Source organism: Mesorhizobium captivum, from assembly GCF_033977165.1.
GTDB lineage: Bacteria > Pseudomonadota > Alphaproteobacteria > Rhizobiales > Rhizobiaceae > Mesorhizobium > Mesorhizobium captivum.
On the sequence record NZ_JAVIJB010000030.1, the window covers coordinates 1 to 55,829 of the forward strand.

Genomic DNA, 55,829 nt, shown 5'->3' on the forward strand with positions numbered 1-55,829 from the left:
GAGGCATCAGTCCCTCTCTCAGGACTGTCCCTTATATCCTTGTCTCAGTTTTGGGGTGCACTCCAGCCATACCTACTGCCCTACTGCCCTACTGCCCTATTCCCCTATTCCTACCATTGAGCTTTCCACCGGCTCGTCCTATAAGGCCGCGCGCAGCGGGCACGGCCCGCCTGCTGGGGCGTCGCCAAGTGGTAAGGCATCGGTTTTTGGTACCGACATTCCCAGGTTCGAATCCTGGCGCCCCAGCCATCCTCCTAATCTGGCCAAGCTCGACCGGACGATCGGCCTTGCCCTCTCTCTTGCAGCTTCGCATGGGCTGATCGGAAAACCCTGCAGGGCATCAGGCGCCGTGGATAGCGATTGCCAAAGTCAGCAAGATCAGGCCCAAAATCGCCAGTACCGCGCGGATAACGTGCGAGAGTTCCCATTGGTTACGAAGCGTAGTCCACTCTTCCGTTGGCGGGAGCGAGCCTCCGTCGCTGCCCTCGGTTGCGAAGAAGCGCTTCGCCGGAGCGGTCAATTCCACCTCCTGCAGCCAGTGTTTGTTGACCGGCTGGGTCATGAACCAGAAGACAAGCTGCATGATGAGGAGCGCTGCCAGCGCGCCGGCAACCAGCCAGAATCGGACAGGGCCGCCCGACATCAGCATCAACGCAAACGTCGCCACTATCCCGCCGACCTCGGCGACGCCGCCTCCGATCGTGAAGCCCGGATAGTAGATCCGCTGGACGACAAAATACTCTTGCCTGCCGAGCCGTATTTTGCCCGGCAGTTCCAGCGCATGAGCGAGCGCCATGGCCATCGCGCTCGCCACGAGGATGACGGTCAGGACCTCCAGGAAAACATACATCAGCTGGGCCTCTCACTTCGGCCTGACTGCGCCGCGACAGCAGCTTCGACGATTTCGAGCGTCGCTCCAGACCGAACGTCACCGTCCTGACCGGGTTCCATCGAGCAGGAAGACTGAAGCGATGGCCGCAGCCCAAGGAGGGGGCGCGCCGGCCACATGGTGCTCACGCCTGGCGAGAGCCGGTCGGCAAGCGTCCGCTTCATGCGGTCGGAGAGGATCTAGCGGCGGAACCTGCTTTTCCGCAGGATTCGGTCGCCGAACGCACCGGCTGTTTGACGTCCGGATGTCTTTCATCGTCCCTCACTGTTTGCGCAGTGTATCCGCTATCATCGCATCGAGGCTGCTGGCCGAGACGCCGAGCAGGCGCTCGGTGTCCGACGCATCGAGAATGCATGCCTGCCGGTAGAGATAGGCCATTTCGGGCAGCTCCCGCATGAGTTCGTCCTCACGTCCCAGCACCTCCAGTTCTTCCTTACCAAGCACCTGAAGGTCGGGAACCGGAGCGCCGGCCAGTTCCGCGAAGCGCGCCGCTAGATTGCGCACCGAAGCATGCTGCGACGGCACAAGGAAAGCGCGTCCCCACTCGCCCGGATAGCGCGAGGCGGCGACCAGGGTTCGTGCCACATCCTTGGTGAAGGTCCAGGCATGCAGGGCGCCGAGATCGCCCGAGACCATGGCGGGCTTGCCGGCGAGCAATGACGGAAGCGTCATGAGCGTGAACAGCGAGCCGGCTCCCTCGCCCAGGTAATCGCTGGCGCGGACCTCCAACGCCGGAACATTCGCGGAGAGTGCACGCTCCCACATGGCGGTCCTGACGCGGCCCTTCACACTTGTCGGGGCCAGCGGCGCTGTGGACGTCAAGGGAGACTTTGCCCGGCCGCCATAACCATAGATGTTGCCGAGGACGATCAGACGAGCCCGCAGCTTTTCGGCTGCCTTGGCCACGCCGTCCATGATCGGCGGAAAGTCCGCCGGCCATCGGGTGTAGAGCGGCATGGCGCACATAAAGAGCGCTTCCGCGCCGGCTGCGGCCCGAGCAAGGCCGTCCGCGTCGCGCGCATCGAGCGCCACGCCAACAACGGCTCCGACCGGCGTCGCGCCGCTTCGGCTGACCAGCCGAACCTCGTGACCGTCAGCAGCAAGAAGACGCGCCGTCTCGCGCCCGACCGGCCCGGCGCCGACCACGACAAACACAGACATCTAAAAAGCCTCATCGATGGTGAACATGGCGAGGCAATTTCTGTTCGTATGCGTTGAAAGTCGCGCAGGAAACGCCGATCTTTGAGCACGTTCTGCCTTGTTTATTTGCGCAATTCCGGACGGAAAACGCCTAGGCACTTTTCCTGGAATTGCTTAAGTTCGGAGCGGCTCATGGACGGCTTGTCCGAAACACCCTGGCCATCGGCAGGCGTCAGCTTTTCGCTGCGGCGCGATCAGGCCGGCCCGATCCTGCTGCCGCCGGTCGGCGACCATCGCATCGTCGTGCACGCCAGCCGCGAGACCTGGTCGTTTTGCACGACGACCGGAAGCCGTCATCTTCGCCAGGAAGGCGACATCGACCTTGTTCCCGCCGGCGAGGAAGGCGGCTACGAGGCGGAGAGCGCCTGCGAGGCGCTGGAGATCCGGCTTTCGCCCCGCGTCCTGGAACGCGCGGCCTTCGACATGGGATCCGGAAGACGGTCGGGCCTCGACATGCGCCACATCATGCAAAACGAGCGCATCGTTCATCTCGCGCGAGCCCTGGAAAGCGAACGACGCGCGGGCGCCCCTGGCGGCCAACTCTATGCCGACACGATAGGCGTCGCGCTTGCCACCCAGCTTGTGGGCCTGACGAAGCCGGCGGCAAATCCCCCGGGCCGCCTGTCGGTGGATCAACTCAAGCGCCTCTACGACTTCGTCGAGGCCCATATCGACCGGCCTTTGACCATTGAGGTGCTGGCACGCGTCGCCGGCGCGAGCAGTTCCCATCTGCGCAACTCGTTCAAGCAGGCCACCGGTGTCACCGTTCATCGGCATGTGGTGCGCCGGCGCGTCGAGCGTGCGCGGCTACTGCTCGCGCAAGGCGGGCTGAGCGCCGCCGAAGTCGCCCTTGCCGCAGGCTTCTCGCACCAGTCGCATATGGCGCGCTGGATGCGTCGTGAACTGGGCGAGACGCCGCGATCCTTGCTGCGCAAAGCGACCGCCTAAACCTTTTCCGCCGATAGGCGTTGTTCGTTCCAGACGAGCGATCGCCCGCGGAGAGGATCATCCGATGTATTTCATGGCATTGGCCACCGACTACGATGGCACGCTGGCGCATAACGGCCTGGTTGCCGCAAGCACGCTCTCGGCACTGGAAAAGCTGAAGCGATCCGGCCGCAAGCTGATCCTGGTCACCGGCCGCGAATTGCCCGACCTCAAGGAAGTGTTCCCGGAGATCGGCATGTTCGACAAGGTCGTGGCAGAAAACGGCGCGCTGATCTACACCCCGGCCAGCGAGGAGGAGCGCACGATTTCGCCCTCCCCGTCCGCCGACCTGGTCGACAGGCTGAAGAGACGCGGAGTCAAGCCGCTCTCGGTCGGCCGTTCGATCGTCGCCACCTGGGAACCGCATCAGGCCACGGTGCTCGACGTCATCAAGAAACTCGGGCTGGAGCTGGAAATCATCTTCAACAAGGGTGCGGTGATGATCCTGCCCTCTGGCATCAACAAGGCGACGGGACTGGCGGCCGCGCTTACCGATCTCAGGCTGTCGCCGAACAATGTGGTGGCCGTCGGCGATGCCGAAAACGACCACGCATTCCTCAGGGCCGCGGGCCTGGGCGTCGCCGTCGCCAATGCCTTGCCGTCGGTGAAGGAGACAGCCGACCTCGTCGCGAAAGGCGCGCGCGGCAAAGGCGTCGAGGACCTGATCCGCAAGCTGATCAAGCTCGATCACCTGATCGTACGCAAGCGCTCGCGCGGCGTTCTGTTGGGAACTGCCCATGGCAGGAAGATCTATCTGTCGCCCGTCGAGACCGTTCTCATTGCCGGAAGCTCCGGCATCGGCAAATCCACATTGGCCACGGCACTGACCGAGCGGCTTGTCGAAAAGGGTTTGCAGTTCTGCATCTTCGATCCGGAAGGCGATTATGACGGACTGCAGGGCGCGGTGCCGCTCGGCGATGTCTCAAGCGCGCCGAGCAAGGACCAGTTGCTGGAGTTGATCGACAAGCCGGACAACAACATCGTGGTCAACGGGCTGGCGCTGAATGTCGACGAGCGGCCCGATTTCTTTGCGGAGTTGCTGCCAGGCCTCGGCAGCGTCCGCTACCGCACGGCAAGGCCGAATTGGCTGATCATCGACGAGGCGCACCATCTCTTGCCCAAAAAGCGCGAGGACACCCGCGCGGTGCTTTCGCTCGAGCTGCCGGGCACGGTGCTGATCACGGTGCATCCGGAGGCGATCTCGACGGGCGCCTTGCGCCTGGTGACGGCGGTCATTGCCCTCGGCCCAAAGGCGAAGGGCGTCATCAAGACCTTCTGCAAGGAGGCCGGGCTGGAGGCGCCCAAGAATATCCCCACACCGAAGGGCGATCGTGTGCTGTTGTGGCGGCCGCAGGACGACAAGAAGCCTTTCACCGTGAAAGCGGTCGAGCCCGATCAATCGCTGAAGCGGCACAGCCGCAAATATGCCGAAGGCGAGCTCGACGAAGCCGGCAGCTTCTATTTTACCGGACCGAAGAAGGCGATGAATCTGAGGGCGCACAATCTGATCATCTTCGCCCGGATGGCGGAAGGCATCGACGACAAAACCTGGGAATACCATCTGCGCGCCGGCGACTATTCCAAATGGTTCCGCCAACAGATCAGGGACAAGGAGCTGGCGCGCGAGACGGCCGAGGCCGAGAAGGACAAGCGTCTCTCGCCCGAGGAAAGCCGCAAGCGCGTGCTGGAGGCTGTGCGCCGCCGCTACACCGCGCCGGCCACGGCACCGGAGAAGTAGGCATTTAGCCGATCCGAACGCTGAGCCGCCTCAGCTCGCCTCGCGCATCGCTTCGGCCGCCTGCAGGTCGACTGAGACCAGCTGGCTGACGCCCTGCTCGGCCATGGTGACGCCGAACAGCCGGTCCATGCGCGCCATGGTGATAGGGTTGTGGGTGATGATGACGAAGCGCGTCTCGGTGGTCTTCGACATCTCGTCCATCAAATTGCAGAAACGCTCGACATTGTGGTCGTCGAGCGGCGCGTCCACCTCGTCGAGCACGCAGATCGGCGCCGGGTTGGTGAGGAAGACGGCGAAGATCAGCGACATCGCGGTCAGCGCCTGCTCGCCGCCGGAAAGCAGCGTCATAGTCTGCGGCTTCTTGCCCGGCGGCCGGGCGAGGATTTCCAATCCCGCCTCCAGCGGGTCTTCGGATTCGATGAGCTGCAGCTCGGCAGTGCCGCCGCCGAAGAGGTGCGAGAACAGCCGCTGGAAATGGCCGTTCACCACCTCGAAGGCCGACAGCAGCCGCTCGCGGCCTTCGCGGTTGAGGCTCTGGATCGCCTGGCGCAGCTTGCGGATCGCCTCGATGATGTCCTCGCGCTCGGAAACGATGGTCTCCAGACGCTCCGACAGTTCCCTCTGCTCTTCCTCGGCGCGCAGATTGACGGCGCCGAGCCGCTCGCGTTCGATCTTCAGCCGGTCGAGCTGGCGCTCGATCTCGGCCATGTCGGGCATCGGATCATCGGCTTCGAGCCCGGTATGCTTGATGACGAGATGCGGCGGCGTGTTCAGCGCTTCCTGGATGCGCGCCTCTACCTCGGCGCGCCGCTCATCCGCCGCCGTCAGCCGCTCCTCGGCGCGGACGCGGGTTTCACGCGCTTCGGCCAGCGACTGGATTGCGGCGGTCGCCGCCTTGTCGAGCTCGGCCTGCTTGTTCTCCGCTTCCTGCAGCCGGTCGCCGGCGGCCTGGCGCAGCGCTTCGGCCTCGGAAAGCTGCGTCAGCAGCGCGCGGCGCTTGGCGTCGATCTCGTCGGGCGCGTCGGCCAGCCTCTCGCGCTCGGCCTCGGCTTCGGCCTTGCGCTCGCCGAGGGCGGCGATCTGCGTCGAGGCGTTCTCGGCGCGCTCCAGCCAGTTCCTTCGCTCGGCGCCGATCGCGTCGAGCCGGCGTATGCGCGCCTCGGCCTCGCGCCGCAGACCCTCATGCACGGCGCGCGCGTCGGCGAGCGTGGCGCGGTCGCGCGCGACGTTGGCGGAAGCCTGTTCGAGTTGGAGCTGCAGGTCGCCGAGATCGGGCGCGTCCTTCAGCATTTCCTCGGCTTCGAGGAACGCGGCTTGCGTTTCCTCGTGGCTGTCGACGATGCGGGCGCGCGCCTCCTCTAGCGCGGCGCGCCGGCTCGCCAATTCGCCGCCGGCCTTCTCGGCCTCGGCCAGCGCATTGCGGGCGGCGTCCAGCCCGTGCTGGGCATCGCGGCCGGCCTGGCGCGCATTGCGCTCGGCTTCGCTCGCCTGGCGCATCGCCTGCTCGGCGCGCGCCAGCGCCTCCTCGGCCTCCCGCACGACGCGGGTCGCCTGCACCGCCTCGGCATCGAGCTCGGCCAGACGGTTCTTCTGCGCCAGCCGCTGGGCGGCGGCGGTCGGCGCGTCGGCGCTGGCCGTCAAGCCGTCCCAGCGCCAGAGCGCGCCGTCGCGGCTCACCAGCCGCTGTCCAGGCGCAAGCTGCGCCTGCAGGCGGCGGCCGTCGGCGGCCTCGACAATGCCGATCTGCGCCAAACGGCGGGCAAGCTGCGCCGGCGCGCGCACCACGCTGGCAAGGCTCTTCACGCCTTCGGGCAGCGCCGCGTCGCCGGATTGGACCGCGCTCTCGCCCCAGTGCACCGGAGCGCTGCGGTCGAGCGGCACATCGAGGTCCTCGCCGAGCGCCGCGCCCAATGCAGTCTCATATCCGCGCTCGACGCTGATCTGCTCGAGCACCGAGGGGAAAAGATCGCCGCTCGCGGCGTTGAGGATCTTGGCCAGCGTGCGCGCTTCGGTCTCGATGCGCTGCAACTCAGCCTTGGCGTCCTGCAGCGGCGGACGAGCGGCGCTTTCGGCGGCGCGCGCCTCGGCGACGGCCTGCTCGGCGGCGATGGCGCCGGCCTCGCTCTCTTCCAGGCGGGCGAGCGCGTCCTCGACCAGAAGCCGCTTCTCGGCCGGATCGGGCAGGCCGGAAATGCGCGCTACGATGTCGGAGAGCTCGCGGTCGACCTCGGCGAGCTGGCGGGCGAAGCGGTCGCGGCGCTCGGCGGTCTCGCGCAAAGTGCGCTCGATCTGGTGGCGCGAGGCGGCCGCCTCGGCGCGTTCGGCGGTCAGCGCGGCGAGTTTTGCTTCGCTTTGCGACAGCGTCGCGCCGGCCTGCTCGAAGGCGGCGCGCGTGGTGGCCTCGCGCTCGGCAGCACCCGCATTTTCCGAGTTGAGCTCGGCTTCCTCGGCGCGCAGACGCTCCAGGATGTCGGCATTGTCGCGCACCATCCGCTCCTCGCGGGCAATGTCGGCGTCGAGCTGCTGCAGCCGGCGCTCCAGCTCCGCCTGGCGCGAGCGGATGCGGCCGGCTTCCTCCTCGATCTGCGTCTTGGCGATCGACAGGCGCTGGAACGCGGCGGCAGCGGCCGCTTCCGCGTCGCGCAGGTCGGGCAGCCGGTGCGCGGCGATACCCTGCTCCCTGGCGGCCGCCATTTGCGCTGCGGCGCGATCGCCGACCAGCGTGGTGGCAATAGCCAGCGCCGAGCGTGCCTCGCCTTCCTGGGTCTTGGCCAATGTCCAGCGCAAGTGCAGCAGCGTCGCTTCGGCCTTGCGGATATCGGCCGACAGGTTCTTGAAGCGCGAAGCCTGGCGGGCCTGACGCTTCAGGCTCTCGATCTGGCTTTCCAGCTCGCCGACGACGTCGTCCAGCCGTTCGAGGTTCTGCTCGGCCGCCTTCAGCCGGAGTTCGGCTTCATGGCGGCGCGTGTGCAGGCCGGAAATGCCGGCGGCCTCTTCGAGAAGCGCGCGCCGAGCCTGAGGCTTGGCCTGGATCAGCTCGCCGATGCGGCCCTGCCCGACCATCGAGGGCGAGCGGGCGCCGGTCGACTGGTCGGCGAAGAGAAGCTGCACGTCCTTGGCGCGGGCTTCCTTGCCGTTGATACGGTAGAGCGAGCCCGCCTCGCGCTCGATGCGGCGCGACACCTGCAATTCATCGGCATCGTTGAAGGCGGCGGGCGCGGTGCGGTCGCTATTGTCGAGGAAAAGCGTGACTTCGGCGGTGTTGCGCGCCGGCCGAGCGCCGGAGCCGGAAAAGATCACGTCGTCCATGCCGGACGCGCGCATGTTCTTGTAGGAGCTTTCGCCCATCACCCAGCGCAGCGCCTCGACAAGGTTCGACTTGCCGCAGCCGTTCGGCCCGACAATGCCGGTCAGCCCGCGTTCGATGAAGAACTCGCCGGGCTCCACGAAGGACTTGAAACCGAGGAGGCGAAGGCGCGAAAACTTCATTCGCGCCGCCCCGCAAGCGGGTTCCGCAAAAGTGCTCCGCGGTTTTGCGACAAGAACCCGCGGCAAGACAAATGGGCCAATCTGCCGAAGCCTAGCAGCTTCGGCGCGGCCCGGACGTCAGAGCAGAGGGTCGATGATGGCCGACATTTCCTCAATCGACATCGCCCCTTTGTAGGTCTTTCCGTTGATGAAGAAGGTCGGCGTCGAGTCGACCTTGAACTCGTCCGCTCCGCGTTTCTGGACTGCTCTCACATCGTCCAGAAGTTTCTGGTCCGTCAAGCAGGCCTCAAAGGACTCCTGTGTAAAACCGGCAAGCTTGGAGATCTGCAGCAGCGCTTCCTTGGTGTTGCTGACGCCAACCCAGCTTGGCTGCTGCTTGAACAGCACGTCGACCATGGCGAAGTAGTTGTCCTTGGCGCAGCGCGCCAGCATGAAGCCGGCCTCGGCGCTCGGGTCGAACGGGAATTCGCGCAGGATGTAGCGCACCTTGCCGGTGTCGATGTATTTGGTCTTCAACTCAGGGAAGGTTGCCTCGTTGAAATGCGCGCAATGCGGGCAGGTCATCGAGGCATATTCGACGATGGTGACCTTGGCGTCGTCCTTGCCGAGCTGCTTGTCGGGCAGCGCGCCGGGCTTCAGCAGTTCGGCCATATCGACCGTGCCCTGCGCTTCCGGCACCTGAACGGCCGCCGGCGTCGCAGGCTTGGCGGGAGTCGACGGATCGGCGGGCTTCACATTGGCAGCCTTTGCGTCCTCGCCCGAGTCGCTGCATGCGGCAAGCAGCGCCACAGCCGGAACGGCGGCCAGCGTGGTTAGAATGTTTCTGCGGGACAAGCTTTTGCCAAAAGGGGCACGGTTCATGCGAATCACCTGATATCGGTTGGATTTTGCAATGCAAGGGCTAGAAAAGGCGAGAGTTGGCGCGAATTAAGGCATCGCCGTCCCCAATCCAATCGCCAAATTTTTCGGGCGCGATCACGAATACGCGATATTGGCGACGTTTTGCAGCACGCCGCATGTCTTTTCCCCGAAACCGCTGCACACTTTCGGGAGACATGCGGCTTTGCAGCACGCCGCATTTCGTTTCCCGAAACGGCGGCACACTTGTCGAAGACATGCTCATGGCCTTTTTTGTCCGAGGATGGTTGCTCCAAGCCGCTCGAGCGAGGCGCGCAAGCCATCGTCCTCGATCTTGCCGACGGTGCGCGCCAGCCTGGACTTCTCGGCCTCGCTGAGCGGTCTCGGCGCCGGTTTGGGCCGGGCCTTCGCCGAAAGGACCGGCTTCTGCAGGATCTTGATGCGGCCGATGGCGTTGAAGCCCAGAAAGGCGTTGACCCGGTTGATGACCTCGCCGGCCTCGTGCTGCAAATGCAGCGCCGCCATGCCTTCGCAAGCGATGATCAGCGTCGCGGGCTCGAAGGGGTCGTCCTCATGCAGACGGCGCGGCCACTGGATCTTTTCCGGACGCGAGTGGCTGGCTAGGCGCGGTCCGGCGATCTCTTCCCAGGATTGCACCAGCCCGATCGAGATGCCGGCGCGTTTCTTCAGCACCGGATCGAGGATCTCGGTCGCGAGATCGCTCACCGGAACGGGATTGCCGAAGGGCCTTTTCCCTGCCATGTGCGTTCTCCGATCCCCAGCTCCCCCGATCCCCAGTTCACCCGATCAATGGCACCGCAAGACCAGACCCGCAAGGCCGAGAAGGCCGTATATGGAGATCGCAGCATCGCCGCCAGCCTGCTTGGCTGGTACGACGCGCATCACCGCGACCTGCCCTGGCGTGTGACGCCCGGCGCATTCGCGCGCGGCACAAGGCCCGATCCGTACCGCGTGTGGCTCTCCGAGGTGATGCTGCAGCAGACCACGGTCGAGGCGGTGAAAGCCTATTTCCGGACCTTCGTCGAGAAATGGCCGACCGTCGCGGCGCTGGCTGCCGCGCCCGCCGAGGATGTGATGAAGGCCTGGGCCGGGCTCGGCTATTATTCCAGGGCGCGCAACCTCAAGGCCTGCGCCGATCTCGTGGCGCGGCAGGGCGGCCGTTTTCCCGACACCGAGGTCGGATTGAAGGAATTGCCGGGAATCGGCGCCTATACGGCGGCGGCGATCGCGGCGATCGCCTTCGACCGCCCGGCCGCCGTCGTCGACGGCAATGTCGAGCGCGTCGTCTCGCGGCTCTATTCGATAGAGACGCCGCTCGGCGAGGCCAAGCCCGAAATCCGCGCGCTGGTCGAGAAACTGGTGCCGCAGAAAAGGCCCGGCGATTTCGCGCAGGCGATGATGGACCTTGGCGCGACGATCTGCACGCCGAAGCGGCCGCGCTGCATGCTGTGCCCATTGCGCGAGGATTGCAGCGCCATACTCGCAGGCGACCCCGAGCGTTTTCCCGTACGCCTGCCGAAGGACGACAGGCCGCTCAGGCGCGGTGCCGCCTTCGTCGCCGAGCGCGGCGACGGCGCCATTCTGTTGCGCAAGCGGCCGGAAAAAGGCCTGCTCGGCGGCATGACGGAGGTGCCGACCACGGCCTGGACGGCGCGGGCGGACGGAGCGACCACGCAAGACGCCGCGCCCATCCCGGCCGGCTGGCGGCGCGCCGGGCGGATCGGCCATGTCTTCACCCATTTCGCGCTCGAACTCGACGTCTTCCATGCCCACATCGAGGGTGATGCGCCGGATGGGCATTTCTGGTCGCTGGCCCATGAAATTTCCGGTGAAGCGCTGCCCACCGTCATGAAAAAGGTAATCGAGGCGGCGATACCGGGCGCGACCAAGAAACAACGCGCTCATTGAAAGGACAGGCATGACCGAAATCCGCCACATCGTCTTCGACATCGGCAGGGTGCTGCTACACTATGACCCGAATATCCCGTTCAGCCGCCTCATTCCGGATGCCGAGGAGCGCAAGTGGTTCTTCGACAATGTCTGCACGCATGACTGGAACATCGAGCAGGATCGCGGCCGCACATGGCAAGAAGCGGAAGCGCTGCTGATTGCCGAGTACCCCGGCCACGCGGAAAACATCCGCAATTTCCGCCGCCATTGGCATGAGATGGTGCCGCATGCCTATGAGGACAGCGTCGCCATCATGCTCGGCCTGATCGAGAGCGGCCACGATGTGACCATGCTGACCAACTTCGCCGCCGACACGCTTGCCGAAGCCAGGCAGCGCTTCGACTTTCTCAGCCGACCGCGTGGCGTCACGGTGTCGGCAGACATCCGCCAGATCAAGCCCGACCGCGCCATCTACGATCATCACGTGGCCACGTTCGGGCTTGAGCCATCGGCTACGCTGTTCATCGACGACAGCCAAAAGAATGTCGACGGCGCCAAGGCCGCCGGCTGGCAGGCGGTGCTGTTCACCGACGCCGAGACGCTTAAAGCGGACCTTGAGGGGTTCGGGATTACGGCTTGAGCTGAATCGCTTGCGGCGATCCGTTGAAGTCTTGACGCAAGAGCGGTTCGGCGATTCCATGGAATCGCCGAACCGCTCTTGAATATTGTTCTTCCGCAATTCCGGACGGAAAACCGCTGCGCACTTTTCCTGGAATTGCTCTGGCGGATCAGGCCCCTGCCCGCTCCATGCCGAGACGGGCAATACGGCGCAATTCATCGATCGGGGTGAGGCCGCCGCTGCGCTCATAATGCCAGAAGGTCCAGCCGTTGCAGGCATCCAGCCCCTGCACCTCGGCGCCGATCTTGTGGATCGAGCCGGCGCTGTCGCCGATCGCCAGCGTGCCGTCGGCGCGCACCTTGGCAGCCCAGCGCTTCTTCGCGTCGTAGAGCGTGGCGCCCGGAGCCATCAGGCCAGTGTCGATCAGGCTGATGAAGGCGACGCGCGGCTCTGCGCGCTTGCCCGAAAGCACGGTAAGATCGGCGCCATCCAGCGGGCGAACTGCAGCGATGCGCTCATTGGCGGCGTCGATATAGGCCTGCTCGCGCTCGATGCCGACGAAGTGGCGGCCGAGCCGCCTGGCGACGGCGCCCGTGGTCCCGGAGCCGAAGAAGGGGTCGAGCACAACGTCGCCCGGCTTGGTCGAGGCCATCATGATACGGGCAAGCAGCGCTTCCGGCTTTTGCGTCGGGTGCAGCTTGTTGCCGTTCTCGTCCTTCAGCCGCTCGCCCCCCGTGCAGATCGGGAACAGCCAGTCGGAGCGCATCTGCAAATCGTCGTTCGAGGCCTTCAGCGCTTCGTAGTTGAAGGTGTAGCCCTTGGCCTTCTGGTCGCGCGAAGCCCAGATCATCGTCTCATGCGCGTTCTGGAAGCGGCGACCGCGGAAGTTCGGCATAGGGTTGGTCTTGCGCCAGACGACGTCGTTCAGGATCCAGAAGCCGAGATCCTGCATGCGGGCGCCGACGCGGAAGATGTTGTGATAGGAGCCGATGACCCAGATCGTGCCGTTGGGCTTCAGCACGCGGCGCGCCGCCAGCAGCCAGGCGCGGGTGAAGGCGTCATAGGCCTCGAAGCTCTCGAACCGGTCCCAGTCGTCGTCGACGGCGTCGACCTTGGACTGGTCGGGACGGTGCAGGTCGCCGTCGAGCTGCAGATTGTAGGGCGGGTCGGCGAAGATGACGTCGATCGACTTTTCCGGCAGCCGGTCGAGGGCCGCGACGCAGTCGCCTTTCAGGATCGTGTCCAGCCATTCGGACTGCTGGGGAGCATGGGAAAGCTCGTCGAGAAGACGCACGGCAGACATCAAAACACCCAAAGCACGCGTTACGGTTTACTGGCTGTTATGGTTACCGATCAGCGTAAACATTCGGTGAAGGCCGGGCGAGAGCTGCGATGGTTTGCGAAGACCGGCCCATTGGTGTATGCCGCGCCGCCTGAGGCCAGCCAGGCCATGTTTCCTCGCTACGTTCCGGATTGCCATGCCCCAGCCAGACCTTGTCATCTTCGATTGCGACGGCGTGCTCGTCGATTCCGAAATCGTCGCGGCGCGCGTCGAGGCCGAGCTTCTGACATCGGCCGGATTCGAGATCTCGGCGGAGGAGATTTTCGAGACCTATGCCGGGCTGACCTTCAAGGACATCATGCTGCGGCTCGAGGAGAAGTCCCACATTCCGTTCCAGGCCTCGCTGATAGACCGCGCCGAAGAACTCGTCGACCGCAAGCTGCGCAGCGACGTGCGCGTCATCGACGGCGCCCACGAGGCGGTGGCGGCTGTCACCGCGCCGCGCGCCGTCTGCTCCAATTCCCGCAAGGAGCGGATCGAGTTCATGCTGGAGAAGGTGCGGCTTTTGCCGTTCTTCGCCGGCCGTATCTTCTCGGGGCTCGACATCCCGAGCAAGAAGACCAAGCCGGCGCCCGACGTGTTCCTCCACGCCGCCGAACAACTCGGCGCGAACCCGAAGAACACCTTCGTCATCGAAGATTCCGTGCACGGCATCACCGGCGCCCGGGCAGCCGGCATGCGCGTCATCGGCTTCACCGGCGCCGGCCACAGCTATCCCGGCCACGCCGACGCGCTGACCGAGGCCGGCGCCGAGACGGTCATCCGCCGCTTCGCGGAACTCGGCAGCACGATTGCGGCGCTGTCGGAGTGGTCGGAGGACGCTTGAGAATGGCACCGCGAGCCTCGGTCAAAGAAGTGCGTTAAACATCATTTCAACCACAGCTTGCGTAAGCAGCGAATTCCACCTACCCGTCTTCCGCATGGGCTTGGTCAAGGACGCTCCTCGCTACGATGCTCTCGACAGTTGGCGCGGCATTTGCGCCTGCATGGTCGCGCTGTTTCATTTCGATGTTTTCAGCCACCTGACGTTCCTGCCGTTGGTCAGGCACGCCTACCTGTTTGTCGATTTCTTCTTCGTGCTCAGCGGCTTTGTCATTGCCGCCAATTATCGCTCGCGCCTTGCCGAAGGGTTCGGCATCGGGCGCTTCATGATCCTGCGCCTGGGGCGAATCTACCCGCTGCATGCGTTGACGCTTCTGCTTTTCATTCCCATCGACGCGGCAAAGGATGGCATCGGCCCAAACCTGTTCCAGGCGGTCGTCACGAACGTGTTTCTGCTGCAGGGTCTTGGCGTCAATCCGCAGAACTGGCTGAACTTCGTCAGTTGGAGCATCAGCGCCGAGTTTGCCGCCTATGTCGTCTTTGCCGTCATAGTGACGAGGCTGGGGACTGCCAAGTGGCCCTGGCTACTGCCGATCATTGCCGGCCCGGTCGTGATCGCCACGATGAGCCCGCACGGCATGGACACGACATATGACTATGGGATGGTGCGCTGCCTGTACGGTTTCGCCCTTGGCGTCGTCTGCTTCGACGTCCGGGAGCGGTTCCCTCTCCTGAAACAACGGCTTTCGCCGGCGGCCGAGACGTTGATGGAAGCGGCGAGCTTCGTTTTGGCCGTGGGCTATGTCTCGGTCGCCGCGAGCAGCCTGCCGCTTTCGATCGGATCGCCGTTGATCTTTGCGCTGGTCGTTCTGGTGTTTGCGCGCGAGGGCGGCTCGGTCAGCGCCATGCTTACCGCGCCTTTCATGCTATTCGTCGGCACCCTGACATATTCGATCTATATGGTGCATCCCCTGGTCAGGGCGTTCGTTCGAGCTGCCTTCTTGCTCGTTCAACGCGTGCTGCACACGGATCTGTTCATCCCGTACGCCCTCAACCCAGGCAACAAGCCGGCCCCGATCATCTATCTGCACGGCTCTCTCTGGCTCGGCGACCTGCTGCAGGTCTCGATGCTTCTGTTGACCATCCTGCTGTCGGTGGCGATATACCGCTTCGTCGAACGGCCGGGACGCGATTGGGCCAGACGCCTGGCAGGGCGGGATAAGGTTGGCGCGCTCGCCTCGAACGCACCGACAGCGAAGGTCCATGAGCACGCCGAAGCGTGAGCCGATCGCAATACGAAACGCCGGCGCCAAGGCACGCGCCGCAGCCAACCGCGGCTAGATCACGCGCCCGCGTTCGATAAGCTAGTTCGTCGCCGCTGCCGCGACGCGCTTCTTCCTCTTGCCCTTGGACTTGTCCGTGGCCGCCGGCGTGTTCTCGTCATAGCCGGCATAGGCTTGATAGTCCCGCGCGGTCGGCTCCGGCACCACGACATTGGCGTCAGTGAAGACGAACTGCGTGGCGGCCGACGGATCGGTGACCTGCACCTGATATTGATGAAGTTGCGAATAGAGCACGTCAGGCCCGTGCTGGACCGCGACGCGGATCGGCATGGTGACGGTGCCGGGCGTAAACAGCGGCCCCGGCACGACCTTGCCGGCGACCGCGATCTTCATCGTCAGTTGGCCGTTTTCGTGTGTGCAGTCGCGCGTCACGTCGGTAATCGAGGCCTGGTAGATGATCTTGGCCGGATCGCGATTGGGATCGACCGGCGCGCCGTCGGGTCCGGTCTGCGCGGCTGCGGCGGCTGCCGCCTCGGCGTCCTCGGTCGCATCGCCCTTCTTTTTCTTCGGCTTGGCGGCCGCACCCTTGGCGTAGGTGTTGAAGAAGGCGGTGCCGTCGCGCAACGTCACCTTCGGGCAGTAGGCGCGCAGCTGGCTGGCAAGCACTTTCGGGTCCTGCGGCGGCGGCGGCGCGGTCGGATCCTTCTTGCCGAAGCCGAAGTTCAGAATGCCGTTGTCGCTCGATTGGCAGCCGGCGGCGGCAAGCATAAAGCCAGCAAGCGCCAGACCCGCGACAAAACGACGGTTGACCGAATTAAACGCCATGAACTGCTCTTCCCTCTCATAAAGCCGGTGACGTATATCAACGCCACGGCAAAAATGCGACTGAGCCGGCTCGGAAAATTAACCAATTTGCCGTGGATGACGCGGCCGGCAGCAATGGGTCTTTTACGATGCAATATGTGAGTACCCGCGGGGATGCGCCCGTGCTTGGATTTTCCGACGCGGTGCTGGCCGGTCTGGCGCGCGACGGCGGGCTTTACGTGCCGCGCGAGTGGCCGCAATTTTCGGCCGCCGACATCCGCGCCATGCGCGGGCTTGCCTATCCGGACCTTGCCATACGCGTCCTGACGCCCTTCCTCGGCGGTGAGATTGCCGCACCCGTCTTCGAGCGGCTGGTGCGCGAGGCCTATGCGACTTTCCGGCACGATGCGGTGTGCCCGCTGGTGCAGACCGACGCCAATAGCTTTGTCCTCGAGCTCTTCCACGGCCCGACGCTCGCCTTCAAGGACGTGGCGATGCAGCTGCTGGCGCGGCTGATGGACCATGTGCTTGCCGAACGGGGCAAACGCGCCACCATCGTCGGCGCCACCTCCGGCGACACCGGCGGTGCGGCAATCGATGCTTTCGCCGGCCGCGACCGCACCGACATCTTCATCCTTTTCCCCAACGGCAAGGTCTCGCCGGTGCAGCAGCGGCAGATGACGACGTCGAGCGCGACGAATGTCCACGCGCTGTCGATCGAAGGCAATTTCGACGATTGCCAGGGCCTGGTGAAGGACATGTTCAACGACCACGCCTTCCGCGACCGTGTGTCGCTGTCGGGCGTCAATTCGATCAACTGGGCCCGCATCATGGCCCAGATCGTCTATTACTTCTCCTCGGCGCTGTCGCTCGGCGCGCCCGAGCGGCCGGTGTCGTTCACCGTGCCGACCGGCAATTTCGGCGACATTTTCGCAGGCTACGCCGCCAAGCGCATGGGGCTGCCGGTCGAGCGGCTGATCATCGCCACCAACGACAACGACATATTGGCGCGCACGTTGTCGAGCGGCGAATATCGCACCAAGGGCGTGTTCGCCACCACTTCGCCGTCGATGGACATCCAGGTGTCGTCGAACTTCGAGCGCCTGCTGTTCGAGGCAGCTAGCCGCGATGCCGCGACGGTCAGGCGCTACATGAACGGGCTGAAGCAGTCCGGCGCCTTCACCATCGAGGCGGGCGAAATGGCGCGCATCCGCGCCGAGTTCGACGCCGGCCGCGCCAGCGTCGACGAGGTCGCCGCAACCATCCGCAAGACGCTTGAAAAAACCAGCTATCTGCTCGATCCGCATACGGCCGCCGCCGTGCATGTGGCGGGCTCTCACGCTTCCGGCACTGTCCCCATGGTGGTGCTCGGCACCGCGCATCCGGCCAAATTCCCGGCAGCGGTCGAGGCTGCCAGCGGCATTTCGCCTGCCCTGCCCGCATGGCTAGGCGGCTTGATGACAGCCGACGAAAAATACACGATACTTCCATCCGAGCTGAAAATGGTGGAAGATTACGTGAGCCGCCACACGCGGGCGGCCCGTTAGGGAGTAGTTGCCATATGGGTGTTGAGGTAAGCCGTCTGTCGAACGGCCTGACAGTCGCCACCGAAACCCTTCCAAGTCTCGAATCCGTTGCCCTTGGTGCCTGGGTAAAGTCGGGCGCCCGCAATGAACGCGATGAAGAGCATGGCATGGCCCATCTGCTCGAGCATATGGCGTTCAAGGGAACGAAGCGGCGCAGCGCCTTCGAGATCGCCTCGGAAATCGAGAATGTCGGCGGCGAGATCAACGCCGCGACCAGCGTCGAAACGACCTCCTACTACGCCAGGGTGCTCTCCGACGACGTGCCGCTAGCCGTCGATATACTGGCCGACATCCTGCAGGAATCGGAATTCGACCCCGAGGAACTGGAGCGCGAGCAGCATGTGATCCTGCAGGAGATCGGCGCCGCGCACGACACGCCCGACGACATCGTCTTCGACCGTTTCACCGAAACCGCCTTCCGCCACCAGACCATCGGCCGCTCGATCCTCGGCACGCCGGAGACGGTCAAATCCTTCACCTCCAGGCAGTTGCACGATTTCATCGAACGGCAGTACGGCGCCGAGCGCATGGTGATCGTGGCCGCCGGTGACATCAAGCACGACAATTTCGTGCGCGAGGTCGAAAAACAGCTCGGCGGCTTCCGCGCCAAGGCCTCCAGCAACATTCCGCAATATGCGCAATATGTCGGCGGCGACTTCCGTGAGGACCGCGACCTGATGGACGCGCAGATCGTGCTCGGCTTCGAAGGCCGCGCCTATCATGTGCGCGACTTCTACGCCTCGCAGGTGCTGTCGATGATCCTCGGGGGCGGCATGTCGTCGCGGCTGTTCCAGGAGGTGCGCGAGAAGCGCGGCCTGTGCTACTCGGTCTATGCCTTCCACTGGGGCTTCTCCGACACCGGCATTTTCGGCGTGCACGCCGCAACCGGGCAGAGCGATATCGCCAAGCTGGTGCCGGTGATCATCGACGAATTGCAGAAGGCGGGCGAAAGCATAAAGCAGGAAGAGCTCGACCGGGCGCGTGCGCAATATCGCGCCGGCCTGATCATGTCGGCCGAGAGCCCGGCCAGCCGCGCGTCGCAGATCGCCCGGCAGTTGCTTCTGTTCGGCCGGCCGATCGCCAAGGAGGAATTGATGGAGCGGCTGGCGGCGCTGACGGTCGAGCGGCTGACCGACCTCTCGTCGCGGCTGTTTTCGACCAAGCCGACGCTCACCGCCGTCGGACCCGTGGGAACGCTGGCGCCCTATGAGGCGATCCTCGATTCGCTTGCGGGTCCGCAGACGACGGCCCGCAAGCTCGCCGTCTAAACTTCGTCACGCGCCATGTTCGCGCTCCCTTTCTTTCGCCGCGACCTGCCGGCACTGAAGGGCGAAAAGGTCACGCTGCGCGTGCCGCTGACCAACGACTACCGCGAATGGTCGACGCTGCGCGGCGAAAGCCGCGCCTTCCTGGAGCCATGGGAGCCGCGCTGGCAACCGGACGAGCTCGACCGCACCGCCTGGCGGCTGCGCATCGGCCGCTACCGCGAGGACTATGCGCAAGGCACGGCCATCGCCTTCTTCATCTTCGAGAAGTCGAGCGGCAAGCTGGCCGGCGGCATCACGCTCGGCAACATCCGCCACGGCGTCGCGCAAAGCGGCCATATCGGCTACTGGATCGGCGAGCGCTTCGGCGGCCGCGGCCTGATGACCGACGCGGTCAAGCTGGTGTCGCGTTTTGCCTTCGATACGCTGAGGTTGCACCGGATCGAGGCTGCCTGTATTCCCGACAACGCCCGATCGATCCGCGTGCTTGAAAAAGCCGGATTCCGGCGCGAAGGACTTTTGCGATCCTACCTCAGGATCAACGGCGTCTGGCAGGATCACTACCTCTACGCCCGGATCGCGGACGATCCGCCGGGTGATGGAACGAAGGGCTGATATGTGACGAATTTTTCGCGAATCGCGTCGCTGTTCGCCCTCATCCTTGCGGTCGTCGTCACGCTTTCATCGGCCGCGCCGGCGCTTGCCGTCGAGCCGATCAAGATCGCCCGCGACGACAAGGCGCTCGACCTTTCGGGCGCCGTCGAGATCTACCGGAACCAGGGCGAGAATTTCCAGGTCTCGACCGCGCCCGGGCCCGACGGCATCGTGCGACGCATCGAGGTCGAGGCCAATGACGCGCGTTCGACCGGCGACTGGGCGGTGTTCGCGCTCGCCAACAGCACCGACCAGCAGCTCGACCGGCTGATCGTCGCGCCGCATTTCCGCCTGGTGAATTCCGGCATCTTCTGGCCGGATCTCGGCTCGACCCGCATCGCCGCGATCACGCCCAGCGAAGGCTTCGCGCTCGACCGCCAGACCAGCCCGGACGCCGACGTTTTCCGGGTGACGCTGAACCCCGGAACGGTCGTCACCTTCATCGCCGAGCTTGCCTCGCCGAAGCTGCCGCAGGTCTATCTTTGGGATCCGGAATCCTACAAGGACTCGGTCAATTCCTACACGCTGTTTCGCGGCATCGTCATCGGCATCGCCGGGCTTCTGGCGCTGTTCCTGACGATCCTGTTCGTGGTCAAGGGAACCTCCATGTTCCCGGCCACCGCCGCGCTCGCCTGGGCGGTGCTTGCTTATATCTGCGTCGATTTCGGCTTTCTCAACAAGGTCATCGAGATCTCGCCCGGCAACGAGCAGATGTGGCGTGCCGGCACCGAGGTGGCTTTGGCCGCAACCTTCGTGGTGTTCCTGTTCGCCTATCTCAACCTCAACCGATGGCACGGCCATTTCAGCTATGGCGCCCTGGTCTGGATCCTCGGGCTGCTCTTGATTGCCGGTGTGGCCATCGTCGATCCGGCGGTGGCCGCCGGCATCGCCCGCATCTCGTTCGCCGCCACCGCGCTCGCCGGCCTCGGCCTCATCATCTTCCTCGGTATTCGCGGCTATGACCGCGCCATCATGCTGGTGCCGAGTTGGGTCATGGTGCTCCTATGGCTATGCGGGTCGTGGATGGCGATCACCGGCATGCTGGACAACGACATCGCCCAGCCGGCGCTGGGCGGCGGCCTGATCCTGATCATCCTTTTGATCGGCTTCACCGTCATGCAGCACGCCTTTGCCGGCGGCGCGCTGCATCAGGGCCTGTTCTCGGACCTCGAGCGCCAGGCGCTCGCCGTTGCCGGGTCGGGCGATATCGTGTGGGACTGGGACGTGCTGCGCGACCGCGTGGTGACCAAGCCCGACATCAGCCTGCAGCTCGGCCTTGCCCCCAACAGCCTGTCGGGCGCGGCGCGCAACTGGCTGCCGGTGCTACATGCCGACGACCGCGACACCTTCCGCACCACGCTCGACGTGGTGCTTGAGCACCGGCGAGGCCGAGTGGCACAGAACTTCCGCCTGCGCGGCGCCGACGGCCACTATCATTGGTTCTCGCTGCGCGCACGGCCAGTGATCGGATCGGACGGCGAAGTGATCCGCTGCGTCGGCACCATGGTCGATGTGACCGAGCAGAAGAAGTCCGAGGAGAGGCTGCTGCACGACGCCGTGCACGACAACCTCACCGGCCTGCCGAACCGCGAGCTGTTCATGAACCGGCTGGAGGCGATCATCTCGATCGCCCGCACCGAGGACAAGGTGCGCCCGACCGTCTTCGTCATCGACATCGACCGCTTCAAGCAGGTCAATGACGGTCTCGGCATCTCGGCCGGCGACACCATTCTGCTCACCATCGCGCGCCGGCTGCACCGTTTGCTCAAGCCCAAGGATTCGCTGTCGCGCTTTGCCGGCGACCAGTTCGCGCTGATGCTGCTTTCCGAGCAGGATCCGGCCCGCATCGCCGCAATGGCCGACGCGATCAAGCACGCGATCAACAACCCAATCACCTTCGCCAAGCGCGAGATCGTGCTCACCGCCTCGATCGGCCTGATCACCTGGACGACGGCGCAGACCTCGTCCGAAGACATGGTCAAGGACGCCGAGCTTGCGATGCACCAGGCCAAGCGCTTCGGCGGTGACAGGATCGAGCCGTTCCGGCCGGCCTTCCGCACCGTCGGCACCGACCGGCTGCAGTTCGAATCCGACCTTCGCCGCGCCATCGAGCGACGCGAATTCACCCTTGCCTACCAGCCGATCGTGCGGCTGGAGGACGGCAGCGTCGCCGGCTTCGAGGCGCTGCTGCGCTGGGATCACCCGCGGCGCGGCATGATCCCGCCGGGGGATTTCATCCCGGTGGCCGAAAATTGCGGGCTGATCGTGCAGCTCGGCCTCTTCGCCATGCAGCAGGCGGCCGAGGACCTGGCGGCCTGGCAGAAGCAGATCGGCGACGCGCCGCTGTCGGTCTCGGTCAATCTCTCCAGCCGGCAGCTCATCCGCCGCGATCTCGTCAGCGATGTCCGCTCGGTCATCGCGCGCGCCAATCTCAAGCCGCGCTGCTTCCGGCTCGAGCTCACCGAATCCCTAGTGATGGACAACCCAGAGCAGACCGCGCATGTGCTGAGCAAGCTGAAGCAGCTCGGCATCGGGCTATCGCTCGACGATTTCGGCACCGGCTATTCGTCGCTCTCCTATCTGACGCGCTTCCCCTTCGACACGATCAAGATCGACAAGAGCTTCGTCGACGATGCCACACCGAAGCGGGCGGTGCTGCTCAAATCCATGGTCAACATGGCGCATGAGCTCGGCCTGTCGGTCGTCGCCGAAGGCATCTCCGACGAAAGCGACGCGCTGGAGCTGCGGCAGATGGGCTGCGAATATGTCCAGAGCTTCATGTTCGGCGCGCCGATGCCCGGCGATCAGGTGCTGAAGACGCTGAGGGAACAGTACCCGCTGACGCAGGCTTAGGTTGGCGTAGCGCATCAGCGCTTACAGACTGGCGGAGGCCCTACCAACCTCGTCATCCTAGGGCGAAGCAGGAGCGTAGCTCCGTCGCGGAGACCCTCGGATCCATGCCGTAACCTCAATGAAGGGTGCAGCGGAGCAGAATTCTGCACCGTCGCAGCGCTCCGGAGTAACGGCATGGATCCTATGGTCTGCGCCGCGTCGCTTCGCTCCTTGCTCCGCCATAGGATGACGAGGGTGACCGGCGGCTCGGCCAATCTCCAATGTTTGCGACGACGCCACGGGACCGCAGCCATGACGCGGCGCCTAAGCGTGTCCGGCGGCGGCGCTGAGGTGGGCCAGGTCGATGCCGATCGAGGCTAGGATGCGGTCGTATTTGCGCTCGATGTCTGCGTCGAACAAAAGCTCGGTCGTGGCCGGGCAGGTCAGCCAGCCATTCTCGGCGATCTCGCTTTCAAGCTGGCCGGCACCCCAGCCGGAATAGCCGAGCGCCATCAGCGCGTGCCGCGGTCCGCGGCCCGTCGAGATGGCACGCAAGATGTCGACCGTAGCGGTCAGGCAAATGTCGTCGGAGACGCTGAGCGAGGATTCCACGCGATAGTCGCCGGAATGCAGCACGAAGCCGCGGCTGCGATCGACCGGCCCGCCATTGCGCACGACGAAGTCGCGGGCATGCGCCGGCAGGCGGATCGCCTCCTGCTCGTTCATGATGCCGAGCTGCACCAGAAGGTCCGGGAACAGCATCTGCTGCGTCTGGTTGATGATCAGGCCCATCGCGCCCTCGTCGCTGTGGGCGCAGATATAGATGACCGAGCGCGTGAAACGGTCGTCCTTCATGCCGGGCATGGCAATCAGGAACTGATCGTCGAGAAAGCCGCGCCGGGCCCTCTTCTTGTGGCGTAATAGGTCCATGAGGCTGAGCGTAACGCGTTTCCGCCGCGCCGAAAAGATGGTGAGGCTGCCGGATGTCACGCAAATATGATACCGGCTGGAACATGAAATCATTGCGCGGCCAAGAACGGGCGATCAAATCACCGCCATGCGATACCTGAACATTGTGGCGCTCGGCGCCGTTATCGGCCTGGGTACAGGCCTGCCTGCCGAGGCATCGTCCTCGGCCTGGTACAACAGCGAAGGCGGCAGAGTGCGGCTGGTGACCAGCGGCAAGCCGGACGAGGCGGGCAAGATCCACGGCGTGCTCGACATCGCGCTGAAGCCCGGCTGGAAAACCTATTGGCGCGACCCCGGCGACGCCGGCGTGCCGCCGCAGCTCGATATCTCGGCCAGCACCAACATCGCCGACGCAAGGCTGTCGTTTCCGCCGCCGCAGCGCCACGACGACGGCTACGGCAAATGGGCCGGCTACGACCGCCCGGTGTCGCTGCCGGTGACCTTCACGCTGTCGGCGCCCGACCAGCCGGCGACCATCGATGCCAACGCCTTCCTCGGCATATGCGAGACGATCTGCATTCCGGTGCAGACGCGGCTCAGCGTCGATCCGGCTTCCGATCCGGACAACGCCACGGACGCGGCGCTGGTGAAAACGGCGCTTGCAACGCTTCCCTCGCCCGCGCGGCCGGATTTCGGCGTCCGCGTGCTGCCCGGCGACCACGAAACCCTTGTCGTCGAGGCGCATTCGCCAGGCGATCCGAATTCCGTCGATTTCTTCATCGCCGGCGAGCGCGACTACATGTTCGGCGCGCCGGTGCGGAGCGAGAAGGACGGCAAGGTCGTCTTCATCGTGCCGATCCTCGACCGGCCGTCGGCGACGCCCACGGATGGCGGGCTCTACTACACGCTGACCAGCGCCGAGGGTTCGGTCGACGGGGTGCTGCCTTTCCCTTGATCCAGGCTCGCTCGGTGGTTGCGGAAAGCAGCTCGGTCCGATACGCACTGATCCTTCCAATCTCGCTAGCGAGGAACCCATGACCATTTCGGTTGGCGAAAAACTGCCCGAGGCGACATTCAAGATCATGACCGCCGACGGCGCGAAGCCGATCACAGGCGCCGAAATCTTTGCCGGAAAGAAGGTCGTGCTGTTCGGCGTGCCAGGCGCCTTCACGCCGACCTGCAGCAACAACCACCTGCCGGGCTACCTCGAGAACCACGACGCCATCCTGGCGCGCGGCGTCGACACCATCGCGGTCGTCTCGGTCAATGACGTCCATGTCATGGGCGCCTGGGCGCGCTTCACCGGCGGCGAAGGCAAGATCCTCTTTCTGGCCGACGGCAGCGGCGATTTCGCCAAATCGGTCGGGCTCGACAACGACCTCTCCGCAAACGGCATGGGGCTGCGCTCGAAGCGCTTTTCGATGATCGTCGACGACGGCAAGGTCGTGGCGCTCAATGTCGAAACCAAGCCGGGCGTCGACGAGAGCGGCGCGGCCAAGATCCTCGAGCAGCTCTGATGCTCGATATCGTCTGGCGCCGTCGCGATCGGCATCGGCGCCACGGTCTTCATGGACGTCTGGGCGATTGTCCTCAACAAGGCATTCGGCCTGCCGCGGCCGAACTGGGGCCTGGTCGGCCGCTGGGTCCGGCATCTGCCCGAAAAAGTGTTCCACGACGATATCGGCCAGGCCGCGCCCTATCCGCATGAAAAGGCGCTGGGCTGGGCGTTCCACTATCTCGTCGGCATCCTTTACGGCGTCATCCTGGTCGTGCTCGCGGGCGCCGGTTGGCTCGCCGCGCCGACCTTCCTGCCGGCCTTCATCCTCGGCATCGTCACCGTCGGCGCCGGCTGGTTCCTGCTGGCGCCCGGGATGGGTGCAGGGTGGGCTGCATCGAAACTGCCCAACCCGATGCTGGTCCGCATGCTCAATCTGGTGTCGCACACGGTATTCGCGCTCGGCCTGTTCTCCACGGCGCTGATGATCCGCTGAATTCTCGAGTGGTTAACTGCTGTGCTGTGGCGCCGGCCTGTCGATCGGCCGCCATCCGTGGACGATGCGTCGCGCGCCGATATCGTATGCGAAGTAGTTGCCGCCACCGGCCGGTTGATCAGCTTCGCGGCTGATTTCCCGTCCGCTTAGATGGAGCAGCAAAAGCGTTCCCACTCCTCCGTGGCCGACGAAGGCGATGTCCTGGGTGTCGTCGACGCCGAGCACAGCGTCGACCTCGCTCGCGATACGAGTTTGGGCATCAACGGCTCGCTCCCATCCGCGAACACTGTCGTGTGGATTGGCGAAGAACTGGTCGGCAACCACCTCGAATTCGTGCGACGGCAGGAAACCCGTTGCCGATCGGTCATTCTCGTGCATGCGTTCCCTCACCTCGACGGTAAGACGGAGACGCTTTGCGAGGATTTCGGCGGTTTCGATCGCCTTGCGCTCACCCGACGAGACGATGCGCCGGATCGACCCGATCCAGGGCTGATCGAGCATCGCAAATGCTCTGGCTCTGCCGATGTCGGACAGCCCCCACTCCCGCACCGGGATGCTGGCATCGATCTGAACCTGGGGATGCGTGATGTAGTAGGCGATCGGCACGACAGAACTCCTCCGGTCAGAGAGCTGCGGAGATCAATAGCTCTGGGTCGAGCGGCGAGCCTTTGCGACCGACGGCTGCTTTGCACGCGCCACTGGCTGCGAAGCCGCTGCAGGCTTGACCGGCCCTTTCTTGAACGGCGCCATGCCTTGCCGCGCCAGTTCGTCGGCGCGCTCGTTCTCGGGGTGGCCTGCATGGCCCTTCACCCAGTGCCAGATAACCTTGTGGCGCCGGTTGGCATCGTCGAGCGCCTGCCAGAGCTCGCCGTTCTTGACGGGCTTCTTGTCGCCGGTCTTCCAGCCGTTCTTCTTCCAGCCATGGATCCATTTGGAGATGCCGTCCATGACGTATTTGCTGTCGGTGTAGAGGTCGACCGTGCAGGGCTCCTTCAGCGCATTGAGCGCCGTGATGGCGGCAAGCAGTTCCATGCGGTTGTTGGTGGTCTCCGCCTCGCCGCCCGACAGTTCCTTGGTGACGCCGTTGTAGCGCAGCACCGCGCCCCAGCCGCCGGGCCCGGGATTGCCGGAGCAGGCGCCATCGGTGAAGATCTCGATCTCTTTGCTCATGTCAGCCCGTATTCGGAAGGAGACTTGATCGCGCGGTGGAAGCGCATGCGGCGTATATATTCGGTCGGATCGCGCTTCATCACCAGCCCGCCATTGGGAATGGTCAGCCAGTCGTAGAGCCTGGTCAGCATGAAGCGCAGCGCCGAGCCGCGCGCCAGCATCGGCAGCGCCGCCTTTTCCTCGCTCTGCAACGGCCGCACCGACTGGTAGCCGGCAAGCAGCGCCGTGCCCTTGGTGAGGTTGAAGGAAAAATCCTTCTCGAAGCACCACGCGTTGAGGCAAGTGGCGACATCGTAGGCGTAGAGGTCGTCGCAGGCGAAATAGAAGTCGATCAGGCCCGAGAGCTTCTCGCCGAGGAAGAAGACATTGTCCGGGAAGAGATCGGCATGGATGATGCCTTGCGGCAGACCGGCCGGCCAGTTGCGCTCGAAGTCGAGGAAGTCGGCGTCGACCTCGGCCGCCAGCCCCGGCTCGACCTCGTCGGCGCGGTCGCGCGATGCGGCCCAGAGCCTGCGCCAGCCATCGATGGCAAGCGCGTTCGGCCGCTTCATCGGAAAATCCCGGCCGGCCAGATGGAGCGCGGCCAGAGCCTTGCCGACCTCGGCGCAATGCGCTGCGGTCGGGCGCCTGAGCGAGAGGCCCTCGAGGAAGGTGATGATGACGGCGGGGCGGCCGGCGAGCGTGCCGATGACGGTGCCGTCATGCGCGGTGACCGGAAGCGGGCAGGAAATGCCTTTTCGCGCCAGATGGCCCATCAGGCCGAGAAAAAAGGGCAGATCGGCCTTGTCGACGCGCTTCTCGTAGAGCGTCAGGATGTAGGACCCTGTGGAGGCGTGGACGAGAAAATTCGAGTTCTCGGTGCCCTCGGCGATGCCCTTGTAGGACAAGAGCTCGCCCACCGGATAGGCTTTCAAGAACGTGCTGAGCTCGTTTTCGTTGACGTCGGTGTAGACAGCCATTTGGGTTCACGCGGCTCCGTTGACGAAGGCCATGTCGGCCGCCGTCAGTTCGACATCGCGCAACACCCGCATCACCGGAAAATCCTCCGTTTCGGTGGCCGTGATGGCCAGATCGATGGTGACGTCGAAGCGCCGCCGGAACGCGTCGATGATCTCGTCGACGATGATTTCCGGCGCCGAGGCGCCGGCCGACAGGCCGAGCGTCGAAATCTCGCCGATCTCATCCCACGGAATTTCGGAAGCCCGCTGCACGAGAAGCGACATCGCGGCGCCGGCGCGTTCCGCCACTTCGACGAGACGCCGCGAGTTGGACGAGTTGGGCGCGCCGACGACGAGGAAGAGGTCGGCGCCGGCTGCCGTTTCCTTCACCGCCTCCTGCCGGTTGGTGGTGGCATAGCAGATCGATTCGGCCGCCGGCGCATGAAGTTCGGGGAAGCGCTGCTCAAGCGCCCGGATGATGCCGGCAGTGTCCTCGACCGACAATGTCGTCTGGGTGACGAAGCCAAGCGCCGCCGGGTCCGCCGGCACGAAGGTTGCTGCGTCCGCCTCGGTCTCGATCAGGGTGACGGCGCCTTCCGCCAGTTGGCCCATCGTGCCGATCACCTCCGGGTGGCCGGCATGGCCGATCAACAGCACGTGGCGGCCGAGCCGCTGGTGGCGCATCGCCTGCTTGTGCACCTTCGACACCAGCGGGCAGGTGGCGTCGAGATAGAAGAGGTTGCGCGCCTCGGCGTCGGCCGGCACCGATTTCGGCACGCCATGCGCGGAAAAGACGACCGGTGACCGCCGATGCTCGGGCGGGATCTCGGATAGTTCCTCGATAAACACGGCGCCCAGGCTCTGCAGCCCCTCGACCACATAGCGGTTGTGCACGATCTCGTGGCGGACATAGACCGGCGCACCGTATTTCTTCAGCGCCAGCACGACGATCTGGATGGCGCGGTCGACGCCGGCGCAGAAGCCGCGCGGCTGGCAGAGCCTGATGGTCAGCGGTGGCTTTTTCTCAATCATGAAACGGGCCGGTTCAGTCGGAAAGCTGGAGGCGAAATGAGACGTGCACCCCTGCCCTGTCAAGAGCGGCGGCGTTCACCCTTCTTTCGCCGTGCGGCGGAGCCTGAGGATGAGCACGGCGGCAAGGGCGGCGGCAAGGCCGTACCAGGTGACGGCATATTGCAGATGGTTGTTCGGCAGATCGATGATGGTGACGCCGCCGACCGGCAGGCCGCCGGCATTCGGCGTCTTGTCGGCGTCGATGAAGAACGGCACCAGCACGGCGCCGGCAGGCAGGCCCGCGCTCGAGGCCATGACGTCGCGGTCCTTCCAGTAGAAGATGTTCTTGGCGACATCATTGTCGGGCAGCATCATCGAGGGTTTTTCCGGCAGCGGATTGCGGGCGAGCCCGGTCACCGTCACCTTGCCGGCGACCTCGCCCTGCCGGCGCCTGGCCGGGTCCTTGAGATCGTAGGGAACGAAGCCGCGGTTGACGAGCACGAAACGGCCGTCGTCGAGCTGCAGGGGCGTGTAGACGTTGAAGCCGGTATCGCCTTCCCAGGTCGAGAAGAAATGCCGCTCGCCCTGGTGCAGGAAAGTACCGGTCACCGTCACCGGCGTGTAGTCGACATCGTGGGTGGCGGCGAACTCTCTCTCGACATCGGCCAGTGGCAGCGGCGCCGCATGGGTGCGCCGGTCGATGGTCTCGAGCAGGCCCTCCTTCCAGTGAAGGCGCTGGACCTGCCAGGTGCCGAGACCGAGGAGAATGGCGAACAGGACAAGGCCGAGCCCAAGCAGCAATGCATTGCGCGGCCGCGAACGGCCGGCAGCCGAACTGGTCGCTTCGCTCATTGGCCCGAGTCCAGCCTGCCTTCCGCGGCCTTCTTCGAATATTGCAGGGTGATCAGCACGCCCTTGATGAGGCGCAATGCCGTCAGGCACAGCACCAGCGCCAGCGGTATCCACAAGATGAAATGCAGCCAGAGCGGCGGGCTGAGCGTCACTTCCATCCACAGCGCCAGGCCGACGACGATGAAGCCGATGATCAGGATGACGAAGACAGCCGGGCCGTCGCCGGCATCGGCGAAGGAATAGTCGAGGCCGCAATTGTAGCAGCGCTTGCCGACGGTGAGGAAGCCGGAGAACAGCTTGCCCTCGCCGCAGCGCGGGCAGCGGCCGTGCAGTCCGGCCGAAACCGGGTCGATGGGGGGCCAGATCGCCCTGTCTTCGATCGCCCTGTCTTCAGTCGCCTTGTCTTCAATCGCCTTGTCTTCGCTCATGTCCGCACCGTAGACCCTTTCGCTCAAAAAGATAAGGCGGCCACGTCGCCGCAGCCGCCTTATTGGGATTCCGAAAGCCGTTGATTTTAATGGGCTTCGATCATCGCGCCGTTCGAGGCCCAGACATAGATCGCGCTGAACAGGAACAGCCAGACCACGTCGACGAAGTGCCAGTACCAGGCGGCCGCCTCGAACCCGAAATGCTGCTTCGGGGTGAAGTCGCCGCGCATCGCGCGCACCAGGCAGACGAGCAGGAAGATGGTACCGATGATGACGTGGAAGCCGTGGAAGCCGGTCGCCATGAAGAAGGTGGCGCCGTAGATCGAATCCTTGAAGCCGAAGGGGGCGTGCATGTACTCGTAGGCCTGCACCATGGTGAACAGCATGCCGAGGCCGACGGTCAGCACCAGGCCGTTGATCAGGCCCTTGCGGTCGCCATGAATGAGCGAGTGGTGCGCCCAGGTCACCGTCGTGCCCGACAGGAGCAGGATGATGGTGTTATAGAGCGGCAGGTGGAAGGGGTCGAGAACCTCCAGGCCCTTCGGCGGCCAGACGCCGCCGGTGAAGGTGGCGCGGGCATATTGCGCCACCTCGCCGGGGAACAGGCTGGCGTCGAAGAAGGCCCAGAACCAGGCGACGAAGAACATCACCTCGGAGGCGATGAACATGATCATGCCGTAGCGCAGGTGCAGCGACACGACACGCGTGTGGTGGCCCTCATGCGCTTCCTTGATGGTGTCCGACCACCAGGCGAACATCGTGTAGAGCACGATGATCAGGCCGATGAAGAACAGCCACGGATTGGCGATGTTGTGGCCGAAGATCGGGAAGTTGCCCGCCTTCAGATACTGCATCAGGCAGACGCCGCCGATGGCCGTGACCAGCGCGCCGATCGAGCCCAGGAAAGGCCAGGGGCTCGGATTGACGAGATGGTAGTCGTGGTTCGGTTTTGCGTGCGCGTCTGCCATATCAACCCCCGAGGCTTGCTTCGGAATCTGGAACTTTGTTGCTGCTGCCAGCGGCCGGCGCGGACGATGCGACCGGCTGTTTCTTTTCGACCGGGAACATCGTGTAGGACAGGGTGATGGTCTTCAAGTCCTTCAGTTCCGGCACGTTGACGATGTCTGGATCGACATAGAACACGACCGGCATGTCCAGCGTCTCGCCGGGCTTCAGCGTCGTGTCGGTGAAGCAGAAGCACTCCACCTTGTTGAAATAGGCGCCTGCCATTTCCGGCTGCACGTTGAAGGAGGCGCGGCCGGTGATGGGGCGATCGAAATTGTTGGTCGCGCTGTAATGCGCCTGTGTGGTCTCGCCGATCTTGATCGTCACCGAGCGGGCGACGGGCTCGAACTGCCACGGAATGCCATTGGTGTTGGCGTCGAAGCGGATGGTGATGTCACGATCGAGCACGCGGCCGGCATATTGCTTCTCGGCGCGCTGCGTCGTGCCGCCATAGCCGGTGGCCTGACAGAACATCTTGTAGAGCGGCACCGCCGCGTAGGCCATGCCGACCATTCCGGTGAAGAAGGCAAGGCAGACCGCCACGACGATGCGGTTGCTGTTCTTGCCGATGGGTCTGATCTCGCCGCTCATCGCCGCCTTACATCAAATTCGTCGGCATGAGGCCGGAAGCGTTGTGGCCGAACTTCACCAGGGTCGCGACGTAGAAGATGATGACGAGCGCGGCCAGCGCCACGCCGATAGCGACGGAGCGGTTGCGCCGCGCCTTCTGCTGGCGTTCGGTCAAGGTGACCAGTTCGAGGTTCTTGTCGGCCACGGTCATGCTCCCCCCGTCATGAGGGCGCGCCCGACCACGCTGTCGACGAGATAGGCGGCGAAGACGGCGAAGAGATAGAGCAGCGAATAGCCGAACAGCGCCTTGGCCGGCTTCATCGCGCGGTCGCCGTCGCTCATGCCCAGCACCTTCCAGGCATACCAGACGAAGCCCGCGCCCAGCGCGGCGGAGACGGCGCCATAGGCAGCGGTGGTGTAGCCGAGGACCCAGGGCAGCACACCAACCGGCGCGAGGATCAGCGCATAGGCAAATATCTGACGGCGGGTCGAGGCTTGACCGGCGACGTTCGGCATCATCGGGATGCCGGCGCGGGCGTAATCATCGGACTTGAACAAAGCCAGCGCCCAGAAATGCGGCGGCGTCCAGAGGAAGATGATGAGGAACAGGATCAGACTTTCGAGGCTGACCGATCCGGTCACGGCCGCCCAGCCGATCACCGGCGGAATGGCGCCGGCGGCGCCACCGATGACAATGTTCTGCGGCGTCCAGCGCTTCAGCCACATCGTGTAGATGACGGCGTAGAAGAAGATGGTGAAGGCAAGAAGCGCCGCAGACAGCCAGTTGACCAGCACGCCAAGCGTCATCACCGACAGAACGGAGAGCACCAGGCCGAAGCTCAGCGCCTCGCCGGGCGTGACGCGGCCGGCTGGCACCGGACGGCCGGCGGTCCTGGTCATTACCGCATCGATGTCGGCGTCGTACCACATGTTGAGCGCGCCCGAGGCGCCAGCACCGATGGCGATTGCCAGGATGGCAATCACCGCAAGCAGCGGATTGATGGCGACGGGCGCGGCGACCATGCCGACAAAGGCCGTGAAGACGACCAGCGACATGACGCGCGGCTTCAGGAGGGCGAAGAAATCGCCCGCGGTCGCTTCCGACATGTGAAAGCCCGCTTTCTCCATCAATCTGTCGTCGGCAAGGGCCATGCGTACTTAACGTCCATCATTCCGTTGGCCAAGACCGCCGGCTCACCGGCGGCCTCGCATGCATCGCTGCTTACTTGATCTTCGGCAACTGTTCCCACTGGTGGAACGGCGGCGGCGAAGGCAGCTGCCATTCGAGCGTGGTGGCACCCTCGCCCCACGGATTGGCGCCGGCGACGCGCTTCTTCTGGAACGCCTCGAACACACCGTAGAGGAAAATCGCCACGCCGACGGCCGCGATGTAGGAGCCGTAGGACGAGACCATATTCCAGCCGGCGAACGCATCCGGATAGTCGACGGTGCGGCGCGGCATGCCGGCGAGACCGAGGAAGTGCTGAGGGAAGAAAATCAGGTTGACGCCGATGAAGGTGACCCAGAAGTGGGTGTTGGCGATCACCGGCGAATACATGTAGCCGGTCATCTTCGGGAACCAGTAGTACCAGCCGGCGAAGATGGCGAACACCGCGCCCAGCGACAGCACGTAGTGGAAGTGGGCGATCACGAAATAGGTGTCGTGCAGCGAGCGGTCGAGACCGGCATTGGCCAGCTGAACGCCGGTGACGCCGCCGATCGTGAACAGGAAGATGAAGCCCAGCGCCCACAGCATCGGCGGCTTGAAGGAGATCGAGCCGCCCCACATCGTGGCGATCCAGGAGAAGATCTTCACGCCGGTCGGCACCGCGATGACCATGGTGGCGAACACGAAATAGCGCTGCGTGTCGAGCGACAGGCCGGTTGTGTACATGTGGTGCGCCCAGACAATGAAGCCGACGGCGCCGATCGCGACCATGGCGTAGGCCATGCCGAGATAGCCGAAGACGGGCTTCTTCGAGAAGGTCGAGACGATGTGGCTGATAATGCCGAAGCCCGGCAGGATCAGGATGTACACCTCGGGGTGGCCGAAGAACCAGAACAGGTGCTGGAAGAGCAGCGGATCACCGCCATTGTCAGGCACGAAGAAGGATGTGCCGAAGTTGCGGTCGGTGAGCAGCATGGTGATGCCACCAGCCAGAACCGGCAGCGACAAGAGCAGCAGGAAGGCCGTGATCAGCACCGCCCAGGCGAACAGCGGCATCTTGTGCATGGTCATGCCGGGCGCGCGCATGTTGAAGATGGTGGTGATGAAGTTGATCGCGCCGAGGATCGACGAAGCGCCGGCGATATGGATCGACAGAATCGCGAGGTCCATCGCCGGGCCAGGCTGGCCGGAGGTCGAGAGCGGCGGATAGATCGTCCAGCCGCCGCCGACGCCGAATGCGCCGGGCGCGCTCGGCACGAACATCGAGCCGAGCAGCAGCAGGAAGGCCGGCGGCAGCAGCCAGAAGGAGATGTTGTTCATGCGCGGGAAGGCCATGTCCGGCGCGCCGATCATGATCGGCACCATCCAGTTGGCGAAGCCGCCGATCAGGGCCGGCATCACCATGAAGAAGATCATGATCAGGCCGTGCGCGGCGCCGAAGGCATTGTACATGCTCTTGCCGCCGTCGATGGCGGCGTCGCCCTGCATGCCGTAGACCATCTGAGCCAGACCGCTGAATATCTGGATACCCGGCTCCTGCAGCTCCATGCGGATGGCGACCGAGAGCGCGCCGCCGATAACGCCGGCGATGATCGCGAAGATCAGATAGAGCGTGCCGATGTCCTTGTGGTTGGTCGAGTACACCCAGCGGACCCAGCCATGCGGCCTGTGGTCGTGGTGGTCGTGAGCTGCAGCCTCTGCCATATTCCGCTCCGTTCCCTAAATCTTGCTAACCCGCGGCGTCAGTTGCCGGCGGCCGCTACCTTGTTGGTACCATCGATCGCGGCCATCAGCGCCTTGTTGGCGGCCGGCACGTCGGTCTTGGCCGTCTCCATCCAGGTCTTGAACTGCGCGTCGGACACGACGCGAACCGCGATCGGCATGTAGGCGTGATCCTTGCCGCAGAGCTGCGAGCACTGGCCGTAATAGAGGCCTTCCTTCTCCGCCTTGAACCAGGTCTCGTTGGTGCGGCCGGGCACGGCGTCCATCTTGATGCCGAAGGACGGCACGGCGAAGGAGTGGATGACGTCGGTGGCGGTGATCAGCACGCGGGTCATGGTGTTGACCGGCACCACCAGCTCGTTGTCGACGGCGAGCAGGCGCGGATAAAGGTTGCGGTCTTCCTTGCCGGCCTTGGCGCGGTCAGCGTCCTGGAGAACGGCCGAGTTGAAGGAGAAGCTCTTGTCGATCTGGTATTCGTAGTCCCAGTTCCATTGGTTGCCGGTCGCCTTGACGGTGAGCTTGGCTTCTTCCGGCGGCGTGTACTGCGCGGTGAGCAGCTGGAAGGATGGGATAGCGATGAGCAGCAGCACGATCACCGGTCCGACCGTCCAGATCACCTCGATCAGCGTGTTGTGGCTGGTCCTGGAAGGAACCGGGTTCACGCTGGCGCGGAACCTCAGGACACAAACGGCAAGCAGCGCCAGCACCAGGACTGTGATCGGGACGACGAACCACATCGTGTAGTTCCCGAACCACTCGATCTGCCGCATCATTTCGGTCGCGGGCGCCTGGAAGGCAGTCTCCCAAGGCTGCGGCTGATCCGCATAGGCGGGCACGCCGGAGAGGAGCGCGCCAGCACCCGCGGCACCTGCCAGAAGCCTGGCGCTTGCCATGAATTTTCTCATCGCCCTCTCGTCTCCCACTTCCTGCAATCGGATCGCACCAATAACGAACGACGCCGGGATTGGGAATCCCGGTCTGTCCCTAGCTGGTTCAAACCATACTCTAATTCCCTCCGCAAGGAAGGAGCGGGCGAAACCGTGCGGCATTTTTGCGCGCAACCTAAAGGGCATCCCCGGCCATCGGGGCGGTGCACGCCGGGTGGTCGCAATTCGGGCGAATTTGCTCTGGAAAAGCGCGTAATTGCCGGTATCTGGGCGGGCCGGCGATGGTCTCGTCCTTTACTTGGCCTTGGCGCAGCTTAAAGTGCCCTGATTCGCAATGGAGCCGTCATGACTTCCTGGCTTTCGAGACCCTTGGCGAAGGTCGTCTTCCTTGCCGCCTTGCTTGGCGCCGGCCTGACCGGCGTGGCGAGCGCCGCGCCACCTCAGACCGCCGCGCCGCCCAGCGGCACTGTCAAGTCGACGCATGGAGCGTGGTCGATCATCTGCGACACGCCGGCCGGCGCGACCTCCGAGCAATGCGTGATGATGCAGAACGTCGTCGCCGAGGATCGTCCGGAAATGGGGCTTTCGGTGGTGGTGCTGCGCACCGCCGACAACAAGGCCGAGATCCTGCGGGTGCTGGCGCCGCTCGGCGTGCTCTTGCCCAATGGGCTTGGCCTCAATGTCGACGGCAAGGACATCGGCCGCGCCTATTTCGTGCGCTGCTTCCAGGACGGCTGCTATGCGGAAGTGATCCTCGAGAAGCCGCTGCTCGACACGCTGAAGAGCGGCACCTCGGCCACTTTCATCGTGTTCCAGACGCCGGAGGAAGGCATCGGCATTCCCGTCGATCTGAAGGGATTCGCCGAAGGCTTCGCCGCCCTGCCCTGAGCCCGGCGTTGCAATGCGGTCGTCAAGTCGGCCCGCGGCGATGACGATCCCGTGTAAACGGTGGCGATTGTCTTGACCTGTCTTCGCCCCTACATCGGGGGAAGACGAAACCGCCAGCGGACAGCCCTGCCATGAACAGCCTGATCGGCCAATTCGACATTTCCGACGACCGCGTCAAAGAGATCGTCGCCGACACCATCAAGAGCGCCGACGACGGCGAACTATTCCTCGAATACAGCGAGAGCGAAGCGCTGATGTTCGACAACGGCCGGCTGAAGACGGCCAATTTCAACACCGACCAGGGTTTTGGCTTGCGCGCCGTCGCAGGCGAAGCCAGCGGCTATGCCCATTCCAGCGATCTTTCCGAAGCCTCGCTGCTGCGCGCGGCCGATGCCGTCTCGGCGGTCAAGGGCGGTTACTCCGGTACGCTCGCCGCGGCGCCCGCCCGCACCAATCGCCACCTCTATGGCGACGAGAACCCCATCCCCTCGCCCAGTTTCGAGGCAAAGGCCAAGCTGTTGCAGGAGATCGACGCCTGGCTGCGCGCCGCCGATCCGCGCGTACGCCAGGTGACGGCTTCGCTCGCGGCCTCCTGGCAGCATGTCGAGATCGTGCGCGGCGATGGCCAGATCGTTCGCGACATCCGGCCGCTGGTCAGGATCAACGTCTCGGTGGTGGTCGGCGACGGCGACCGGCAGGAGAGCGGCTCCTACGGCATGGGCGGCCGCAAGAGCTTTGGCGAGTTCCTTACCGAGGAGAGTTGGAAGCATGCCGCGCGCGAGGCGCTGAGGCAGGCGCTGGTCAATCTCGAGGCCGTTCCGGCGCCCGCAGGCACGTTCGACATCGTGCTTTCCAGCGGCTGGCCGGGCGTGATGCTGCACGAGGCGGTCGGCCATGGGCTGGAAGGCGACTTCAACCGCAAGAAGACCTCGGCCTTCGCCGGCCTTATGGGTAGCCAAGTCGCGGCAAAGGGCGTCACCGTGGTCGATGACGGCACGATCGCCGAGCGGCGCGGTTCGCTCACCGTCGACGACGAAGGCACACCTTCGGCGCGCAACGTGCTGATCGAGGACGGCAGACTGGTCGGCTATATGCAGGACCGCCAGAACGCCCGGCTGATGGGCATGAAGGCGACGGGCAACGGCCGGCGCGAGGGCTACGCGCATCAGCCGATGCCGCGCATGACCAACACCTACATGACCGCGGGCGACATGCCGCCGGAAGACATCATCGCCTCGGTCAAGAACGGCATCTATGCCGTTTCCTTCGGCGGCGGCCAGGTCGACATCACGTCCGGCAAGTTCGTGTTCGGCTGCACCGAGGCCTACATGATCGAGGACGGCAAGGTGACGCAGCCGATCAAGGGCGCGATGCTGATCGGCAACGGGCCCGACGCCATGCATCGCGTCGCCATGATCGGCAACGACATGAAGCTCGACAATGGCATCGGCATGTGCGGCAAGGCCGGACAGGGCGTGCCCGTCGGCGTCGGCCAGCCGCATCTGAGGATGAACCAGATGACGGTGGGCGGCACCAGGATTTGAGGCATGGGGGCCGTTTGGGTATTATCAAGCCCAAATGGCCCGCTCCGAAAAACTCACAACGACCGTCTCGACCAAGGGACAGGTGACCCTGCCCAGCGCCATCCGGAAACGAAGGGGCTGGGGTGCTGGCACGCGCCTGCAGGTCGAAGACACGCCAGAGGGCGTTCTTTTGAAGCCGGTGCCGGCCTTTGCGCCGACGCGGCCGGAGGACGTGTTTGGCGTCCTGCAGCATGGTGCGAAGACGCTGGAAGAAATGGATGCGGGCGTCCTTGCCGAAGCGCAGCGGCGCCACGCTCGCGATTGATGCCAATCCTTGAAGAGGCGTAGCGGCCTCGTCGGACGCGAACACGATCGTGTTAGGAAATTATTAATTGTTCAATTGATTGGACCGCCGTTTCCGCGTTAACTCGTCACCAGTCTTCTCGTTGCGGTGGTGTTGGCAGTGCTGCGTTCCCCTGGCGTCCTGACCTCTTGTTTCCTTCTCGGCCTCGTTTCGTTGATTGGTACGACGTCGCTATCCGTAGACACGGCAGCGGCGCAGTCGACACTGTTCAAGCGGCCATCGACGCAGCCTTCCGCGGAAAGGGTCCGCTCCGCGTCGGTTGGAGGACGCACCAGCGTCCCCTATGGCTGGCTCGATTTCTGCGGCCGCCGGCCGAAAGAATGCAAGGTGGCGGCTTTGCCGGCCGCGAACGTCAAGCTGACCGCACAGACCCTGCGCACCATCAAGCGGATAAACCAGAAGGCGAACCGCGCCATCAAGCCCGTCAGCAATTACGATCACTGGGGCACTATGATGGACCACTGGGACTATCCGGTGGACGGCAAGGGCGATTGCAAGATCTACGCGCTCTACAAGCGCAAGCTTCTCATGGAAGCGGGATTTCCCCGACAAGCGCTGCTGATGACGGTGGTGCGCGACCTGAACAATGAAGGCCACACCATCCTGACGGTGAAGACGGACAAGGGCGATCTGGTGCTCGACAATCTGGCCGACGAGGTCCGGCCCTGGAACGCGACCGGCTATTATTTCCTGAAACGCCAGTCGCAGCAGAACCCGAACGTCTGGGTGTCGATCAATCAGCGGGGCGGCACGCCGAAGACCTGACGGACGCCGCCAGGCGTGTAGGCCGAGCGGCCTGCGAGAGCCGAGGCATTCCGCTTTTGACGGTTGATACGCGCTACAGACCGGCGCCCCTGCCTTGCAAGTTCATGGCCGAAAAATCGGCTCGCAAAGGTAAGGCGCGGGTCCGACCGCGCCAGCCTACTGGTTGCAGGCCGGTTCGCCCTGCTGTCCGCAAGACGGCTTCCTCTTGAGTTGCTGCTGCGGCTGCTCCTGCGGGACACGCCGCTCTTGCATCTGCGGTCTCGGCTGCGCGCGGAATTCCGGCCTCGGCTCCGATCTCTGCGGCCGGAGCACCTGCTCGTTTGGCCTTTCCTGCCTGAACTGGCGCTGCGCATTCTCGTGCGGCCTGTTGACCTTGAAGTTGCGCTGGACGTTGACCTCCGGGCCGGCGGTCCCTTCCTCGTTGTTCTGCAGCCTGCGGAACTTCCTGCTCCTGTCAACCCTGTTGGCCGAGCCCTGATTCTCGTTGGAGAACTCTTCCGGATTTTCCCTCCTGAACCGCTTCTGCACGGCCGGTCCGTTGTCGGTTGGCTCACCGTTGACGGTCGGCAGTCTGCGGAAATTCCTGCTCTTGGCGCTCTCGTCGCCCGAACCCTGACCCTGGTTGGAGAACACCTCCGGATTGTTCTTCCTGAGCCGCTTCCGCACGCTAGGCCGGTTTTCGGCCGGCTCACCGTTGACGGTCGGCAGCTTGCGGAACTTCCTGCCTTTGTTTCCGCTGGCCGGGCCCTGATCGCTTGGTTCGACAGTGGACTGGCTGGCGGACAAATCCTTGCGCTTCAGCTTTTTCGGCTTGCCGGTGTTCTGATCGGAGAAGGCGTTCGGATTATTCTTCCTGAACCTCTCCTCGGCACTCAGCCCTTTCTCGGCCGGCGCACCGTTGACGGTCGGCAGCTTGCGGAACCTCTTGCCCTTCTGCTGAGCCGTGCCCTGCTCTCCGGTAACAGCGGCACCGGCATTTCCCGTCGCCTCCTGGTTGCCGCCTACGGTGCCTTGCTTGCCGAACTGCTTCCTGGACTTGTTGCCTGGCAAATTCTCGCCGTTCAGCGCCGGCTTGCCGTTGACGAGCGGCAGCCTCTTGCCATTGGCTCCGGGCAAGGCGTGATCGGTTGAGAGCTTGCCGGTTCTGGACAGGGTCTCCGGCTGCGGAGTCACGGCACCAGGCTGCTGCTGGCCCTGAATAACGCGCTTGCCAGGCTTCGGCGGCAAGGCGCCCTGTTGCTGATTGGATGGGGCCTGACGGAACTTGGCCGCCCTCTTCTTCAGCAGCGGCGGCAACGCGACCTTGGCCGCCAGCGCATCCGCGCGGGCGCCAACGGCGCCTTCGGTCGTCTTCGGGCCTGTGCTGCGGTCTACCTGAACACCGGCGCTTGGCTGCGCGGCCTGATTGATCGTCTCGTTTTTGATCGTCGTGTTGATGTTGTTGATGACGGTCGTGTTGTGGATGTTGTTGAAGATGATGTCGTTCGGCGGCCGCACGATGTGGCGCGGCGGGTTGATGAACACGGGTATCGGCACGAACACCGGCGTCGGCAGCACGAAGATGTCGATCGGCGGCGGCGGTGGCTCAAGCACGACGAAATCCGGCGGCGGCGGCGGCAGGAAGATCACAGCGATCGGCGGCGGCGGCTCGAAGTCGAAATCGGGATCGTCGAAATAGAGCACCGGCCTATCGACGTAGATGATCTCCTCCTCCGGCGGCGGTGGCACATCATAGACAATGACGGTGAATTCCTCCGGCGGCTCTAGGGCAGCATCGAAATGCTCGAGCCGGCGGCGCGCGTCCCACGCATGCGGGCCATGCGGGTAGCGCTCCAGGTAGGACCAGTAGGCTTCCGGCGTGTCCTGCAGCCAGGTCTCGCGCCAGGTGATCGCCTCGCGCCGCGCTGCGATGATGGCTCGCACCCGCTTGGCCATCGGATCGTGCGGATAGGCGACGAGAAACTCCTGGTAGCCGCTCAGCGTGTCGCGGTCGAGAGCCGCGACATAAGCGTCGTGGGCGTTAAAATCGCGGATCGCCCTGGTCCGATTGGACCGGGATTCGGCCTCGGACACCTTGGGCGCGGGCGCGTCCGCAGCACGGTCGAAGAAGATGAACGGCGTGGTGATCTTCGAGGCATTCCACGGCACTTCCGCGCCTTGCGTCACCTCGTTGACGCGCAGACGTGTGCGGTCGAACACTTCGTCAAGCGACAACCCGCCTTCGCGGATCATCTCGGCGAGCGCCTGAGCATAGGCGCCATAGGGGCCCTTGCCTTCGGGTGCGACCGTTCCCGGAGCCGCGTTGAACGCGATCAGCATGTTCGGGTCGGGGTCGACCAATGCGAGGCCGCCGGCCAGCGGCTCCTTCCACTTCGGGAAGGGATTTGGCCGCGCCGCGTCGAGCACGACGATATTGACCTTCGTCGACAGCCCGGACAGCGGCTTTGTGATATCGGAGAGCCGCATCGCCTGAAGCGGGACGTCGTTCGGATTGGAGATCTGGGCATCGACCGGCAGGAAGTAGTTCTCGCCCTCGAACTGCACGCCATGGCCGGCGAGATAGACGAAAACGACGGCGTCGGGACCGGCGGCGGACACCTTCCCCATGAAATCGCGGAACGCGCCGCGCAGCGAGTCCTGATCCACGTCACGTGCGCCGACCACGTCGAACCCGGCGGCTTGCAATGTCTGTGCGATCAAGCCAGCGTCATTGGCCGCCGTCGCCAGTTCGCCGGTCTTATAGGCTCCATTGCCCATGACGAAGGCCAGACGTTTTTCACCTTGCGCCAGTGCTCCGGTCGCGGAGCTGACGGCGAAAAAGATAAGAACGACGACGAGGCCGAGGAGTTTCTGAAGCGTCCGCATTGCATCCGCAATCCGCTATCCGCCATCTGTCCGAGAATAATAACGTCGGAGAGGCCGGAATGTTTCCCAAACTGCGCAAAGATAAGATGCGCAAAAGGCGGCTTTGGGGCGCAATTTCGTCGAAAGAACAGGGACTTCACAAATTTCCGCGAACCACCGGTTGTAGACTACCGGCGCCGTTTCGGTTTCTCCAGCAGCGCGACGGCCTCGACATGCGGCGACCACAGGAACTGGTCGATCGGCGTCACGCTCTTCAGTTGATAGCCGCCGTCGAGGAGAATGCGCAGGTCGCGCGCCAGCGTCACCGGATTGCAGGACACGGCCGCGACCACCGGCACGTCCGAACGGGCGATCTGCTTGGACTGGTCCTCGGCTCCGGCACGCGGCGGATCGAAGACCAGGCCGTCGAATCCGTTCAATTCCTTGAAGGTCAGCGGCCGGCGGAAGAGGTCGCGGCGTTCGCTGGTCACCCGCTTCAGGCCGCTGGCGAAACGGAAAGCCCGGTCGAGCGCCGCGAGCGCCGGCGCGTCTCCCTCCACGGCATGGACCTCCGACTTCGCCGCGAGCCTGAGCGCGAAGCTGCCACAGCCAGCGAACAGGTCGGCGACCTTCTTCGCCCGCGAAAGGTGCTGGCCGACGAGACCGGCCATCGCCTGCTCGGCGGCCTCCGTCGCCTGCAGGAAGGCGCCGGGCGGAACGGCGACGGCGACCGATCCAAACTGCACCACCGGCTTCTTCGGCTCGACGATGATCTCGCCATCTACGGAAAGCCGCGCCAGCCCCTCGGCCATCACGAAATTCGAGGCGATGCGACGCTGGTTGTCGCCAAGCTTGCCAGCGTCCTGAACGGCGACGTCGAGACCGGAAGCCGTGACGGTGACCGTCATATGGAAGGCTTTCTGCGTGGCGCAAACCAGATCGGCCAGCCGTCGCAAGCGACCGAGCGACGCAACGATCGCCGGCAGCGAGATCGGGCATTCCTCGATCGGGATGATCTCGGAAGAAAGCGCGCGCACGAAGCCGAGCAGCATGCCGGCCTCGGTGCGCCGGGCGCTGAAGACGACGCGGCGGCGAGTCTGCGGCGCGCAAGGCACCAGCGCATCGATCTCGCAGGCGATGCCCTTGGCCTTCAGCGCCTGCACCACCCGCTCGCGCTTCCATTTGCGATACGCCTCGGTCTCAAAATGCTGCAGCGCGCAGCCGCCGCATTCGGTGAAATGCCGGCAGGGCGGCTCGACCCGGAGCGGCGAGGCCTCCAGCACCGACATCAGCGCCGCGCGATCCTTCTGGCGCGCCGCGGTGACCGTCTCGGCCGGCAGCGTGAACGGGATGAAGACTTCGCCACCCTCGGCCACAGCGATGCCATCGCCCTGCGCGCCAAGTCTGGCGATGGTGAAGCGCGTGCTCATCGTGGTCCGCCGTCCTTGATCGCGGCAAGCAGGAATTCGCGATTGCCGTCGCCGCCTTCGATCGGTGACGGGTGCAGCCCGAGCACGCGCCAGCCGGAAATGCCGGCAAGCCAGTCGCGCAGACCGGCGGCGATGCATTCTGCATCGCTTGGATCCTTGAGCAGGCCGCCCTTACCGATCGCTTTGCGGCCGGCCTCGAATTGCGGCTTGACGAGCAGCAGCGCCCTGGCGCCCTCGCCCGCCAAGGCGAGCGCTGGCGGCAGCGCCAGCTTCAGCGAGATGAAGCTGACGTCGCAGACGAGGAAATCCGGGATACGGCCGCCGAGATCGGCGGCGGTCAGGTCGCGAGCGTTGAGCCCTTCAATCACCGTCACACGAGGATTGCCGGCAATGTCGGGATGGATCTGGCCATGGCCGACATCGATCGCCGTGACATGGGCGGCGCCGCGCTCGAGCAGCACCTGGGTGAAGCCGCCGGTCGAGGCGCCGATGTCGAGCGCTTCGCTGCCCGAAGGATCGAGCCCAAAACGGTCTAGACCGGCAATCAGCTTCAGCGCCGCGCGCGAGACATAGGCCTGCGCGGGATCGTTTATAGCAACGAGGCAGTCCGGCGCGACGGACTGGCCAGGCTTGCGGGCAACAGCACCGCCGACGGTGACCGTGCCGCGTTCGATCGCGTCGCGGGCGCGCGAACGGCTGGCGAACAGGCCGCGCTCGACAAGCAGTTCGTCGAGCCTGAGGCGCGCGCTGGCTGGCAACGGAGAGTTCATCGGCCTTCATTGGCGAAACCAAGCCGCGAAGGCAATGGCAGCGTGTTGAATATGGCGCATGACGCGGCAGAATACGGAGGCGAAAAGCCGTTTCACCTTGGGAGGACGCGATGCTGAAGGGAACCTGCCATTGTGGCGCTGCCCACTGGACCCTGGAAGGCGATCCGGGCCCGATCACGGCCTGCAATTGCACGCTTTGCCGCCGCTATGGCACGCTCTGGGCCTACGACTATGTCGACGAGCGCATCCGCGTTGCGGGACCGGTGAGTTCCTATACGCGCGCTGAAGTGGCAGAGCCCGTGCTCGAGATCCTGTTCTGCCCGAAATGCGCCTGCGTGCTCGCCTGGCGCGGTTTGCGCTCCGGCTCCAGCGGCCGCACCCGCATCGCCGTCAATGTCCGGCTGGCGCCGCCGGAAGCCGTCGCCGACCTGCCGATAGACCATTTCGACGGTCTCGATACTTTTGACGACCTGCCGCGCGACGGCCGCTGCGTGCGCGATATGTGGTTCTAATTTTTGTTTGATGCATGTGGTCGTCCCAAAACCGCCAGGCGCTTTTGGGCGACATGCATCATTTGTTCGATGCATGTCGTTGCCCCAAAACCGCCAGGCACTTTTGGGCGACATGCATCAGAAAACCGTCCGCGATACCGGGCGCTCGACGGCCCGCATCAGGCCGTCCTTGTTGGAAGGATGCTTACGCGGCTCAACCGGAACGGCCGCGGCCGGTGCGGCTTCCGGCAGCACCACGAGCTGAGGAACCTGCCTGTAGGAAAAGCCGCCGCGGATCTTGCCCATCTTGCCGGCGACGATGTCGACCACCGCCTTTTCAAGGTTGCGGTCGTAACGCGTTTCGGCTGCCAGCGGCGTGGTCATGGCAATCAGAAGAGCCATGCCACTAAGAAGCGACTTCATTGTTCTTATCCCTGCCTAGGACCAAGGTCTTAGCAGGACGCCGTTGAAAATCGGCCAAAAGACAAGGTAACCGAACCGCCAAACGAAAGCGTTAACAAATACTTACAACCGGAAGTCGGCAATGCGATTCAGCACGTTGAGATTTCGATTCAGGCGCGCTGCGCCTGAACGCCATGGCCAAGGGCGGCAAAGACCGTGCGCACGATGCCGGCGGTGTCGAGGCCCGCGTCGGCATACATCTTTTCGGGCTTGGCGTGATCGATGAACTCGTCCGGCAGGATCAGCGGGCGGACCTTGAGGCCGTTTTCCAAAAGCCCTTCATGGGCGAGGAAATGCAGCACCTGGCTGGCGAAGCCACCGACAGCGCCCTCTTCCACCGTCACCAGAACCTCATGCGAGCGGGCGAGGCGGCGGATGAGATCCTCGTCCAGCGGCTTGGCGAAACGGGCGTCGGCAACGGTGGTGGAAAGGCCCGCCGCGCCGAGCTCTTCCGCCGCCAGCAGGCAATCCTGCAGCCGCGTGCCGAAGGAGAGAAGCGCCACCTTGGTACCTTCCTTCAGGATGCGGCCCTTGCCGATTTCGAGCACCGAGCCACGCTCAGGCATGTCGACGCCGACGCCATTGCCGCGCGGATAGCGGAAGGCGATCGGGCCGCCATCGTAGTCGGCTGCGGTGCGCACCATATGGCGAAGCTCCGCCTCGTCGGCGGCGGCCATGACCACGAAGCCAGGCAGCGAGGCCAGGAAGGTGGTGTCGAACGCGCCGCAATGGGTGGCGCCATCGGCGCCGACGAAGCCGGCGCGGTCGATCGGGAAACGCACCGGCAGTTTCTGGATCGCCACGTCATGCACGACCTGATCGTAGGCGCGCTGTAGGAAGGTCGAATAGATGGCGGCGAAGGGCTTGTAGCCTTCGGTGGCGAGGCCGGCGGCGAAGGTCACCGCATGCTGCTCGGCAATGCCGACATCGAAGGTTCGGGCCGGATACACCTCGCCGAAGAGGTCGAGGCCGGTGCCGCTCGGCATGGCGGCGGTGATCGCCACGATGCGGTCGTCCTCGCGCGCCTCCTGGATCAGGCTTTCGGCGAAGACCTTGGTGTAGCTCGGCGCGTTGGCCGGCGCCTTGGCCTGCGCGCCGGTGATGACGTCGAACTTGTTGACGCCGTGATATTTGTCGGCGGCAGCTTCCGCCGGCGCGTAGCCCTTGCCCTTCTGGGTCACGACATGGATCAGCACCGGGCCGTCGGCATTGTCGCGAACGTTCCTCAGCACCGGGATCAGGTGCTCCAGATTGTGTCCGTCGATCGGGCCGATGTGGAAAAAGCCCATTTCCTCGAACAGCGTGCCGCCGGTGACATAGCCGCGCGCGTGCTCAACGGCGCGCGTGATGGCGCTGTCGGCGCGCTTGCCGAGATAGGAGGTCAGCTTCTTGCCGAAATCGCGCAGGCCGAGATAGGCCTTGCCGGAGGCGAGCCGGGCCAGATAGGCGCTCATCGCGCCGGTCGGCGGGGCGATCGACATGTCGTTGTCGTTGAGGATGACGATGAGGCGGGCATTGAGCGCGCCGGCATTGTTCATCGCCTCATAGGCCATGCCGGCGGACATGGCGCCGTCGCCGATGACGGCGATGACGTTGTTGCGGCCGCCCGAGAGGTCGCGGCCCATGGCCATGCCGAGGCCGGCGGAAATCGAGGTCGAGGAATGCGCCGCGCCGAAGGGGTCGTATTCGCTCTCGGCTCTCCGGGTGAAGCCGGAGAGGCCGCCCTCCTGGCGAAGCGTGCGGATGCGGTCGCGGCGGCCGGTCAGGATCTTGTGCGGATAGGCCTGATGGCCGACATCCCAGATCAGCCGGTCCTGCGGCGTGTTGAAGACGTAGTGCAGGGCGACCGTCAGCTCGACCACGCCCAGCCCGGCGCCAAGATGGCCGCCCGTATGCGACACGGCATCGATCAACTCGGTGCGCAGTTCGCTCGCCAGCTGCGGCAGCTCGCTTTCCTCGAGCGCCCGCAAATCCGCAGGAATGCGGACCTTGTCGAGGAGCGGCGTGTCAGGCTTCGGGTTCACTTTGGGACGGCCTGTTAACTTAACCTTGGGTTAACCTTCAAATATGCGCTTTGATATACGCGAGATAGGCTGACGGCGCATCAATGTAAATGCGTGTCAGTGACGCGGTCCGCGCAGGATGTCCATCCTGCTCTAACCTTCCGGCAGCGGAATGAATTCTTCCTCATCGCCAGGAACGATATCGAAGCGGCCCGTCTTCCATTCTTCTTTGGCCTGCTCGATGCGTTCCTTCGAGGAGGAAACGAAATTCCACCAGATATAACGCTTGGAACCCAGCGACGCTCCGCCGAACAGCATGAAATGCGCGCCGCGCTCGGACGAGACGACGATTTCCTCGCCCGGTTTGAACACCAGAAGCCGCTCAGCCGGAAAACGATCTCCGGCGATCGAAACCTCGCCTTCCAGCGTGTAGATGGCGCGTTCCTCGGCATCGGCGGGGATTTTCACGCTTGCGCCAGCCGCCAGCCGCAGATCGGCATAAAGCGTCTCCGAGGCGGTCGCGACCGGCGAGCGCAGCCCGGAAAATTCGCCGATGACGACGCGGCCGCTGACGCCTTCGGCATCGATCGCGGGCAGACGGATCACCGATGTGTTCGCGAATACCGGGGCGATCTCTTCCTGGCTATCCGGCAGCGCCAGCCAGGTTTGCAGGCCGGAGATCGACATCGGCGCGCCGCGCAACTCCTCCGGCGTGCGCTCGGAATGGACGATGCCGCGGCCGGCGGTCATCAGGTTCACGTCACCGGGCGCGATCACCATTTCGGTGCCGAGCGAATCGCGATGCCTGATCTTGCCGTCGAACAGATAGGTGACGGTGGAAAGCCCGATATGCGGATGCGGGCGCACGTCGATCGCATGGCCGGCGCGCAGGATCGCCGGCCCCATGCGATCGAAGAAGATGAACGGTCCGACCAGCCTGCGTTTTGCGGTCGGCAAGGCGCGGCGGACCTCGAAGCCGCCAATGTCCTTGGCGTTGGGGATGACCATCAATTCGATCTGATCGCAGGCGAAGACATCGCCGGCCTCAGGATCGTTGCCCGGAAAGAAGCTCATGTCACGACCTCAGGCGAAGCGGAGCGCGGACCTGGCTTTCGCCTTGGCGGCCTCTTCCTCGCGGTTGCGCGGATTCTGCGTCGTCTCAAGCGAATCGAGCAGCTCGCGCGCGGCGGCGGCGATCGCCTCGACGGCATGGTGGAAGGCATGCTCGTTGCGCTTGGACGGCTTGGTGGAGCCGCTCAGCTTGCGCACGAACTGCAGGGCCGCGTCATGGACCTCGTCGTCGGTCGCCGGCGGCTCGAAGTTGAACAGGGTCTTGATGTTTCGGCACATGCTTGAACTCCTTACCTGCTTTTCTTCCCTAACCGGTCTGAGATTATGCACCGAGGTGTGTTGAGATTCAGGTCAGCCCGCGCCGAAAATGGTGGCTTCCGAGAACCGGAGTGGAGCGTACTTGTAATACGTGAGCACCGAAAGCGCAGGAGACCGCCATTTGCAGGCCGGCCTCACCTGAATATCAATATGCCTCACTCGGCGTCCAGCGGCTCCGTTCCTACCGGCTTGCCGTCGCGCGACAGCCTGATCTTCTCGACCTTGTCCTCGGCCGCCTTCAGCAGCCGGTCGCAATGCGCCTTCAGCGCCTCGCCGCGTTCATAGATGCGGATCGACTGGTCGAGCGGCACATCGCCGCGCTCCAGATCATCGACGATCTTCTCCAGCGCGTCGAGCGCCTGTTCGAAGCTCATCGCCTTGACGTCCTGGTTAGCTTCATCAGCCATAATTCATCCCTTCATCAGCCGCCCGACATGGGCGGCGACCGAAAATGCCAGTCCCTGCAGATCGTAGCCGCCCTCCAGCAGGCTGACGAGCCGGTTGGCGCTGTGGCGCCCGGCGCGGTCCATCAGCTGGCCGGTCGCCCAATCGAAATCATCCTCGGTCAGGTTGATCTCGGCCAGCGGATCGCGATGGTGTGCATCGAACCCGGCGGAAATGATGATCAGGTCGGGGGCGAACGCATCGACGGAGGGCAGCACGCGCGACAGGAAGGCGTCGCGAAACGTCTCGCTGCCGGTGCTCGGCGCGAGCGGCGCGTTGACGATGTTGCCGGCGCCGGTTTCGCTCTTGGCGCCGGTGCCGGGATAAAGCGGCATCTGGTGGGTCGAGCAATAGAGGACCGACGGATCGTCCCAGAAAATGTCCTGGGTACCGTTGCCGTGATGCACGTCCCAGTCGACGATGGCGACGCGTTCGGCCTGATGCTTCTTCTGCGCATGGCGGGCGGCGATCGCCGCGGTATTGAACAGGCAAAAGCCCATGGCGGTCGTCTTTTCGGCATGGTGGCCGGGCGGGCGGGCGGCAACGAACACATTGGCGGCGCGGCCTTCGAAGACATCGTCTATCGCAGCATTGGCGGCGCCGATCGCCGTCACCGCGGCCTGCCAGCTCTTCGGGCTGGCGCTGGTGTCGGCATCGATCGAAACGATGCCGCTCGCGGGGATGGCCGCACGCACGCGGGCAACAAAATCCACCGGGTGCGCATATAGGATCGTCGCCTCGTCGCCTTCCGGCGCCTTGACGCGGTCGAGCGCCGCAAAAGCCTCGTCATCCAGCACGCGCTCGATGGCGCGCAAACGGTCCGGCCGCTCAGGGTGGCCGGGCGGCGTGAGGTGTTCCAGGAATACCGGATGGGTGTAGAGACGGGTGGTCATGGCGCCTAATCTAGGCATGCGTAGCCCGGATGACCATGTTTGAGCGCCGAATGGCTGGGGAAAATCGCGTCTTGATTTGTCGCCGATGGCATTGGCGCGGCTGAAGCTTCGCGATAGAGTCGCGCCGCTGCCTGGTGCCCGCAACGCGGGAGAATCGGGAACACGGTTGAACTCCGTGGCGTGCCCAACGCTGTGAGGGGGACCGCGCCGGCAACGCCACTGTCTTGGACGGGAAGGCGCCGGACGCGGGATGATCCCGAGCCAGAAGACCGGCCCGGCAGACATGGTCTTCCGCTTGGTCAGGCGGAGGACTGCTTATCGCCAAGGGGAAAAGCGATGCAGGCACAAACGGCCGCCACCGGCGGCGATGACTTTGACCAATTGGCGCGCGACGCGGTCTACCGGGCCATGTTTACCCGACGCGACGTGCGCAGCCATTTCGTCTCGGACGATCTCGACGATTTCGTGCTGGCGCGGCTGCTGACCGCCGCCCATCACGCGCCGTCGGTCGGCTATATGCAGCCGTGGAACTTCATCGTCATCCGCGATTCCGAGCGGCGGCGGCAGGTGCGCGACCTGTTCCTTGCCGCGCGTGAGTTGGAATTGCCGGCGATCGAGGCGGAACGGCAGGCGCTCTACCGCAAGCTGAAGCTCGAAGGCATCTGCGAAAGCGCGCTCAACCTCTGCGTCACCTGCGACCGGCAGCGCTCGAAGAACTCGCCGCTGGGACGCTGGCACAATCCGGAAATGGACCTCTACAGCACCGTCTGCGCGGTGCAGAATTTCTGGCTGGCCGCGCGGGCCGAGAGCGTCGGCGTCGGCTGGGTGAGCATCATCGAGACGGAGGCGTTGAAGCGGCTTTTGTCGATCCCCGAGCATGTCACGCCGATCGCCTATCTTTGCGTCGGCCGCGTCTCGGAATTCGCGCCGCGGCCGGATCTCGAAGCGCATGGCTGGGGCCGGCGCCTGTCGCTGCCCGAGCTGGTGATGAGCGAGACCTTTTGCGGCGCCGGCGAGGCGCCGCTCAAATCGGCTATTGCCAACCTCGGAGAACGACCGAAGCCGTGATCAAGCGGCCTTCGTGGTAGGGGCTGCCAGTCAAGCAGCCCGGGGCGCATCCCAGCGCGATCCGCCGAAGGAGCCAAGCGCCTTGTCGCGGAGTTCCCTGAATTTCGAGGAAGTCTCGGCCAGGCGCCGGTCCCATTCCGGATTGGGCACCTGGCCCTCGATGGTGTCGAAATAGACTTGCATCAGCGAAGCGATGGCGAAAGGTTCGATGAAGGCAGCCTTGAAGGCCCAGGCAAAGACGATGGCCAGCACGAAGGCCCAGCCGGCGAGCTGCCCCGGCATGACCCAGAGGATGGCGGCTGCAGGCGCCAGCATAGCCAAGAAGATGACGAAGGACACGCCCCACATGATCACCGCCAGCCAGACGGCGTTCTTGACCATGTGCTTGCCGTTCTGCGCGTAGAGCACGACGCCTTGCCTGGCGGTCTCGAAAGGCGAGTTGGAATTGATGCGGATGTTGTACCCGAGGATGATCTCGTCGACATAGGTCAGCGACAGGCGGATCACGGTGTCGATGAAGCTGACGAGGCCGCTCAAGCCCGGAACGGGCAGGAAGGCGGCGATGCCGCCGAGCAGTCCGGTGACGGCGCGGATGGCGCCCTTGACCAGTTGGTCGACGACGAAAAGGATATTGGCCTCGGCGAAACGCTGGGTGACAACCTCCTTCGCATAGGCGATCTGGTTCTGGCCGTCGGGAACGTCGTGGCCGTCGATCAGATGGACCATGACGGCGATGTGGCCGGCCTTGAGCACATAGAGGATGTATTCGCGGATCCAGTAGACGGCGATCGAGACGACGCCGAAGCCGACGACGCCGCCCCACAAGGCAAACGACATCGGCCCGTCAGGATCGGTCGAGATGTGTCCGACGCCATAGCCAACGCTGGCGCCGGTGCCGGTCGCCATGATGTAAGCGAGCGTGATGCCGAAATAGACGATCATACGAAAGACGATGAACGGCCATGTCCGCATCATGATGGACACCGACCGGCCGATGCTGAAGTCCCACATGGCCCCGACTCCCCGCCTCAGAGAATGGCCGGGAAGGATGCGCTCACCCCTGCCATTGTCAATGTCGGCGCGATTTTGAGCGGGGGACAATTATTGAAGAAGTTGCTGCCCCTCATCCGCCTGCCGGATGCTACTTGCTTTTCAAGCCTTCGAGCAGTTGCTTGAACGCCGCCACCACCTGTTTCGATGTCGCTTCCGGCTCGTCCGAATTGGCGATGCGCTGCGAGGCCTGGCTGCTGGCGCCGTTGATCAGCCGCGCCGCGGTCTCGGGGTCGAGGTGGGGAACGACGACGCCCTCTTCCTGCAGCTTGGTCAGGTGATCGGTCATTGAAGCCGTGCAGGCGTTGGCGTTCGGCCACTGCGCGGGATCGCCGAGCACCGCCGGGCCGTCGCGGAACATGATGCGCTGGATCTCCGGCTCCAGCGCCATCTCGATATAGGTGGTGCATTCATCGACGAAGTGCTGCCAGCGCGTCGGCGCCCGCGCGGCAACTTCGTTCACCCGCGCAGCCATCTCGCCGTCGATCTCGGCGATCACCGCCTGCAGCAGCCCCTTCTTGTCGCCGAAGTGATGATAGAGCGCGCCGCGCGTCAGGCCCGCCGAGGCAGTGAAATCGTCCATCGAGGCCTCGGCGTAGCCGATCGTACCGAAGGCGTGGCGGGCGGCCGCGATCAGCTTGGCGCGCGTCTCGGCGATCATCTCCTTGCGGGGTCGGTGCATGGCTTCTGGCCCTATTCACATACGCAACGTATGCCAATTGACATACACGACGTATGAACTATCTGACATTGATACGCTGCGTATGTAATTGCGGCGCCTTCCCTTGTCGAGGAGCAGGACCATGCGAAACCCCTATTCGGAAATCTTCCAGGCTCCCGGCACGAAAGGCTTTGCCGCGGCGGCCTTCATCGCACGGCTGCCGATCGCCATGGCGCCGATCGGCATCGTGGCGATGCTGTCGCAGACGCATGGTGAATACTGGCTGGCCGGCGCCGTTTCGGCGACCTACGCGCTGGTCAACGCCTTCCTGTCGCCGCAGATCTCGCGGCTCGTGGACCGACTCGGCCAGACCAGCATAGCCGTGCCGACAACGCTTGTTTCGGTGCTTTCCTTCGCGACCTTGATCGCGGCGGCCAACCAGCACTGGCCGGCATGGACCTTGTTTCTCTCGGCGCTGCTCGCCGCCGCCATGCCCAGCATTCCGGCGCTGGTCAGGGCGCGCTGGACCGAGATTTTTCGCAATCGCCCCGAGCTCAACACCGCTTTCGCCTTCGAATCGGCGGCGGACGAATTGGTCTATGTCGCCGGCGCGTCGCTCTCAGTCGGGCTGAGCGCCGCGCTGTTCCCGGAAGCCGGCATGCTGGTGAGCACGCTGCTGCTCGCTCTCGGCTCGGCGGCATTCCTGCTGCAGCGTTCGACGGAGCCGCCGGTGCGTCCGGCGGAGCATGGCGCAGCCGGTTCGGCGATCCGCTTGCGGCCGGTCCAGATCATCACCTTTGCCCTGATCTTCGTCGGCGCGACCTTCGCCACCACCGAAGTGACGACGGTGGCGATCACCAAGCAGCTCGGCCAGCCTGAGGCGGCGAGCCTCGTCATCGGCGTCTATGCGCTCGGATCCTTCGTGCTCGGCATCATCGTCGGCGCGCTCAGTCTGAAAACGCCGCTGCAGCGGCAACTGGCGATCGCGGTCGCCGTCATCGCGGTCACCACGCTGCCGCTGCTCTTTGCCGATACGGTGCCGACGCTGGCGCTCGCCGTCTTCGTCAGCGGCGTGGCGATCTCGCCGACCTTCATCACCGCCTTCGGCCTGATAGAGCGTCATGTGCCGGCGGCGATGCTGACCGAAGGCGTCACCTGGGTGACGACCGGGATCGGCATCGGCATGGCGCTTGGCTCCTTCGCCGCCGGCTGGATGGTCGACGCGTTTGGTCCGCAGAACGGGTTCTTTGTGTCGGTCGCGGCAGGCGCCATCGCTTTGGCCACCGTGCTCGCCGGCCAATGCCGGCTGGCGACCGATGACTGCGACGTGGATAGGGGCGAAGCGGTAATGCCCGCTGAATGACGGTACGAGCGTACAGCCATCCGATGATTATTGCAGAGGTCGGAAGTTGGCCGTGGCCTCCGGGACTTCGTCATCCACGGGCGGAGCGACGCGAAGCGGAGCGCAGACCCGAGGATCCATTCCGTTACCTTGATCGTAAAGCGCAGCGGAGCAGAATTCTGAACCGTCGCAACGCTTCGAAGTCACGGAATGGATCCTCGAGTCTACGCGCGTCGCTTCGCTCCTTACTCCGCCCGGGGATGACGACGTCGCGTTAGCCAGCTAAAGAATCTCGGTCTTGGCGATATGAATGCCGAAACCTTCGAGGCCGACATAGTGGCGCTCGCGCGAGGCGATCAGGTTGATCGAGGAAATGCCGAGGTCCTTGAGGATCTGGGCGCCGAGGCCGATCTCGCGCCACTCGTTCTCGCGACGGCGGGCTTCTTCGTGATCCTCGCGGTCGCCGCTCTGCGGTCGGTTGCGTTCCTGATGGGCGACGCCGACCGAGCCTTCGCGCAGATAGACGATGACGCCGCGCTTGCGCTCGCCCATCGCCTTCATGATGCCATCCAGGCGGTGGCTGGTGCCGAAGACATCGGTGACGACATCCTCAGAATGCAGGCGCACCGGCACTTCCTCGCCGTCGCGTATGTCGCCGAAGACGACCGCGACGTGATGCATGGAATCCCAGGGCAGCGTGTAGGTGAAGACCTGCGCCTTGCCGCCGGGCGTGTCGATGTCCGAGCAGGCGACACGCTCGACCAGCGTTTCCTTGCGCTGCCGGTAGGCGATGAGATCGGCGACCGAAACCTGCTTCAGGTCATGCTGCTCGGCGAAAGCCTGAACTTCGGGCCCACGCTTGACCGTGCCGTCGTCGTTGACCAACTCCGAGATCACGCCGACCGGCGGCAGGCCGGCGAGCTTGCAGAGATCGACTGCGGCTTCGGTATGGCCGGAACGCATCAGCACACCGCCCTCGCGCGCAATCAGCGGAAAGATGTGGCCCGGACGGACGAAATCGGAGGCGCCGACATTGCCGTTGGCGAGATTGCGCACGGTGAGCGTGCGGTCGTCGGCCGAAATGCCGGTCGTGGTGCCGTGCTTGAAGTCGACGCTGACGGTGAAGGCGGTGGTGTGGGCGGAATCATTGTCCGCCACCATGGGCGCCAGGTTCAGCCGCCTTGCGTCCTCGCGCAGCATCGGCGTGCAGACGATGCCGGACGTGTTGCGCACGATAAAGGCCATCTTTTCCGGCGTGCAATGGACGGCCGCGACGATCAGGTCGCCCTCGTTCTCGCGCCCGTCATCATCCATGACGACGACGATCTCGCCGCGCTCGAAGGCGCGGATCGCTTCAACGATCTTCTTCTGGTCGTATGGCATAAGTACTCGCTTCGCTCGCAAGGGAGTAGGGGAATAGGGCAGTAAGGGAGTAGGGGAAAGGAAAAAGTTTGGCGTCGGAGCACGACGTAGCCTTCTGCCCTACTGCCCTACTGCCCTACTGCCCTACTCCCTTCCCAGTCTGTCCTCTATGCCGCAGATAGTGGTCGGCGATCGCGCAGGCAACCATGGCCTCGCCGATCGGCACGGCGCGGATGCCGACGCAGGGATCATGGCGGCCCTTGGTCATGACCTCGACGTCCTTGCCGCCCTTGTCGATCGACTTTCGCGGCGTCAGGATCGAGGAGGTCGGCTTGACGGCGAAACGGGCGACGATCGCCTGGCCGGTCGAGATGCCGCCCAGGATGCCGCCGGCATTGTTGGACAAAAACACCGGCTTGCCGTCATTGCCGATGCGCATCTCGTCGGCGTTCTGCTCACCGGTGATGCGGGCCGCCTCGAAGCCGTTGCCGATCTCGACGCCCTTGACGGCGTTGATCGACATCAGGCCGGAGGCGATGTCCTGGTCGAGCTTAGCGTAGATCGGCGCGCCGAGACCGGCCGGCACGCCATCGGCGACGATCTCGATGACCGCGCCGACCGAGGAGCCGGCCTTGCGGATGCCGTCGAGATAGGCGGCAAAGACGGGGACCGAGGCCGGATCGGGGGTGAAGAACGGGTTTTCCGCGTCACTGACGAAATTCCAGTTCCAGTTGGCGCGATCGATCGATTTTTCGCCCATCGAGACCAACGCGCCGCGCACCACCATGCCCGGCACCACCCTGCGCGCCAGCGCTCCGGCCGCCACTCTTGCTGCCGTCTCACGCGCTGAGGAACGGCCGCCGCCGCGATGGTCGCGCAACCCGTATTTGACTTCATAGGTGTAGTCGGCGTGGCCCGGCCGGTACTGGCGGGCGATCTCGCCGTAGTCCTTGGAGCGCTGGTCGACATTCTCGATCAGCATCGACACCGGCGTGCCGGTGGTGATCATCGTCTCGCCGTCCTCGTCGAGGATGAAACCGGACAGGATCTTCACCTCGTCGGGCTCACGCCGTTGGGTGACGAAACGGGACTGGCCGGGGCGGCGGCGGTCAAGCTCGGCCTGGATATCCTCTCGCTTGAAGCGGATGCC

General features: G+C 64.5%; 53 protein-coding genes, 1 tRNA gene, 1 pseudogene and 1 riboswitch (1 of these 56 running past the window's edge). Of the genes and pseudogenes, 21 read left to right on the plus strand and 34 right to left on the minus strand.

The annotated features are described in order from the left end of the window. Positions 1 to 174 precede the first annotated feature (174 nt). Positions 175 to 249 (plus strand) — tRNA-Gln (locus tag RFM40_RS23150). 91 nt (positions 250 to 340) lie between these two features. Here the strand turns inward: RFM40_RS23150 and RFM40_RS23155 are convergent. Both RFM40_RS23155 and RFM40_RS23160 read right to left on the minus strand, forming a co-directional pair. Beyond that, positions 341 to 850 (minus strand): anthrone oxygenase family protein, encoded by a 510-nt coding sequence (locus RFM40_RS23155; RefSeq protein ID WP_320278269.1) that lies wholly within the window; start codon positions 848 to 850, stop codon positions 341 to 343. A 300-nt stretch (positions 851 to 1,150) separates the two neighbouring features. After that, entirely contained in the window at positions 1,151 to 2,050 is a 900-nt protein-coding gene (locus RFM40_RS23160; protein WP_320278270.1) for an NAD-dependent epimerase/dehydratase family protein, read from the minus strand. Between the two features lie 171 nt (positions 2,051 to 2,221). Here RFM40_RS23160 and RFM40_RS23165 point away from each other — a divergent pair, with 171 nt between their 5' ends. Both RFM40_RS23165 and RFM40_RS23170 read left to right on the plus strand, forming a co-directional pair. Then, a complete protein-coding gene (locus tag RFM40_RS23165) occupies positions 2,222 to 3,037 on the plus strand; it encodes a helix-turn-helix transcriptional regulator (protein ID WP_320278271.1) in 816 nt (271 codons plus the stop codon). Positions 3,038 to 3,101: 64 nt separating this feature from the next. Continuing rightward, positions 3,102 to 4,814, plus strand: a complete 1,713-nt coding sequence (locus RFM40_RS23170) for an HAD family hydrolase (RefSeq protein WP_320278272.1) — start codon at positions 3,102 to 3,104, stop codon at positions 4,812 to 4,814. Positions 4,815 to 4,844: 30 nt separating this feature from the next. Here RFM40_RS23170 and smc read toward each other — a convergent pair whose 3' ends face one another. The 4 genes from smc to RFM40_RS23190 form a co-directional block, all read right to left on the minus strand. Next, entirely contained in the window at positions 4,845 to 8,303 is a 3,459-nt protein-coding gene (gene smc, locus RFM40_RS23175; RefSeq protein WP_320278273.1) for a chromosome segregation protein SMC, read from the minus strand. Positions 8,304 to 8,420: 117 nt separating this feature from the next. Beyond that, positions 8,421 to 9,164: a DsbA family protein gene (locus RFM40_RS23180; protein ID WP_320278274.1), complete on the minus strand. Its 744-nt coding sequence runs from the start codon at positions 9,162 to 9,164 to the stop codon at positions 8,421 to 8,423. A gap of 40 nt (positions 9,165 to 9,204) precedes the next feature. Further along, positions 9,205 to 9,426 carry a hypothetical protein gene (locus RFM40_RS23185; RefSeq protein WP_320278275.1) on the minus strand — a complete coding sequence of 74 codons (222 nt, stop codon included), beginning with the start codon at positions 9,424 to 9,426 and terminating at the stop codon, positions 9,205 to 9,207. Beyond that, positions 9,423 to 9,923 carry a DUF721 domain-containing protein gene (locus RFM40_RS23190; protein ID WP_320278276.1) on the minus strand — a complete coding sequence of 167 codons (501 nt, stop codon included), beginning with the start codon at positions 9,921 to 9,923 and terminating at the stop codon, positions 9,423 to 9,425. The genes RFM40_RS23185 and RFM40_RS23190 overlap by 4 nt, the downstream gene beginning before the upstream one ends. A 48-nt stretch (positions 9,924 to 9,971) precedes the next feature. On the opposite strand from RFM40_RS23190, the gene mutY reads away from it, so the two are divergent. After that, positions 9,972 to 11,090 (plus strand): A/G-specific adenine glycosylase, encoded by a 1,119-nt coding sequence (gene mutY, locus RFM40_RS23195; RefSeq protein ID WP_320278277.1) that lies wholly within the window; start codon positions 9,972 to 9,974, stop codon positions 11,088 to 11,090. 10 nt (positions 11,091 to 11,100) lie between these two features. After that, positions 11,101 to 11,712 carry an HAD family hydrolase gene (locus RFM40_RS23200; protein WP_320278278.1) on the plus strand — a complete coding sequence of 204 codons (612 nt, stop codon included), beginning with the start codon at positions 11,101 to 11,103 and terminating at the stop codon, positions 11,710 to 11,712. Positions 11,713 to 11,860: 148 nt separating this feature from the next. Here RFM40_RS23200 and RFM40_RS23205 read toward each other — a convergent pair whose 3' ends face one another. Next, positions 11,861 to 12,994 carry a site-specific DNA-methyltransferase gene (locus RFM40_RS23205; RefSeq protein WP_320272913.1) on the minus strand — a complete coding sequence of 378 codons (1,134 nt, stop codon included), beginning with the start codon at positions 12,992 to 12,994 and terminating at the stop codon, positions 11,861 to 11,863. Between the two features lie 175 nt (positions 12,995 to 13,169). Between RFM40_RS23205 and RFM40_RS23210 the strand changes: the two genes are divergently transcribed. Both RFM40_RS23210 and RFM40_RS23215 read left to right on the plus strand, forming a co-directional pair. Then, positions 13,170 to 13,859, plus strand: a complete 690-nt coding sequence (locus RFM40_RS23210; RefSeq protein WP_320278279.1) for an HAD family hydrolase — start codon at positions 13,170 to 13,172, stop codon at positions 13,857 to 13,859. A gap of 94 nt (positions 13,860 to 13,953) precedes the next feature. Further along, positions 13,954 to 15,138, plus strand: coding sequence for an acyltransferase family protein (locus RFM40_RS23215; RefSeq protein ID WP_320278280.1), 1,185 nt, complete (start codon positions 13,954 to 13,956; stop codon positions 15,136 to 15,138). Between the two features lie 81 nt (positions 15,139 to 15,219). Here RFM40_RS23215 and RFM40_RS23220 read toward each other — a convergent pair whose 3' ends face one another. Continuing rightward, a complete protein-coding gene (locus RFM40_RS23220) occupies positions 15,220 to 15,963 on the minus strand; it encodes a hypothetical protein (protein ID WP_320220168.1) in 744 nt (247 codons plus the stop codon). A 128-nt stretch (positions 15,964 to 16,091) separates the two neighbouring features. Between RFM40_RS23220 and thrC the strand changes: the two genes are divergently transcribed. From thrC to RFM40_RS23240, 4 genes are read left to right on the plus strand one after another with little or no spacing between them, the layout of a single operon-like run. Then, positions 16,092 to 17,489: a threonine synthase gene (gene thrC / locus RFM40_RS23225; RefSeq protein WP_320278281.1), complete on the plus strand. Its 1,398-nt coding sequence runs from the start codon at positions 16,092 to 16,094 to the stop codon at positions 17,487 to 17,489. A gap of 14 nt (positions 17,490 to 17,503) precedes the next feature. Then, complete coding sequence (locus tag RFM40_RS23230) at positions 17,504 to 18,796, plus strand: M16 family metallopeptidase (protein ID WP_320278282.1); 1,293 nt, start codon at positions 17,504 to 17,506, stop codon at positions 18,794 to 18,796. A 15-nt stretch (positions 18,797 to 18,811) separates the two neighbouring features. After that, entirely contained in the window at positions 18,812 to 19,408 is a 597-nt protein-coding gene (locus RFM40_RS23235) for a GNAT family N-acetyltransferase (protein ID WP_320272905.1), read from the plus strand. A gap of 3 nt (positions 19,409 to 19,411) precedes the next feature. Continuing rightward, positions 19,412 to 22,300 (plus strand): EAL domain-containing protein, encoded by a 2,889-nt coding sequence (locus RFM40_RS23240; RefSeq protein ID WP_320278283.1) that lies wholly within the window; start codon positions 19,412 to 19,414, stop codon positions 22,298 to 22,300. Between the two features lie 303 nt (positions 22,301 to 22,603). On the opposite strand, the gene RFM40_RS23245 is transcribed toward RFM40_RS23240, so the two are convergent. After that, positions 22,604 to 23,209, minus strand: coding sequence for a YqgE/AlgH family protein (locus tag RFM40_RS23245; RefSeq protein WP_320224438.1), 606 nt, complete (start codon positions 23,207 to 23,209; stop codon positions 22,604 to 22,606). Between the two features lie 127 nt (positions 23,210 to 23,336). Here RFM40_RS23245 and RFM40_RS23250 point away from each other — a divergent pair, with 127 nt between their 5' ends. The 3 genes and pseudogenes from RFM40_RS23250 (at position 23,337) to RFM40_RS23260 (ending at position 25,179) form a co-directional block, all read left to right on the plus strand. Further along, positions 23,337 to 24,143, plus strand: a complete 807-nt coding sequence (locus RFM40_RS23250) for a protein-disulfide reductase DsbD domain-containing protein (RefSeq protein ID WP_320278284.1) — start codon at positions 23,337 to 23,339, stop codon at positions 24,141 to 24,143. A gap of 79 nt (positions 24,144 to 24,222) precedes the next feature. Then, on the plus strand, positions 24,223 to 24,705 hold the full coding sequence (locus RFM40_RS23255) for a peroxiredoxin (RefSeq protein WP_320272903.1): 483 nt from the start codon (positions 24,223 to 24,225) through the stop codon (positions 24,703 to 24,705). Further along, positions 24,705 to 25,179, plus strand: a pseudogene (locus RFM40_RS23260) (DUF2938 domain-containing protein). The gene RFM40_RS23255 and the pseudogene RFM40_RS23260 overlap by 1 nt, the downstream one beginning before the upstream one ends. Positions 25,180 to 25,191: 12 nt before the next feature. Here RFM40_RS23260 and RFM40_RS23265 read toward each other — a convergent pair. The 12 genes from RFM40_RS23265 to coxB all read right to left on the minus strand — a co-directional run bounded on the left by RFM40_RS23265 (position 25,192) and on the right by coxB (position 34,948). Beyond that, a complete protein-coding gene (locus tag RFM40_RS23265; protein WP_320278285.1) occupies positions 25,192 to 25,785 on the minus strand; it encodes a histidine phosphatase family protein in 594 nt (197 codons plus the stop codon). Positions 25,786 to 25,818: 33 nt separating this feature from the next. After that, on the minus strand, positions 25,819 to 26,349 hold the full coding sequence (rnhA, locus tag RFM40_RS23270; protein WP_320278286.1) for a ribonuclease HI: 531 nt from the start codon (positions 26,347 to 26,349) through the stop codon (positions 25,819 to 25,821). Further along, positions 26,346 to 27,308, minus strand: a complete 963-nt coding sequence (locus RFM40_RS23275) for a homoserine kinase (RefSeq protein ID WP_320224123.1) — start codon at positions 27,306 to 27,308, stop codon at positions 26,346 to 26,348. Before RFM40_RS23275 ends, rnhA begins: the two co-directional genes overlap by 4 nt. 6 nt (positions 27,309 to 27,314) lie before the next feature. Continuing rightward, the gene (gene ispH, locus RFM40_RS23280) at positions 27,315 to 28,319 is read right to left on the minus strand and encodes a 4-hydroxy-3-methylbut-2-enyl diphosphate reductase (protein WP_320278287.1); all 1,005 of its coding nucleotides are present in this window, start codon (positions 28,317 to 28,319) and stop codon (positions 27,315 to 27,317) included. A 75-nt stretch (positions 28,320 to 28,394) separates the two neighbouring features. After that, a complete protein-coding gene (locus RFM40_RS23285) occupies positions 28,395 to 29,150 on the minus strand; it encodes an SURF1 family protein (protein WP_320278288.1) in 756 nt (251 codons plus the stop codon). Then, positions 29,147 to 29,578, minus strand: coding sequence for a DUF983 domain-containing protein (locus RFM40_RS23290; RefSeq protein WP_320278289.1), 432 nt, complete (start codon positions 29,576 to 29,578; stop codon positions 29,147 to 29,149). The genes RFM40_RS23285 and RFM40_RS23290 overlap by 4 nt, the downstream gene beginning before the upstream one ends. A gap of 86 nt (positions 29,579 to 29,664) precedes the next feature. Further along, complete coding sequence (locus tag RFM40_RS23295; RefSeq protein WP_320278290.1) at positions 29,665 to 30,546, minus strand: cytochrome c oxidase subunit 3; 882 nt, start codon at positions 30,544 to 30,546, stop codon at positions 29,665 to 29,667. Between the two features lies 1 nt (position 30,547). Beyond that, positions 30,548 to 31,174, minus strand: coding sequence for a cytochrome c oxidase assembly protein (locus RFM40_RS23300; RefSeq protein ID WP_320278291.1), 627 nt, complete (start codon positions 31,172 to 31,174; stop codon positions 30,548 to 30,550). A 7-nt stretch (positions 31,175 to 31,181) separates the two neighbouring features. Continuing rightward, a complete protein-coding gene (locus RFM40_RS23305; RefSeq protein WP_320224128.1) occupies positions 31,182 to 31,364 on the minus strand; it encodes a hypothetical protein in 183 nt (60 codons plus the stop codon). Further along, positions 31,361 to 32,305 (minus strand): heme o synthase, encoded by a 945-nt coding sequence (locus RFM40_RS23310; protein ID WP_320278292.1) that lies wholly within the window; start codon positions 32,303 to 32,305, stop codon positions 31,361 to 31,363. Before RFM40_RS23310 ends, RFM40_RS23305 begins: the two co-directional genes overlap by 4 nt. Before the next feature lie 70 nt (positions 32,306 to 32,375). Further along, on the minus strand, positions 32,376 to 34,025 hold the full coding sequence (gene ctaD, locus RFM40_RS23315) for a cytochrome c oxidase subunit I (RefSeq protein ID WP_320278293.1): 1,650 nt from the start codon (positions 34,023 to 34,025) through the stop codon (positions 32,376 to 32,378). Between the two features lie 38 nt (positions 34,026 to 34,063). After that, on the minus strand, positions 34,064 to 34,948 hold the full coding sequence (gene coxB / locus RFM40_RS23320; RefSeq protein WP_320224131.1) for a cytochrome c oxidase subunit II: 885 nt from the start codon (positions 34,946 to 34,948) through the stop codon (positions 34,064 to 34,066). A gap of 327 nt (positions 34,949 to 35,275) precedes the next feature. Here coxB and RFM40_RS23325 point away from each other — a divergent pair, with 327 nt between their 5' ends. The 4 genes from RFM40_RS23325 (at position 35,276) to RFM40_RS23340 (ending at position 38,470) form a co-directional block, all read left to right on the plus strand. After that, a complete protein-coding gene (locus RFM40_RS23325; protein ID WP_126101453.1) occupies positions 35,276 to 35,818 on the plus strand; it encodes an invasion associated locus B family protein in 543 nt (180 codons plus the stop codon). A 131-nt stretch (positions 35,819 to 35,949) separates the two neighbouring features. Continuing rightward, positions 35,950 to 37,362: a metalloprotease TldD gene (gene tldD, locus RFM40_RS23330; RefSeq protein WP_320278294.1), complete on the plus strand. Its 1,413-nt coding sequence runs from the start codon at positions 35,950 to 35,952 to the stop codon at positions 37,360 to 37,362. A gap of 34 nt (positions 37,363 to 37,396) precedes the next feature. Then, positions 37,397 to 37,666, plus strand: a complete 270-nt coding sequence (locus RFM40_RS23335) for an AbrB/MazE/SpoVT family DNA-binding domain-containing protein (RefSeq protein ID WP_320220186.1) — start codon at positions 37,397 to 37,399, stop codon at positions 37,664 to 37,666. A 138-nt stretch (positions 37,667 to 37,804) separates the two neighbouring features. Continuing rightward, a complete protein-coding gene (locus tag RFM40_RS23340) occupies positions 37,805 to 38,470 on the plus strand; it encodes a transglutaminase-like cysteine peptidase (RefSeq protein ID WP_320278295.1) in 666 nt (221 codons plus the stop codon). 156 nt (positions 38,471 to 38,626) lie between these two features. Here the strand turns inward: RFM40_RS23340 and RFM40_RS23345 are convergent, their stop codons facing one another. The 3 genes from RFM40_RS23345 to RFM40_RS23355 form a co-directional block, all read right to left on the minus strand. Then, positions 38,627 to 41,335: a caspase family protein gene (locus RFM40_RS23345; protein WP_320278296.1), complete on the minus strand. Its 2,709-nt coding sequence runs from the start codon at positions 41,333 to 41,335 to the stop codon at positions 38,627 to 38,629. Positions 41,336 to 41,502: 167 nt separating this feature from the next. Further along, a complete protein-coding gene (locus RFM40_RS23350) occupies positions 41,503 to 42,744 on the minus strand; it encodes a class I SAM-dependent RNA methyltransferase (protein ID WP_320224135.1) in 1,242 nt (413 codons plus the stop codon). Next, the gene (locus tag RFM40_RS23355) at positions 42,741 to 43,514 is read right to left on the minus strand and encodes a TlyA family RNA methyltransferase (protein ID WP_320224136.1); all 774 of its coding nucleotides are present in this window, start codon (positions 43,512 to 43,514) and stop codon (positions 42,741 to 42,743) included. The genes RFM40_RS23350 and RFM40_RS23355 overlap by 4 nt, the downstream gene beginning before the upstream one ends. Positions 43,515 to 43,624: 110 nt before the next feature. On the opposite strand from RFM40_RS23355, the gene RFM40_RS23360 reads away from it, so the two are divergent. Then, positions 43,625 to 44,026, plus strand: a complete 402-nt coding sequence (locus tag RFM40_RS23360) for a GFA family protein (protein ID WP_320224137.1) — start codon at positions 43,625 to 43,627, stop codon at positions 44,024 to 44,026. 117 nt (positions 44,027 to 44,143) lie between these two features. Here RFM40_RS23360 and RFM40_RS23365 read toward each other — a convergent pair whose 3' ends face one another. The 6 genes from RFM40_RS23365 to RFM40_RS23390 form a co-directional block, all read right to left on the minus strand. Continuing rightward, complete coding sequence (locus RFM40_RS23365) at positions 44,144 to 44,428, minus strand: hypothetical protein (RefSeq protein WP_320278297.1); 285 nt, start codon at positions 44,426 to 44,428, stop codon at positions 44,144 to 44,146. 149 nt (positions 44,429 to 44,577) lie between these two features. Then, the gene (gene dxs, locus RFM40_RS23370) at positions 44,578 to 46,491 is read right to left on the minus strand and encodes a 1-deoxy-D-xylulose-5-phosphate synthase (RefSeq protein WP_320224139.1); all 1,914 of its coding nucleotides are present in this window, start codon (positions 46,489 to 46,491) and stop codon (positions 44,578 to 44,580) included. Positions 46,492 to 46,623: 132 nt separating this feature from the next. Further along, positions 46,624 to 47,544: a pirin family protein gene (locus RFM40_RS23375; RefSeq protein ID WP_320220194.1), complete on the minus strand. Its 921-nt coding sequence runs from the start codon at positions 47,542 to 47,544 to the stop codon at positions 46,624 to 46,626. A gap of 9 nt (positions 47,545 to 47,553) precedes the next feature. Continuing rightward, positions 47,554 to 47,820: a DUF2277 domain-containing protein gene (locus tag RFM40_RS23380; RefSeq protein WP_320224140.1), complete on the minus strand. Its 267-nt coding sequence runs from the start codon at positions 47,818 to 47,820 to the stop codon at positions 47,554 to 47,556. Positions 47,821 to 48,014: 194 nt separating this feature from the next. Next, entirely contained in the window at positions 48,015 to 48,266 is a 252-nt protein-coding gene (locus RFM40_RS23385) for an exodeoxyribonuclease VII small subunit (protein ID WP_126101464.1), read from the minus strand. A gap of 3 nt (positions 48,267 to 48,269) precedes the next feature. Next, entirely contained in the window at positions 48,270 to 49,196 is a 927-nt protein-coding gene (locus RFM40_RS23390) for a histone deacetylase family protein (RefSeq protein ID WP_320278298.1), read from the minus strand. Positions 49,197 to 49,310: 114 nt separating this feature from the next. Beyond that, positions 49,311 to 49,489: riboswitch (cobalamin riboswitch) on the plus strand. A 43-nt stretch (positions 49,490 to 49,532) separates the two neighbouring features. Between RFM40_RS23390 and bluB the strand changes: the two genes are divergently transcribed. Then, positions 49,533 to 50,264: a 5,6-dimethylbenzimidazole synthase gene (gene bluB / locus RFM40_RS23395; RefSeq protein WP_320224142.1), complete on the plus strand. Its 732-nt coding sequence runs from the start codon at positions 49,533 to 49,535 to the stop codon at positions 50,262 to 50,264. A 30-nt stretch (positions 50,265 to 50,294) separates the two neighbouring features. Here bluB and RFM40_RS23400 read toward each other — a convergent pair whose 3' ends face one another. Both RFM40_RS23400 and RFM40_RS23405 read right to left on the minus strand, forming a co-directional pair. Beyond that, entirely contained in the window at positions 50,295 to 51,275 is a 981-nt protein-coding gene (locus RFM40_RS23400; protein WP_320224143.1) for a hypothetical protein, read from the minus strand. Between the two features lie 130 nt (positions 51,276 to 51,405). Beyond that, the gene (locus RFM40_RS23405; RefSeq protein ID WP_320224144.1) at positions 51,406 to 51,996 is read right to left on the minus strand and encodes a TetR/AcrR family transcriptional regulator; all 591 of its coding nucleotides are present in this window, start codon (positions 51,994 to 51,996) and stop codon (positions 51,406 to 51,408) included. Between the two features lie 121 nt (positions 51,997 to 52,117). Here RFM40_RS23405 and RFM40_RS23410 point away from each other — a divergent pair, with 121 nt between their 5' ends. Beyond that, positions 52,118 to 53,338 carry an MFS transporter gene (locus RFM40_RS23410; protein WP_320224145.1) on the plus strand — a complete coding sequence of 407 codons (1,221 nt, stop codon included), beginning with the start codon at positions 52,118 to 52,120 and terminating at the stop codon, positions 53,336 to 53,338. Positions 53,339 to 53,599: 261 nt separating this feature from the next. Here RFM40_RS23410 and ribB read toward each other — a convergent pair whose 3' ends face one another. Together ribB and aroC are read right to left on the minus strand one after the other, a co-directional pair. Then, a complete protein-coding gene (ribB, locus tag RFM40_RS23415; protein WP_320278299.1) occupies positions 53,600 to 54,700 on the minus strand; it encodes a 3,4-dihydroxy-2-butanone-4-phosphate synthase in 1,101 nt (366 codons plus the stop codon). 115 nt (positions 54,701 to 54,815) lie between these two features. Further along, positions 54,816 to 55,829, minus strand: the 3' portion of a protein-coding gene (gene aroC, locus RFM40_RS23420) for a chorismate synthase (RefSeq protein ID WP_320278300.1). The gene runs 96 nt beyond the window's last position; only the last 1,014 of its 1,110 coding nucleotides appear in the window; its start codon lies beyond the right edge, outside the window — the gene reads right to left on this strand; the stop codon is at positions 54,816 to 54,818.

Coding starts and splice junctions, on each gene's coding strand:
- RFM40_RS23155 (WP_320278269.1), bottom strand. CDS start 850: ATGTATGTTTTCCTGGAGGTCCTGACCGTCATCCTCGTGGCGAGCGCG.
- RFM40_RS23160 (WP_320278270.1), bottom strand. CDS start 2,050: ATGTCTGTGTTTGTCGTGGTCGGCGCCGGGCCGGTCGGGCGCGAGACG.
- RFM40_RS23165 (WP_320278271.1), top strand. CDS start 2,222: ATGGACGGCTTGTCCGAAACACCCTGGCCATCGGCAGGCGTCAGCTTT.
- RFM40_RS23170 (WP_320278272.1), top strand. CDS start 3,102: ATGTATTTCATGGCATTGGCCACCGACTACGATGGCACGCTGGCGCAT.
- smc (WP_320278273.1), bottom strand. CDS start 8,303: ATGAAGTTTTCGCGCCTTCGCCTCCTCGGTTTCAAGTCCTTCGTGGAG.
- RFM40_RS23180 (WP_320278274.1), bottom strand. CDS start 9,164: ATGAACCGTGCCCCTTTTGGCAAAAGCTTGTCCCGCAGAAACATTCTA.
- RFM40_RS23185 (WP_320278275.1), bottom strand. CDS start 9,426: ATGAGCATGTCTTCGACAAGTGTGCCGCCGTTTCGGGAAACGAAATGC.
- RFM40_RS23190 (WP_320278276.1), bottom strand. CDS start 9,923: ATGGCAGGGAAAAGGCCCTTCGGCAATCCCGTTCCGGTGAGCGATCTC.
- mutY (WP_320278277.1), top strand. CDS start 9,972: ATGGCACCGCAAGACCAGACCCGCAAGGCCGAGAAGGCCGTATATGGA.
- RFM40_RS23200 (WP_320278278.1), top strand. CDS start 11,101: ATGACCGAAATCCGCCACATCGTCTTCGACATCGGCAGGGTGCTGCTA.
- RFM40_RS23205 (WP_320272913.1), bottom strand. CDS start 12,994: ATGTCTGCCGTGCGTCTTCTCGACGAGCTTTCCCATGCTCCCCAGCAG.
- RFM40_RS23210 (WP_320278279.1), top strand. CDS start 13,170: ATGCCCCAGCCAGACCTTGTCATCTTCGATTGCGACGGCGTGCTCGTC.
- RFM40_RS23215 (WP_320278280.1), top strand. CDS start 13,954: ATGGGCTTGGTCAAGGACGCTCCTCGCTACGATGCTCTCGACAGTTGG.
- RFM40_RS23220 (WP_320220168.1), bottom strand. CDS start 15,963: ATGGCGTTTAATTCGGTCAACCGTCGTTTTGTCGCGGGTCTGGCGCTT.
- thrC (WP_320278281.1), top strand. CDS start 16,092: ATGCAATATGTGAGTACCCGCGGGGATGCGCCCGTGCTTGGATTTTCC.
- RFM40_RS23230 (WP_320278282.1), top strand. CDS start 17,504: ATGGGTGTTGAGGTAAGCCGTCTGTCGAACGGCCTGACAGTCGCCACC.
- RFM40_RS23235 (WP_320272905.1), top strand. CDS start 18,812: ATGTTCGCGCTCCCTTTCTTTCGCCGCGACCTGCCGGCACTGAAGGGC.
- RFM40_RS23245 (WP_320224438.1), bottom strand. CDS start 23,209: ATGGACCTATTACGCCACAAGAAGAGGGCCCGGCGCGGCTTTCTCGAC.
- RFM40_RS23250 (WP_320278284.1), top strand. CDS start 23,337: ATGCGATACCTGAACATTGTGGCGCTCGGCGCCGTTATCGGCCTGGGT.
- RFM40_RS23255 (WP_320272903.1), top strand. CDS start 24,223: ATGACCATTTCGGTTGGCGAAAAACTGCCCGAGGCGACATTCAAGATC.
- rnhA (WP_320278286.1), bottom strand. CDS start 26,349: ATGAGCAAAGAGATCGAGATCTTCACCGATGGCGCCTGCTCCGGCAAT.
- RFM40_RS23275 (WP_320224123.1), bottom strand. CDS start 27,308: ATGGCTGTCTACACCGACGTCAACGAAAACGAGCTCAGCACGTTCTTG.
- ispH (WP_320278287.1), bottom strand. CDS start 28,319: ATGATTGAGAAAAAGCCACCGCTGACCATCAGGCTCTGCCAGCCGCGC.
- RFM40_RS23285 (WP_320278288.1), bottom strand. CDS start 29,150: ATGAGCGAAGCGACCAGTTCGGCTGCCGGCCGTTCGCGGCCGCGCAAT.
- RFM40_RS23290 (WP_320278289.1), bottom strand. CDS start 29,578: ATGAGCGAAGACAAGGCGATTGAAGACAAGGCGACTGAAGACAGGGCG.
- RFM40_RS23295 (WP_320278290.1), bottom strand. CDS start 30,546: ATGGCAGACGCGCACGCAAAACCGAACCACGACTACCATCTCGTCAAT.
- RFM40_RS23300 (WP_320278291.1), bottom strand. CDS start 31,174: ATGAGCGGCGAGATCAGACCCATCGGCAAGAACAGCAACCGCATCGTC.
- RFM40_RS23305 (WP_320224128.1), bottom strand. CDS start 31,364: ATGACCGTGGCCGACAAGAACCTCGAACTGGTCACCTTGACCGAACGC.
- RFM40_RS23310 (WP_320278292.1), bottom strand. CDS start 32,305: ATGGCCCTTGCCGACGACAGATTGATGGAGAAAGCGGGCTTTCACATG.
- ctaD (WP_320278293.1), bottom strand. CDS start 34,025: ATGGCAGAGGCTGCAGCTCACGACCACCACGACCACAGGCCGCATGGC.
- coxB (WP_320224131.1), bottom strand. CDS start 34,948: ATGAGAAAATTCATGGCAAGCGCCAGGCTTCTGGCAGGTGCCGCGGGT.
- RFM40_RS23325 (WP_126101453.1), top strand. CDS start 35,276: ATGACTTCCTGGCTTTCGAGACCCTTGGCGAAGGTCGTCTTCCTTGCC.
- tldD (WP_320278294.1), top strand. CDS start 35,950: ATGAACAGCCTGATCGGCCAATTCGACATTTCCGACGACCGCGTCAAA.
- RFM40_RS23335 (WP_320220186.1), top strand. CDS start 37,397: ATGGCCCGCTCCGAAAAACTCACAACGACCGTCTCGACCAAGGGACAG.
- RFM40_RS23345 (WP_320278296.1), bottom strand. CDS start 41,335: ATGCGGACGCTTCAGAAACTCCTCGGCCTCGTCGTCGTTCTTATCTTT.
- RFM40_RS23350 (WP_320224135.1), bottom strand. CDS start 42,744: ATGAGCACGCGCTTCACCATCGCCAGACTTGGCGCGCAGGGCGATGGC.
- RFM40_RS23355 (WP_320224136.1), bottom strand. CDS start 43,514: ATGAACTCTCCGTTGCCAGCCAGCGCGCGCCTCAGGCTCGACGAACTG.
- RFM40_RS23360 (WP_320224137.1), top strand. CDS start 43,625: ATGCTGAAGGGAACCTGCCATTGTGGCGCTGCCCACTGGACCCTGGAA.
- RFM40_RS23365 (WP_320278297.1), bottom strand. CDS start 44,428: ATGAAGTCGCTTCTTAGTGGCATGGCTCTTCTGATTGCCATGACCACG.
- RFM40_RS23375 (WP_320220194.1), bottom strand. CDS start 47,544: ATGAGCTTCTTTCCGGGCAACGATCCTGAGGCCGGCGATGTCTTCGCC.
- RFM40_RS23380 (WP_320224140.1), bottom strand. CDS start 47,820: ATGTGCCGAAACATCAAGACCCTGTTCAACTTCGAGCCGCCGGCGACC.
- RFM40_RS23385 (WP_126101464.1), bottom strand. CDS start 48,266: ATGGCTGATGAAGCTAACCAGGACGTCAAGGCGATGAGCTTCGAACAG.
- RFM40_RS23390 (WP_320278298.1), bottom strand. CDS start 49,196: ATGACCACCCGTCTCTACACCCATCCGGTATTCCTGGAACACCTCACG.
- bluB (WP_320224142.1), top strand. CDS start 49,533: ATGCAGGCACAAACGGCCGCCACCGGCGGCGATGACTTTGACCAATTG.
- RFM40_RS23400 (WP_320224143.1), bottom strand. CDS start 51,275: ATGTGGGACTTCAGCATCGGCCGGTCGGTGTCCATCATGATGCGGACA.
- RFM40_RS23405 (WP_320224144.1), bottom strand. CDS start 51,996: ATGCACCGACCCCGCAAGGAGATGATCGCCGAGACGCGCGCCAAGCTG.
- RFM40_RS23410 (WP_320224145.1), top strand. CDS start 52,118: ATGCGAAACCCCTATTCGGAAATCTTCCAGGCTCCCGGCACGAAAGGC.
- ribB (WP_320278299.1), bottom strand. CDS start 54,700: ATGCCATACGACCAGAAGAAGATCGTTGAAGCGATCCGCGCCTTCGAG.